We start from the raw sequence: 57,671 nt of genomic DNA on the forward strand, positions 1-57,671 counted from the left end.
CCATGTGAAACACACGCCTGCAGCGCACGCCGTCGCAGCCTGGCGGCAGCGCCGGGAAGGTGTTTTCGGGGGCACAAAAAAACCACCCTCGCGGGTGGTTTCCTTGTAACGCTGCAACTCAGATCAAGCTGAAACCTCTTCCGCCTCATCATCCACCACCACGGCCTTCACCGCATCATGACGACGGATGTACTTCCAGTCCGACTCGTCAATGTAGATGCCGTTAGGCCCGCTGCCGCCCTCCAGGTCGATGGCCACGTGGGCCGATACCTGTGGCTTCACGCTGGCCAGGATAGGCACGAAGCCCAGTTGCTGGCTGGTTTCCAGCAGCGCCGACTGGTTGCGCTCATCGATGTCTGCTGCCTCGTCCAGGTAGTAGGGCAGGCGAATGCGACCTGCCAGGTCACGGTCCATCAAGTGCAGCAACAAGTACATGTTGGTCAGCGCCTTGATGGTCATGGTCGTACCGTTGGACGCCGCACCGTCGATGTCAGTGTGGATAACCGGCTGGCCGTTGACCTTGGTGATCTCGAAGGCCAGTTCAAACAGGTCCTTGAGACCCAACTGGTTATGGTTGGCGGCTACCAGGCGGGCCAGGTATTCCTTGGCCTCTTCGTTCTTGTTGTCCTGCTCGGCGCTATGGCTGAGGTCGAACACCGACAGCGTTTCGCCTTCTTCGTACTGGCCAGCGCTGTGGATAATCTGATCGATGTGCTTGAGCGCGTCCTTGTTGGGCGCCAACACGATGCGGAAGCTCTGCAGGTTCGACACCTGACGCTTGTTGATCTCGCGGTTGAACAGCGCCAGCTGGTGTTCCAGGCTGTCGTAGTCGCTGCGGATGTTGCGCAGGGTACGGGCGATGTCCGTGACCGCGGCGCGGCGCGCCTTGGCCAGGGTCAGGGCTTCTTCGCTGCGGTGATCATAGGCGTTGATCAGCAATTGCAGGCGACGCTCCATGTCGTCTTCGCTGTCGAACTTGGCCACACCCTTCAGGCGCACTTGCGCGTACAGGGCGTCGATCTGACCGTCCACGCGCTGCAAGCCCTGCCAGCTGTCCTGATAGTCATTGAGCAACGGCAGCAGGTTGTCCATGGAGTCGTCCACCGCTTCCATGAACGGCGTACCGAACGGCAGGTCGGCCGGCAATAGCTGGCGACGGCGCAGTGCGTCGTCCAGGGTGCGCTGCTTGGCCTCCATGTCGGCGATCTGACGGCCCACCAGTTGCAGCTTGGCGGACAGTTGCTGGACGCGTTCGGTGAAGGCGTCGCTGGAACGCTTGAGCTCGTCCTGGGCTGCTTCCATCTGCGCCAGTTGTTCCATCTTGTCTTCTTCTTCGGCACTCAGGGTCTGGGTGCGGCGGAAGTCTTCCAGGGCTTTCTGGGCATCGAGCACCTGCTGGTAAAGAGCTTCGGTCTGCTCCTTGCTGGCCGCGCGGTCGGAAGCCACGGCCTGCTGGGTCTTGAGCTGCTTGAGCTCTTTGTCCAGGCGTTCCTTCTGGTCGCGCAATGCAGCACGGTCAGCCAAGGCCTGCAGGGCAGGGGGCTCGATGTTCGAAAGGTCGATGGAGATGCCGGGCACTTCGAAGCGCTCGCCCTTGAAGCCATCGAGAATGGCCTCCAGGGATTTCACCCAGGCATCGCCATCATCCAGGGCAATACCTTGCTCGCTCAGCGGCAAGCTAAACAGCGCGCTGTTGAACAGGCGCATCAGGCGTTCCACGTCCTGCTGGGAGAACTCTTCGCGCAGGCGGGCGTAGCTGTTGTTGTCGGCGTGGTCGAGCTGTTGTTTGACCGACTTCAGGCGTTTTTCCAGGTCACGCAGACGCTCTTCCAGGTCCTCTGCGCTGAACTGACGCGACTGGGCCAAGGCACCGGCCAGTTCGTCGTGGGCGTCTTTGGCGGCCAGTAGTTGCTGTTCCAGCACCTTCACATCGTTGACCAGCGCAAAGCGATGCTTGAGCACCGTCAGTTCCCCCAGCCAGCGCTGCACGCCGGTGATCTCGCGCTCCAGGCGCATCAGCTCCTGGGTGCCTCCACGCTGGTTGTTCTGCAGCGAGTCCTGTTCCTTGCGGTAGTGCTCGGACTGGATGACCAGTTCTTCCTTGCGCGCCCCGGAGTAGTCCTGCCAGGTACCCAGCAGCGAATCGAGGACGGGCGAAATGCGATGCAGCTTGCCGCGCAGCACGTCACGCTGACGCACGCCGTTGGCCAGGGCTTCCACCAGAGGCCCCGCGGACACCAGCGAGTTGTAATCCTGCTCCATGCGGCGCACGTCGCGGAAGGCTTCTTCGCAGGCGGCAATGTAGTCCACGCTGCCCGAGCGCAGGCTGTGCTCGAACGCATCCAGGAACAGTTGCTTGAGCTTGGCCGCAGTGATTTCGCGCATGTGCAGCAGGTTGATGAACAGCGCGCGGAAAGTCTTCAGGCTCTGTTCGCTGGTGGAGCGCAGCGGAATCAGGGTCAGGTCCAGTGGCACGGATGTATGGCCGCCCACCAGCAGGCGACGCAGTTCGTCCGGCTTGAGCTCGTAGGCTTTCAGGCCGTTGCGCTCAAGGTTGGTAAACAGTTCTTTTTGACGCAGGCAGGTGTCGTTCCTTTGGTAGTGGGCCAGGTCCAGTTCACCCTTGTAGGCGAAGAACTGGTGACCGAAACCGCCACCCGGGCCGCGGCCGACCACGCCGATCACGTGCGGGCCGTGGGGCAGGGACACTTCGCAGAGGATATAGCTGGTGTCGCTGGCAAAGTAGAAACGGCGCGACTGCTCAACGCTGTACTTGCCGAAGCTCATGTCCGACATGCGCGCCAGAATGGGGAATTGCAAGGCGTTGATCGAGGCGGACTTGCCCAGGTTGTTGGCGCCGTACACCGACAACGGGTGTTCCAGCGGGAACAGGCCCAGGCTGTAACCCGCAGTGTTCAGCAGGGCGAAGCGGCGAATGCCATAGCGTTCCTGGCTCATGCATCGATCTCCTGTTCTTCGGCAATGGCGCGGGCCAGGGCCTCTTCTTCCGACTCTTCAACGTCGTCGATGACGATGATGTCGTCTTCATCCACCAGCATCGGGGTAGGCAGTGGCAGGTCGCTGTGCAGGCTGGCGGCCAGGTTGCGGTCCTGTTGAACCGACAGGCACACGTCGAGGAAGCGGTGCATGGGCGGCAGGAAGCGGAACACGCCGTTTTCCTCGCCAGCGAAACCCAACTGGGTCATGCGGCGCATGATCTTTTCTTCCAGCTCTTCGGGCGTCTGCACTTCGGCCTGCAGGAACAGGTCGCGGTACTTTTCCAGCAGCGATGGCAGTTCGTCGCGGCCAATGCTGCCGCCGTCGAGCACGGCCATGGGGTCGCGGCCCTGGTCGGCCAGGTGTTCCACCAGGATGAAGGTAAACAGCGACAGGCGCTGGGCCGTCTTGTTGACCTGGGCGGCGGCCTGCTCGGGCACGAAGTAGTAGAACCCGCGGGTGTCGCATACCAGCTCGAAGCCCAGGGCGCGGAACAAGCCGCGGTATTGGTCCTGCAGGTTGGACAGTTGAGCGTACAGCTCCGGGTCGCGGCGGCTGATGTGGAAGCCCTTGTACAGCTCGCGAAAAATCGGTGCCAGCTGGGACATTTCGGACAAATCAAGATTCATGTGCAGTGCTCGCAGAGGGTTCCAGCGGCGCCGGTGGCGGCGTATCGGCGCTGGAAAGCAGGGCGAAGGAGCGCAGGCTGACGCGGTGCTCCAGGGTGTGGTATTCGCGGCGCTCCAGGCGCTCGCGGGCAAAGCGCTTGTCCCGCGACAGGCGCGAGAACCAATACAGCAGTTCGTCGGTGGCGCCTTCGGGTTCCTGCTCCAGCAGCCAGACCATCAGGTCGGGCAGGGGCAATGCGTCCTCGCAGCGTTCGAGCATTTCCTTGACCGTGCGCGGCGCCTTGGGGGCTTCGCCCTGGCGCGTCTTGTGCGCCTTGGGGAACTGCGCCGGCTTGGCTTCGAAGCGCGCCAGGGCGTACACGTAGGCTTCTACTTGGCTGGCACTGCCCAGGAAGGTGCTTTGCGGCCGGGTGAACATCGGCATTGCCGCTTGCGGTACCGCGTCCAGGCCCTTGCGGCGGATGGCCGACAGGGCCAGCGCGGCGCCACGGGTAACGGCGTTGTGACGGCGTGCTTCTTCGCGCAGCGGCAACAGCAACTCGCGGGCATGACGCAGGGTCAGTTGGGCACGGGTTTGCATTTCGAGGATGCGCGCGTGGGTGCGCAACAGCATGTCGTCGTCCACCAGGTGGCCCAGGCGCTGCTGCTCGGTGAGCATGCGCAGCAGCACGTTCTCGACCTTGCGCACGCCCTGTTCGAAGGCGCCGTCGGCGTTCACCAGTTGGATCATGGGTTCGACGTACTCGTCCCAGGTGGCCAGCACTTCGGCGTAGCGCTGACGCAGGGGAATCTGCCGGTCGCTGGTCTTGGCCCGTTCGGCCACGGCCACCAGCGCCTGCTCATCGTTATCGAGCTTTTTCAGCACGTCGCGGATACGCATGTCCAGCAAACGCAGCTGGCGGGCCAGGTCGTTGCCGTCGCGAATGTCGAAGGCGTCCTGGATATGCCCGGCCAACCGCTCCAGGTGGCGCAGGTAGGCTTCGATTTCCAGGCACAACCCCAGGCGGTGTTCGCGGCGCAGGTAGGCGAGGAAGTCGTGGATCTGGGCGTTGAGCTCGAAACGGTTCGGGCTCTTGGCCACCGGCACCAGAATGTCCAGGCGGATCCACACATCGAGCACGGCGGTGATGTCCTGCGGCGTGCTGTCCAGTTGCTGGGCAGCCACCTGCTGGCGAAGTTCGCTCAGGCTCAGGGTGCCCTGGTCAAAGTGGGCGCACAAAGGTTCGAGCAATGCCCAGTGTTCGGCGAGTGCGCGCAAGACGCGCTTGGGTTCGATCATTGGATGGCCGACTCGTTGCCAGATAAAAGGGGCGATTGTACTGCATCAGGTACCCGATCATTGAGCCCCTGATCGACTCGATGCGGGTTTGTAGCGATCAACTGCGGCGCGGCGCACAGAACGGCGGTAGAATTGGCGTTTAACTTATCCACAGATGGTCGCGCTTTGTTGATCGAATCCAGTCGCCGCGCTTACCTGGCAGCCATGCAAGTGGTGCAATGGCTGCCGCGTACCGAATTGCCGTTCGCCGCGCCTTCACGCCCGCAATTGCTGGCCCCGCCAGCCCCGGTCGAGCCGCCGGCTGCCATGCCTGCCCAAGTGGCGGCTGTGGCTGTACCCGTGGCGCGTTCGCCCGAGCGGCCAAAGCTCGAAGTGCCACGGCCTACGCCCAAGGCGGCCAGCAAGGCGGTGGTCGAAGCCGATGCAGCCCCCGTGGCGCCCAAGCCGGTGCAGGTGCCGCCACCGCGCTTCGCCCTGCAACTGCTGCGCGCCGGTGCGTGCCTGATCCTGGTAGAGCTGCCCACCGGCGAGCCATTCCAGAGCCGCGACCCCGCCTATTTGCTGCTCAAGGACATGCTGCGCGCCGGGGGGCTGCCCGATGCCCCGCAAATCATCGGCGAGCCGGTACGTTGGCCGCTGCTGGTGCGCGGCAACCTGGACCAAGGCCCGCAAGCGGCCCGCGACTTTGTCCAGGGCTTTGTGCTGGCTCGTCTGGAGGAGGCGCCCTGCGCCTGCCTGTGGCTGGTGGGCCTGCCGGCCGTGCGTTTTGCCGGCGAGGCCAATGCCGAGGATTACAACCGTGAGTTGCAGGTGGAGGGCCTGGGCACTGCCTGGTGCGTGCCGGGCCTGGAACTGTTGATGGATGAGCCGCAGCGCAAGGCGGACGTCTGGAACGCCATGCGCCAACTGATGGCGCGCTGGAAATCGAATGATGAGTGATGCCGTAACCTTCCGCCGCATGATCGAGGCGGACCTTGAAGCTGTATTGAAGATCGAATACGCCGCCTACAGTCACCCCTGGACCCGCGGTATTTTTCTCGACGGGCTGAAATCCTACGAAATCTGGTTGATGTTCGAAGGCTCGCAGCAAGTGGGCCATGGGGTGATCAACGTAATCATCGACGAAGCCCACCTGCTCAATATCACGGTCAAGCCGGAAAGCCAGGGCCGCGGCCTGGGTTTGCGCCTGCTGGAACAGCTGATGAGTCGTGCCTACGAGATGAACGGGCGCGAGTGCTTCCTGGAAGTTCGCGACAGCAATCGTTCGGCGTATCGCTTGTACGAACGCTTTGGCTTCAACGAGATCGGCCGGCGTCGCGATTACTACCCGATTGCCGGCGGCCGCGAAGATGCAATTGTCATGGCCTGCACCCTGTTCGAATAACCCCCGACCTTGCAGCCTCTGCCGCAGGCTGCGCTAGCCCTGTCATGCGCTGAAGATTTCTGGGGCCAGCGCAGCCTGGCGGCTGCGGCTACACGGGCTTAGCGGCGGTCTGGCTTGCCATCCAGCGGGTCCAGCTGCGCCAGCTCTGCCTCGTCCAGCCCGTCCCCGCCGCCAATGTCATCCTCATCCACCACGCTCAGGCTCACGTCCGCCGCGCGGCCATGCCCTGCCTCGTGGGGCGAGCGCGCGCCGTCTTCATCAATCAGTGTCTCGGGGCTCATGTCGTCGTCAGTGGGTTCGTGATCATCCATCGACGCGCCAGTCATACCCGCTTCACGGGCACGGCTTGGCGGTAATTCGTCCTCGATTTCAGGGCTCGTCAGCTCGTCGCCAATCTTCGCCGTGGGCTCTTCGTCGTCCAGATGCAGCTCTTCCATGGAGCCCATGCGGTCTTCGTTGTCATCGATGGGCGCCGGTTGGGGGGCGTGCATCGGGCGGTGTGACTCGGTCATGGTAATTCCTCATGTTTGGGGCCTTAATAGGGTGGACCCATGGCCTTCATGAAGATTCCCCCTGTATCGTGCCGGCCATCGCAGCAAGTGAGTGACCTGGGGCGTCCGACGCCAGTCATAGCTTGCGCACCAATATCGAGGCTTGAACATGAACGATCTACAGGAACTGATTGATAACAACGCCCGCTGGGCTGAAGCCATCAAGCAGAAGGATCCCGACTTCTTCGCCAAGCTGGCGCGGCAGCAGACCCCGGAGTTTCTCTGGATTGGTTGCTCCGATGCGCGAGTGCCTGCCAACGAGATCGTCGGGATGCTGCCGGGCGACCTGTTCGTGCACCGCAACGTTGCCAACGTGGTGCTGCACACCGACCTTAACTGCCTGTCGGTGATCCAGTACGCGGTGGACGTGTTGAAGGTCAAGCACATCCTGGTCACCGGCCACTATGGTTGTGGCGGCGTGCGCGCTTCCATGCAGGACCGCCAGTTCGGCCTGATCGATGGCTGGCTGCGTTCCATCCGCGACCTGTACTACGAAAACCGCGTGGCCCTGGCTGAGTTGCCCACCGAGGAAGAGCGCGTCGACCGCATGTGCGAGTTGAACGTGATTCAGCAGGTAGCCAACGTGGCACATACCAGCATCGTGCAGAACGCCTGGCATCGCGGCCAACCGTTGTCGGTGCATGGCTGCATCTACGGCATCAAGGATGGCCGCTGGAAGAGCCTGGGCGCCAACATCAGCGGCTTCGAGCAATTGCCGCCGCAGTACCGCTTGCGCCCGGTGGAACCCCAGTCGTAATTACCGCGGGGTAGCCGGCAAGCCGGCTACCCCAGGTTATTTCCATTACAGGCTCGATTCAGGCAACGCCATGGGCGCCTTCAGGGTGTTCAGTACCTTGCTCACCGGCGGCGTCGCGCATTTCTCTTTTGCCTGCTCAGGCGTGTCCTTGCGAACCGTGGTGTAGAACAACTCGCACGTCTGCACCTTGTCCGTCACCTGCCACTTCTGCATGCACGCGCTCAGCGTCGCTTGCGGGTCGGCCTTGGTGTTGCTACCCATCCCGGCTTGCCAGCACGCGGCGCTGAGGTCCTGGCCCATCACCTTCAAGCCTGCCTCGTCGGCTTGCTGCTGGTTGTTGCCATGGTTGGCCGGGTCTGCGGCGTACCAGATATAGCTCGGGTGGTTGGCGCCCAGTACCGGTACATTCTTGCCAGGGTTCGGGCTGATGGTTGCCAGGCCCAGCACCCCGACCGTGGGGCCGTACTGGGTCTTGATCCAGTTCCGCACCGGCGCGCCGAATGCCACCATCGGCAAGGTCTGTCCGGCCAGGTTCTGGGTGACCTGCTTGACCATGGTGGTCTGGTAGTCCTGGAAATAACTGTAGGTGCCTTCCAGGTCGCTGCCGGCCGTGGCGGGCGCGGCAATGGGGGCGATGTCGATGATGGTCTGGTAGCCCGGCGTCTGCTCGGCGGCCACGCCGTTAGTGGTCAGCAGCGCGGCCCAGCGGTCGGTGGTGGCCGAGCGCAGGTAGTCCTGGGCCTGGGTCAGCGAGTAGTCCGGTGGGAAGTGCAGCAACTCCACGCTGCGACGGTTTTCCAGGGCCATGCCCAGGGGCAGGAACAGGTACCAGTTGTACGCCCACTTGCCGTCAGTGTTGAGCTGGCTGGCGCCCTTGTAGGCTAGGTCACCGGCATTCAGCAGCTGGGTCAGGGGCTGGTCGTAGTTGTCCGGCACGCCCTTGAGGGTGGCGAATACCTGCTGGTTGTCAGCAGTGACCTTGACCGTGGCCTTGGTGTAGCCGTCGCGCTGCAGGCTTTGGGTCAGGTAATGCTCCACGGTCTGTTCCAGCGTCCAGTTGCGGAAACAGATGACGTTGCAGTTGTTGGGATAGGCGAACAGCTGCGTGACGCGCGGGGTGCTGCCCAGATCAATCTGGATATCGGCGTGGGCGACACCGGTCAGGGCCAGCGCAGACATTGCGGTCACGAGCGCGGAAGCTTTCAACATGCAGAACTCCTTGTCAGTGGGAGCCCGCATAGTGCGCGACAGCGCATTGGCGTGGAATGCCTCAGCGCAAAAAAAACCGTAGCAGCAACTGTCTTCATGGGAGCGGGCTCTGCCCGCGAAGAGCACGGCGTGGTGGTTCAGATACTTCGCGGTGTTCTTTTCGCGGGTAGAACCCGCTCCCACAGGTGCGCGGTGGTGTCAGGATTAATAGCGGCGCCTGTGACGCGGCCTGGCGGCCGCTGCTACATTTGGGGGATGAAATCTATCTTGATGTTGAGCTTGCTGGTGCTCAGTACTGCAGCTGGGGCCAGCGACGACCGCGACGAAGCGATGTTCGTGAAGTGGTTCCAGCATCATCACACTGTGCGATTCGAGCATTTTCTGGTGCAGCGGAAAATCGACGCGGTGGTGCCCCTTTATCAATTGCTGCGTACTGCCAGTGACTGGCGCGAATGCCACGCCCAGCCATTTGCGTTGCCCCCCGCCAGCCATTGGCCCGCGGTGGAGTCGACGCTGAAATTGCTGGATGCCCTTCGGCAGCAAGGGGTGCTGACGCGCTTCGAGGTGGTCTCCGCTTACCGCGACAAGCGCCTGAATGCCTGCGCTGGCGGTGCCGCCCACAGCGCCCATGCCCAGGCGTTCGCCGTCGACCTTGAATTCCCCGAAGGCAGCGTGGGCCCTCAGCGCCTATGCGATTTCTGGAAGCAGCACGGTGGCGAGTGGAACCTGGGCCTCAGCCGCTACCCGTCCGGGCGCGTGCACCTGGACACCACCGGTTATCGCACATGGGGCGAGGATTACAGCGCACGCACCTCGTACTGCCTGCAGCCGGCCCCAGATCAAGTGCGTTTTTAGCACCGCGACAGCACCCTCAGGCATGACGCCTCATGGCGTATAGGGAATGGGCGTCAGCACCGGCTGGCCAGCAAAAAAGGCCAGCAGGTTCTGGTTTACCAGGCTTACCGTGGCCTCCGACGCCTGGGGCGACAAACCGGCCACGTGCGGGGTCAGCACCACGTTATCCAGCGCCTTCAGCGCCTCTGGTACCGCAGGCTCATCATCGAACACGTCCAGTGCTGCGCCGGCGATGCTGCGCTGCTGCAATGCCTCGATCAGGTCGTGGGTGGCTATCACGCTGGCGCGGGCAATGTTGACCACGAAGCCCTCAGGGCCCAGGGCCTGTAGCGCAGCTTTGTCGATGGCATGGCGGGTGTCGGCGCCGCCCGGCGTAGCGATTATCAGAAAATCGCAGGAGGCCGCCAGTTCCAGGGGCGTGGCGCGGTAGTGGTAGTCCACGTCGGTACGCGGCCGGCGGTTGTGATAGCTGATGGTCATGTTGAAACCCAGCGCAGCGCGACGGGCAATCGCCATGCCCACTGCCCCGAGGCCGAGTACACCCAGGCGCGTGCCCTCCAGCGTGGGGCGGCTGACCTTGCGCCACTCGCCCCGGCGTACCGAGGCATCGGCCTGGGGAATATCGCGTACCAGTGACAGCAACAGGGCCATGGCGTGGTCGGCCACCGACGCGGCGTTGGCGCCCGCGCCATTGGTCACGGTAATGCCGGCGGCATGAGCGGCGGGCAGGTCCACGTGTTCATAGCCGGCGCCGATCACGCAGATGATTTTCAAGTGCGGCAGGGCGGCTATTTCATCAGCGAAAAAACCTAGCGGGCCACGGGTCAGCACAGCGGTAATCTGCTCGGCATGCTCTTTGATCGCTGCCGCGCGCAGCTCGCGGGTGGGCGCAAGGATCAGCTTGAAACCACTGTCCTCCAGGATGTGCAGGTAATCGTTGACGGCTTCGACCAGTACCAGGACCGTTGCGCTCATTAGGTTGCTCCAGCATCGTGAGGTGGCAAGTATGCCGCAACAGGCTACGCCAACGCATGGAGCGATTCCCTGCGACAATGGTCCATGCCTATTCAGCCTTTGAGAGTTTCGTTACATGCCCTGGCTCACTGACCCAGCCTTGTGGACTGCCCTGTTGCAGATTATTGCCATCGACCTGCTGCTGGGCGGCGACAACGCCGTGGTGATCGCCCTGGCTTGTCGCAATCTGCCCCGCGAGCAACGGCGCAAGGCCATTCTGGGCGGCGTGGCGGGGGCGATCGTGCTGCGTGTGGTGCTGTTGTTTTTCGCCATGCAATTGCTGTCATTGCCTTACCTGAAACTGGCCGGTTCGTTGTTGCTGCTATGGATCGGGGTCAAGTTGCTGGTGCATCAGGATGAAGGCCACGGTGATATTCGCGGCGATGTTCACCTGCTCAATGCCATCAAGACCATCATCATCGCCGACGCGGTGATGTCCCTGGACAACGTGCTGGCCGTGGCGGCCGCCGGTGCGGGGAACCTCTACCTGGTGAGCTTCGGTGTGCTGGTGAGTATTCCGGTGATTGTACTCGGCAGCCGGCTGGTGCTGGCGGCCATGGAGCGTTTCCCGGTGCTCATCCAGTTCGGCGGCGCGCTGATTGGCTGGATTGCCGGGGGCATGGCGGTGGCGGACCCGGTGTTGGCGCAGGCGTTGCCGGGTACAGCTGTGTGGCAGCATTACGTGGCCAGCATGCTGGGTGCAGTCGTGGTGTTGGTTGCGGGGCAGTGCTGGAATCGCCGGTTGGTTGCGCGGCGTTCGTGACGCGGCCTTTCAGCCGCGTCACGGTGGTGTTTCAGGAAAACTTCAGGGCATTGGTCAGGTCACCCATGGGCGTCTGCCCGCGCGCCTTCATGGCATCGTCGCGCTGCTTGATGCCGTCCAGGGTCTCGAGCTTGAACACCCGGGTCACCAGCCGCAGGATCGAGGCGGTGTCGTACACCGTGTGGTCCACCGTGCCCTTGCGCGCGAACGGCGACACCACCAGTGCCGGAATGCGCGTGCCCGGGCCCCAGCGGTCGCCCTTGGGCGGCGCCACGTGGTCCCACCAGCCGCCGTTCTCGTCCACGGTGACCACCACCACCATGTTTTTCCATTGCGGGCTGCTTTGCAGCACCTTCAGCGCCGTGGCGATATGGCGGTCGCCCGCAGCCACGTCGGCATAGCCTGCGTGCATGTTGAGGTTGCCCTGAGGCTTGTAGAACGTCACCGCTGGCAGCTTGCCAGCTGCGGCATCGGCCAGGAACGAGTTGGTGCTCACTTCATCGCCCAGGCCGGCGTCACGCAGGCGTTTCTGGCGCTCGGCCGGGTTTTCCGGGCCTTGCTTCTGGAAGTAGTTGAACGGCTGGTGGTGGTACTGGAAGTTGGGGATCTTGGGAATGCCGCCCGAGTCCTTGAACTCGTTCAGGGTGGCCTGCCAGGCGCCGGCGTACCAGGCCCAGTCGATGCTCTTCTTGCTCAGCTTGTCGCCGATGTGCTCGTGGGTCTGGGGCACCAGCACGCTGGGCAGGTCCGGCTTGGAGTAGTCGGGCCGTTGCGGGTCGCGAATCCAGGTGGGCCAGTAGGGCGGCGCCATGGTATTCACGGCAAAACCGTCCGGGGTCAGCGCGCTGGGGCCGAAGGCCGGCGCGCCGGTCATGGCGCTGGCCGGGGTCTTGTCCAGCGGCTTGAGGCGCGTGTCCAGCGGGTCATCGCTTTGCAGCGTGGCGATCTGCTCCTTGGCGGCCGATGTCGCGGCGTTGGGGTAGAACGGTGCGGTGGCGCTGATCAGGTACTGGTGGTTGAAGAACGAGCCGCCAAAAGCGCCCTGGAAGAAGTTGTCGCACAGCACGAACTCCCGGGCCACGTCCCACAGACGCAGGGAATACTGCGTCTGGTCGTAGTAACCCATGGTCAGGCCGCCCGAGTCGGCCCAGGCGACGAACTGGTCATTCTTGCCGCCGTTGATCTGCATCTGGTTTTGATAGAACACATGCCACAGGTCGCGAGTCACTACGCTCAGGGGCAGGTCTTCCTTGTTCGGCCCCTTCAGTGCGAACGGCGCGTTGGGCAGGTTTTCCTGGTACTGCACGCCCGCAGCGTAGGTCACGCCATCCACCGCCTGCGGCCCGATCTGCAACGTTCCGCCCCAGGCCGGTGGCAGGGTCTTGAGCAGGCTGCCGTCACGGTCGCGCTGCTGGTACTCCTCGGGCTTGAGGCCGGACAGCGGTTTTTCCACGCCCGGGAAGTTGGCGAACAGGTTGTTGAAACTGCGGTTCTCGGCGTAGATCACCACCACGGTCTTGACGTTGTCGGCCAGGGCCTTGTCCAGGTCGGTGGGCGATAGCGGGTGCTCATCGGCTTTGCCCGGCTGGTCATTGGTGCGGCCACAGGCAGTCAGCGTCGCGGCGCCCACACCCAGAACGGCCACGCCACCCAGAAAACGGCGGCGGCTGGTGTCGGGTAGTTGGGGGGAAGATGGCTGTTGCGTATCGTCAGTCTTGTCGCTCATTACGGCATCCCTGATAAGGCGTGACAAAAAATACTGGCGGGGAGGCTAGCAGCGGATTGTGACGGTTGTGCGGAAAATTCGTTGCAGAGTGTCTGTGAGCGGTGGCGCCGTTGGATTCGCGGAAGATTTCCAGTGGGGCGCAGTGCCAGGGCAGCCTTCGGCAGCGGCTGCAGTCAACTGCGCGGCCTCCGAAAGCCGCTTGCCCGGTCATCGAGCGGAAAAACAGCGTTCCGTCTCGCTCACCCCCAAATGGCTGTAGGACCTTTCCGAAGGCAAAAAAAAAGAGCCTACCTTTCGGTAAGCTCTTTTTCGTACTTGGTGGCTACACAGGGACTTGAACCCCGGACCCCAGCATTATGAATGCTATGCTCTAACCAACTGAGCTATGTAGCCAAGATGGCGCGCATTATTCCCTCAGAACGAAGATGCGTCAAGCATCTTTTTAAATTTTTTTACGTGTGATCAAAAGGTTAGGGCGCACGCCCCTGTAGCCGCTGCCGAAGGCTGCGGCAGCGGCTACGAGCGCCGCGTCGCATAGACATAAATTGTTTCATTGTTAGCAATCATGCCCCGAAAAATGGCACATTAGGTGCCCTTGCGCTGGTCGTGCACGTGTTTGCGGCACGCTGACAGCGTTCCTACCCGTTGTCCGGAAGATTGCTTGATGGCCATCAGTAACGTTCAATCCAGCTCGGCCCCTGCGGCCGCGGCGCCTCAGACCAGTCCGCTGGTGATGCGAATCATCGGCGCCTGTGCGCTGGCGCATCTGATCAACGACCTTATCCAGTCGGTGCTGCCGTCGATCTACCCGATGCTCAAGGCCAACTATGGCCTGAGTTTCACCCAGGTGGGCCTGATTACCCTGACCTTCCAGATTACCGCCTCGCTGTTGCAGCCGTGGGTAGGGTTTTACACTGACCGCAATCCCAAGCCGAACCTGTTGCCACTGGGCACCATCTGCACCCTCATCGGCATCGTCATGCTGGCGTTCGTCGGCAGCTTCCCAATGATTCTGGTGGCGGCGGCGCTGGTGGGCATCGGCTCGTCGACCTTCCACCCGGAAACCTCGCGCATCGCGCGCCTGGCTTCGGGCGGGCGCTACGGGCTGGCGCAATCGACCTTCCAGGTGGGGGGGAACGCCGGTTCTGCGTTCGGGCCGCTGCTGGCGGCGGCGCTGATCATTCCGTTTGGCCAAGGCAACGTGGCGCTGTTCGGCATTTTCGCGCTGTTTGCCTTGGGCGTGACCTGGGTGCTCAGCCGCTGGTACAAGGAACACTTGAACCTGTTCAAGGCCAAGAAGGGCGGCCAGGCCACCCACGGCCTTTCAAAGCGCCGCGTCACGGCCGCACTGGTGGTGCTGGGCCTGCTGGTGTTCTCCAAGTACTTCTACATGGCCAGCTTTACCAGCTACTTCACCTTCTACCTGATCGAGAAGTTCAACCTGTCGGTGGCCAGCTCGCAACTGCACCTGTTCCTGTTCCTGGGCGCGGTAGCGGCGGGTACCTTCTTCGGCGGCCCCATCGGCGACAAGATCGGCCGCAAGGCGGTGATCTGGTTCTCGATCCTGGGCGTGGCACCCTTCACCCTGGCGCTGCCGTACGTTGACCTGTTCTGGACCACCGTGCTCAGCGTGGTCATCGGCTTCATCCTGGCCTCGGCCTTCTCGGCCATCGTAGTGTTTGCCCAGGAACTGGTGCCAGGCAACGTCGGCATGATCGCCGGCGTGTTCTTCGGCCTGATGTTCGGCTTCGGCGGCATCGGCGCAGCCCTGCTGGGCCACCTGGCCGACATCCACGGCATCGAGTACGTCTACACGCTGTGCTCGTTCCTGCCGCTGTTTGGCATCCTGACCATCCTATTGCCCAACACGCGAAAAGCCTGACCCATGAAGAAGGCCCGCACGATGCGGGCCTTTTTCATGGACACCACGAACTGCCAACATCAGGCCGGCGCCCCGCGGCGTTGGCTTTTTACGTTGGCTATCGCGCCCCTGCCAGCACCGGCGCGGGTACCCGCGCAAACCACTGGCTCACCTGCTCATACGCATGGGCCAGCTGCAACACGGCGAAATCCGCCTGGTGCCGGCCAATGATCTGCACGCCCATGGGCAGCCCCTGGGCGTTGAAGCCGGCCTGTACGTTGGCTATCGGGCAACCACTGAGGGTGCCGGGGACCACCACTTCCATCCAGCGGTGGTAGGTGTCCATGCTGTGCCCGGCGATTTCGGTGGGCCAGTGGGTCTGTTTGTCGAACGGGAAGACCTGGGCGCTGGGCAGTAGCAGGTAATCGTAGCGCTCGAACAGCCGATTGATGGCGCGGTACCAGTCGCTGCGGCTGGCAGCGGCCTGGAACACATCGCCGGCGCTCAGGCGCAGGCCGTTTTCCACTTCCCAGCAGGCTTCGGGCTTGAGCCATTCGCGCTTGGCCGGGTCCTGATAGGCCTTGCCCAGCGAATTGGCCAGTGCCCAGTGGCGCAAGCTGCGCCAACACTCCCACAGGCGCTCGGGGCTGAAACCCAGTTCGGCGTTTTCCACCGTGCACCCCAGCGCCTGGAAGTTGCCCAGAGCCTTTTCGCACAGCGGCAGTACCTCGCGTTCCATGGCCAGATAGCCGCCCAGGTTGCCCAGCCAGCCCAGGCGGGTGCCCTTGAAGTCGCGGGCCAGGGGCGCGCGGAATTCACTGCCGTCACCGGGCAGCGACAACGGCGCCCGGGCATCGCGTCCGGCCTGCACCGACAACAGCAATGCGGTGTCGCGCACACTTCGGCCCATGGGGCCTTCGTAGCCCAGCTGGTCGAAGAACAGGTCGGCGGCGTCGTCGAACGGCACCCGGCCCTGGGTGGGGCGAAAGCCGATGATGTTGTTGAAGGCCGCCGGGTTGCGCAGCGACCCCATCATGTCGCTGCCGTCGGCCACCGGCACCAGGTGCAGGGCCAACGCCGCCGCCGCGCCGCCGCTGCTGCCGCCGGCGGTCTTGGCCGGGTCGAACGCGCAGCCGGTGGCGCCGAACAGCCGATTATAGCTTTGCGAGCCGAGGCCGAATTCCGGGGTGTTGCTCTTGCCGATGATGATCGCGCCAGCGGCCTTGATGCGCTCGACCATGATGCCGTCGCGCTCGGGCACGTAGTCGCGGAACAGTGGCGAACCCAGGGTGGTGCGTATGCCCTGGGTCAATGACAAATCCTTGATGGCGTGGGGCAGGCCATGCATCCAGCCCAGGTACTGCCCGCGGGCCAGTTGCGCGTCGCGCTCATCGGCCTGGGCCAGCAGTTCATCGGCCGGTTGCAGGCTGATCAGGGCATTGACCACCGGGTTGAAGCGTTCAATATGCGCCAGGTAGGTCTGCATCACTTCCCGGCAGGACACGTCGCGCAGGCGAATCTTTTCCGCGAGGGCATGGGCAGGTAGCAGCACCAGCTCGCTGATGGATTGGGTGTTCATCGCAAGAACCTTGAAAACAGAGAAAAAACGCCCCGCCGCCTTGGCGGGGCGGTGGGGTGTCAACGCATCAGATTAGTCCACAGCCGGTCGGCCATGTGCGCGAACAGTGCGTAGTGTTGGAACACCCTGTTCACCGGCCGTTGATGGGGCGGGCGGTCGGCGATGTTTTCGCCGTACAGCTGGATCTCGCCGCGGGTGGGAAATTCGAAACCGGCGATCATGCGCAGCAGGGTGGTCTTGCCCCAGCCCGAAGGGCCCAGCCGGGTAAAGAATTCGGTATCGCGAATGTCCAGGTCCACGTGTTTGAGGGCCACCGGCCCCGTGTCGGGGTCGCCGTAGACCTTGCGGACCGAGCGGATGGAAACAGCCAGCATCTGTAGCGAATGCAAGGCGCTCATGCTTTACCTCCGATTCCCCCATCGCCCGCTTTTATCCAGGCGGCCAGGTTCACCGCAGGACAGTCGGAACAATGGAGTATTGTTGTTTTGGCAGGAAGAGAGTGCTGAAAACGGTGCGCTGACGTGGCCTGTGCGCAGGCCATTGTTATTGGGGGTTGGCCCGATTATCAGCCAGGGATTGCAGGGGCGAAAGATCAATTTTAACATAGCTGTTGTTAAATAATTTAACAGCAGAACAGCCCGGGGTCGCCATGTCCAACTTGCGTTTGCCACCGCTCAACGCAGTACGTGCCTTCGATGCCGCCGCGCGCCTGGGCAGCTATGTGGAGGCCGCCAAGGCGCTGCACGTGACCCAGCCGGCCGTGGGCCGGCACGTCAAGCTGCTGGAGGACTGGCTGGGCGTTCAACTGTTCGAGCGCACCTCGCGCGGGGTGGTGCTGACGCCGGCCGGGCGCAAGTATCACCTGAAGATTTCCCGCGCCCTGCAGCAGATCATCGACGCCGGCGAGGCCTTGCAGCCCCAGGCCACCGAACGCTGGCTGCGCATTCGCGTGGTGCCGGGCCTGGCCAAGCGCTGGCTGACCCCGCAGGTCGAATCACTGCGGCACCTGCGGCCGGGCTTGAAAGTGGCCATCGAGCCCAACTCCACCTTCACCGACGTCGATGCCAGAACGGCAGACCTGGGTATCGTCTACGGCATGCCCGGGCAATACGCCAACAGCCGCGCCACGTTGATCTGCCCGCGCGTGTTCCCCATCTGCACGCCCAAGTACCTGGCCAGCATCCCACCCATTCGCCGCCCCCAGGACCTGATGGCCCTGGACCTCATACACTTCGACGACGGCGAGTGGTGGAACATGTGGTTCAAGGCCTTGGGCATTGAGGCGCAGCTGTCGTCAGACGTGCTCTATGTCAGCAATGACCACGCCCTGGCCGTGGCCGAGAGCGGGCAGGGCATTGCGCTGGCCAATGAAGTGCTGGTGCGCGACGAACTGCGCGCCGGCACCCTGGTACGCGCCATCGACGTGGAAGTGGCGCTGGAAAGCTACCAATTGCTGACGCCCAGCGGGCACATGTCAGCGGACGTGCAGTGGTTTGAGCAATGGCTGGGCGACGCCCTGCGCGGCGAGTTTCCCGGCGCGTTTGACGCCGGGGCAGCCTGAGGTTCAGCCCAGGGTCTTGAGGGTCTTGCGGCAATGCACCAGGGCGTCGCGGATCATGAAGTTCACCAGCGTGGGTGAGACCCCCAGCTCCAGGGCGATGTCTTTCTGCGACTGGCCGTTGAGGCGGTATTGCTCGAAGGCAAACCGCGTGCGTGGCGGCAGGTCCTGCATGGCCAGGGCCAGCTTGTCCAAGGTCTGGCGGTCTTCGTGCAGGGTTTCGGGGCTGGCCCCGGGCACGGCCACCGACAGGCCTTCCTCTTCGCTGCACTTGTAGCGTTTTTCCAGCGCCTGGCGCCGGTAATGGTCAATGGCCAGGTTGCGCACCACACGCATCAGGTAGCTGCTTTGTGACTGGATGCCGGGCGTTTCGGCGTTGCCGTTCATTTTCACAAAGGCATCCTGCACCACGTCTTCGGCAGACGCACGGCAACCCAGGATGCGGGTGGCGGCGCTGATGAAGCGTTGGCGGTGGGTCACGAACAACTGGTGCAGGGCCGGCCTTGGCTCGATGCTGATTGTTTTTGGCATTTGAAAGTTGACCTATGCGGCAGTCCACATCGGGAAGCGGTAAAGCTAATGTGATTGATAATCTTTATCAAATGATTTCTGCTCGCACCTCGTGAATTTTTTCCTGCACCGGCCTATAAGGCCGGAAACACGGGCATGTGTGGGAGCAGGCTTTGCCCGCTAAAAACACACTGAGACTATTCAGACACTACGCGGCGCGTTCTTCGCGCGTAGAACCCACTCCCACCGGAACTATTCCTACAAGGAAATCAGAAACGCCTCTCATTAATTTTCCTTTCGTCTGACTCGTCAATTCGTTGTGACTGCATAGCCGTGAAAGCGGCATTCCCGCGCAACTGAAAACTGGACGAGGTCGGCAATGGCTTTTGATCGTGAAGACACCGTGTTCACCGTGGTGGTGAACCATGAAGAGCAATACTCCATCTGGCCTGAATACAAGGCCATCCCCCAAGGCTGGCGCGAAGCGGGCAAGAGCGGCCTGAAGGCCGAGTGCCTGGCCTTCATCGAGCAAGTGTGGACCGACATGCGCCCCTTGAGCCTGCGCCTGCACATGGAACAGCAGGCGTCGCGCTGATGCGTCTGTACTGCCTGCCGTACTCGGGCGCCAGCGCCATGGTCTACAGCCGTTGGCGCCGCAGCCTGTCGGCTGACATTGAGGTACGCCCGCTGGAATTGCCGGGGCGCGGCAAACGTTTCAGCGAGCCGCTGGCCACCGACATGGCGCTGCTGGCCCGGCAACTGGCGGTGGAAATCGGCCACGAGCTGGACCGGCCCTACGCATTGTTCGGGCACAGCCTGGGCGGCCTGCTGGTACATGAGCTGGCCCATGCGTTGCGCGAGCGCGGCTGCCCGCCGCCCCGCGTGCTGTTTGCCTCGGGCACGGCCGCACCGTCGCTGCGCGATACCGAACGCTTCGCCGCGAACAAGACCGATGCTCAATTGATCGCCGACCTGCGCGACCTCAACGGCACCCCCGAGGACATCCTCGCCAATGAAGAATTGATGCGCCTGACCCTGCCGGTGCTGCGTGCCGACTTTGCCCTGTGCGGCAACTACCAGTACCGCCCGCGGGCGCCGCTGGGCTGTCCGATCCAGGTGCTGGCCGGCCATCAGGACTCCACGACCCCCGAGCAATTGCAGGCATGGCGCCAGGAGACCACGGCCGGGTTCGAGCTGAGCCTGTTCGACAGTGGCCACTTCTTTATCCATGACCAGGCCAGCGCTGTGCTGGCGCTGATCCAGGCCCGGCTGCAACCCCTGCTGCACCGTCACGCAACAGCCATTTGAACCAAAGGTGATCGAAATGACCGAGCGCTTCGCAAGCTCGTTGGTGGAATCCTTGCAGCAACGCGCGGCCTTGACGCCAGACCGCGAGGCGCTGCGCTTCCTGGTGGATGGCGAGGAGGCCTTCGAGGCCCTCAGCTACCGGCAACTGGCACAGCGGGCCCAGGCCATTGCCGTGTGGTTGCGCCAGCAGGCAGGGCTAGGCGAGCGCGCGGTGCTGCTGTTCCCCAGTGGCCTGGATTATGTAGCCAGCTTCTATGGCTGCCTGTATGCCGGGGTAATCGCGGTGCCGGCCTACCCGCCGGAGTCCACCCGTTCCCAACATTTGCAGCGCTTGCAATCGATCATTGAAGACGCACAGCCCAAGGTGATCCTTACCGATTCGACCGTGGCCGGGCTGCTCGGCGACAGCATCGGCGCGCAGGTGAACGTACTGGCAGTCGACCAGGTGCCGGCCGATCTGGCCGCCGACTGGCGGACGCCCGTGCTGGTTGCCGACGATATCGCCTTCTTGCAGTACACCTCCGGGTCCACCTCACGGCCCAAGGGCGTGCAGGTCAGCCACGGCAACCTGATGGCCAACGAAAGGCTGATCGCCCGGGGCTTCGGTATTCATCCACAGGATGTGCTGGTCAGCTGGCTGCCGCTTTACCACGACATGGGGCTGATTGGCGGCTTGTTGCAACCCATCTACAGCGGCGTACCCTGTGTGCTGATGTCGCCGCGGCATTTTCTGGAGCGCCCGGTACGCTGGTTGCAGGCCATGACCCGATACCAGGGCACCCTCAGTGGTGGGCCGGACTTCGCCTACCGCCTGTGCACCGAACGGGTCGCCGACTCGGCACTGGCACAGCTGGACCTGCGTCACTGGCAGTTGGCCTACTCGGGCTCCGAGCCCATCCGCCGGGAAACCCTGCAAGGCTTCGCCCAGCGCTTTGCCCCCTGCGGGTTTACGCAGCGCGCCTACTTTGCCTGCTACGGCCTGGCCGAGGCGACCTTGTTCGTCACCGGCAGCCAGCGCGGCCACGGCATTGCCGTGGACGAATTCGACAGCCAGGCCCTGGCCGACAATCGCTTGCTTCCCGGCATCGGCTCGCCGCTGGTTGACTGCGGCAGCGCCCAGCCTGAGCACCAGGTGCGTATCTGCGAAGTGCAGAGCGGCCAGCCGCTGGCGGACGGGCAAGTGGGTGAAATCTGGGCCGCCGGCGCCAGTATCGCCAAGGGTTACTGGCGCAATCAGGACGCCAGCGAGCACGCCTTCGTCCAGGCCGATGGCCGTACCTGGCTGCGTACCGGTGACCTGGGCAGCCTGCAGCAAGGCCGCTTGCGGGTTACCGGGCGGCTCAAGGACATGCTCATCGTGCGCGGCCAGAACCTGTACCCACAGGACCTGGAGCGCGCCGTGGAAACCGCTGTGTCGGCCGTGCGCCCTGGCCGCGTCGGGGTGTTCGCCATCGAACACCAAGGCCGTGAGGCCATTGGCGTGGCTGCGGAAATCGGCCGGGGCACGCAGAACAAGATCACCGCCCAGGCGTTGGCCGAAGCCATCCGCCTGGCCGTCTCCCAGGTGTGCCAGGAAGCGCCGGCCGTGGTGGCGCTGCTCAATCCTGGCGCGCTGCCCAAGACCTCCAGCGGTAAATTGCAGCGCTCGACCTGCCGGGCCATGCTGCAAGACGGCAGCCTGGACAGCTACGCCGTCGACCGCCTGGGTGAACAGCGTGCAGCCGTTGCCGTGTCGCAACGCCAGGCGCTGAGCGCCGCCGAGCAGCAGGTGGCGGCCGCCTGGGCCGACTGTCTGGGTATCGACCCGGCCCCCCAGGACAACTTCTTTGCCTTGGGCGGCAACTCCATCACCGCCGTGCAAATGCTCGCCCGCCTGCGCGACGAACAAGGTCGCGACGTAGCCCTGCGCGACCTGTTCGAGGCACCGACCCTGGCCGAGTTCGTTGCGCTGCTGGAAACGCTGCCGCAGGTGCCGGGTGAATCTTCTGCGGCCCGCGCCGGCGACGGTCAGGCCGGGCAGCTGTCCGCCGCCCAGCAACGCATGTGGCTGCAATGGCAGTTGGACCCGCAGGGCCACGCCTACAACATTCATGGTGCCGTGCAGCTCAAGGGCCCACTGGATCAGGGCGCGGTGCAGCAGGCGCTGAATCAATTGGTGGCGCGCCATGAAAGCCTGCGCACCTGCTTTGTGGTGGACGGTGGCGAGGTGCGCCAGCAGGTCTTGCCTGCACAGCCTGTGGCCATTCGTGAATTCACGGTCGCTGACCAGACGATTGATGCCCGGCTGCCGTTCGATCTGCAACAGGGGCCGTTGCTGCGCGTGAGCCTGGCGGCGGTTGAGTCGGACGTCTGGCGCCTGGCGCTCACCCTTCACCACATCGTCGCCGACGGTTGGTCGATGAACCTGCTGATCGCCGAATTCAGCGAGCTGTACAACAGCCTGCGACAACGGCGCCCGGCCGTGCTGCCAACCCTGACTGTGCAATACCGCGACTTCGCCGCCTGGCAGCGCGACTGGCTGGCGGCAGGCGAGGGTCAGCGGCAACTGGGCTACTGGCGCCAGCAATTGGGCAACGAGCATCCGCGCCTGGCCTTGCCCTGCGATCAGCCGCGGCCCGCCCAGCCAAGCCTGGCCGGCGCAGGCCTGGCCATCCAGATCAGCCCGGCGCTGGCCCGCTCCTTACGCCACGTTGCCGAAAACCACGGGGTCACCTTGCCCACGGTGTTGCTGGCCAGTTTCCAGGTATTGCTGCATCGCTACAGCCAGCAGGCCGACCTGCGTGTGGGCTGTACCGTGGCCAACCGCAACCAGCCGCACACCCAGGCGTTGATCGGCTGTTTCGTCAACCTGCTGGTGATGCGCGCCGACTTGTCGGGCAACCCCTCGTTCAGCGCCTTGCTGGCGCAGGTACACGAAACCGCCCTGCAAGCCCAGGCGCACCAGGACCTGCCATTCGATGCCTTGGTTGAAGCGTTGCAGCCCCAGCGCACGGGCGGTGAGCATCCTCTGTTCCAGGTGGCCTACGATCACCAGTGGCTCAACGACCAGGTGCAGTTCGATGGCCTGCAGTTGCAGACGCTTGGCCAGGAATCGCTGGCCACCCAGTTCGACCTGGTTTTGCACACCGTGGAGCGCGCCCAGCAGTTGTCGGCTTCGTTCACCTACCGCCTCGACCTGTTCAGCGCCGACATGGCCGCCCAACTGGCCCGCCACTGGCAAGCGCTGTTGCAGCAGATGGTGACCCACCCCGGGCAGCCGTTGGCCGAGCTGAACCTGCTGGGCAACGACGAGCAGCAGCATTTGCTGCAACAATGGAACCCGTTGCCTTGCGCCACCGCCCAGCCTGCGGCTCCGGGGCGCAGCCTGCACATGCTCATTGCCGAACAGGCGCGGCAACGGCCCCACGCCGTGGCCGTGCGCTGCGATGATCAAAGCCTCACCTACCAGGAATTGGAGCAACAGGCCAACCAGCTGGCCTGGCGCCTGCGCGAGTTGGGCGTGGGCCCCGATGTGCTGGTGGGCCTGGTTGCCGAGCGCTCGCTGGAATTGGTGGTTGGCCTGCTGGCCATTCTCAAGGCCGGTGGCGCCTACCTGCCGCTGGATCCGGACTACCCCGCCGACCGCCTGGCCTACATGCAGGCCGACAGTGGTATTGCACTGGTCGTCATTCAGGACCAACTGCACGACCGCCTGCCTGCCACGCAAAATGTGACGCGCATCGGTTTCAACGCCGAAGGCTACCCCCACACGGCGCCGCCTGCGGCGGTGGGGCCGCAGCACCTGGCCTACTGCATCTACACCTCAGGTTCCACCGGTTCGCCCAAGGGCGTGCTGATCGAGCACGGCAATGTGTTGCGCCTGTTCCAGGCCAGCGAGTCGCTGTTGTCGTTCGACAACAACGACGTGTGGACGCTGTTCCACTCCTACGCGTTTGACTTCTCGGTGTGGGAAATCTTTGGTGCGCTGCTGCACGGTGGCACTCTGATCGTGGTGCCGTATTACGTCAGCCGCGAACCTCGGGCCTTCGCCCAGTTGCTGCGTGAACAGCGGGTAACCGTGCTCAACCAGACGCCTTCGGCGTTCCGCCAGGTGATGGTACCGCTGCTTGCCAGCAGCGATGGCCTGCCCGCGCTGCGCACAGTGATCTTCGGCGGTGAAGCGCTGGAAGTCGGCAGCCTGCAACCTTGGTTCGATCGCTTCGGTGACCGCCAGCCGCGCATGATCAACATGTACGGCATTACTGAAACCACCGTCCACGTTACCTTCCGCGAGCTGACCAGCGCCGACCTGCACAGCAGCGCCAGCCCTATTGGCCTGCCGTTGGCCGACCTGTCCTGGTACTTCCTGGACGCCGCCTTGCAGCCGGTGCCGGCGGGCGTGGTCGGTGAGTTGTACATCGGCGGGGCGGGGCTGGCCCGCGGTTACCTGAACCGGCCGGGCCTGAGCGCCGAGCGTTTCATGGCCGACCCGTTCAGCACCTCGCCGGGGGCGCGCATGTACCGCACCGGCGACCTGGCCCGCTTCAGCGCCAACGGCCAGGTGCAGTACCTGGGCCGAATCGATCATCAGATCAAACTGCGCGGGTTCCGCATCGAACTGGGCGAAATCGAAGCCCGCCTGCGTGAGCAGCCTCAGGTGCGCGATGCCGCAGTGCTATTGCGGGCCGACGCCCAGGGCGAGCAACGCCTGGTGGGCTTTGTGGTGGCCGCCGGGCACTGGCCGGAGCCAGCACAGCCCCTTCTGCAACTGCGTCAGCAACTCAAGGCCTGCCTGCCGCTGCACATGCTGCCGGCGCAACTGCAGGTGCTCGACAGCCTGCCGCTCACCGCCAACGGCAAGCTGGACCAGCGTGCCTTGCAACTGGACGAAAACACCTGGTTGCAACAGGCCTTCGTGGCGCCGCATACGCCTACCGAACAGGCGCTGGCGAGCCTCTGGCAAGCCTTGTTGAACGTCGAACAGGTGGGCCTGCATGACAACTTCTTTGAGTTGGGCGGCCATTCCCTGCTGGCCACGCAATTGGCGTCGCGCATCGAAACCCAGTTCAGGCAACGCCTGGAACTGCGCCAAGTGTTTGAAGCCGCCGACCTGCACGCCCTGGCCGCGTGCATCGATGCCGGGCAAACCACGCCAGATGCAGACGCCCTGGCTGATGAAGTGCTGGCGTTGATGAACAGCCTGCAAGGGCTGTCCGAAGCAGAACTGGCCTTGCTGGCCGCCGAGAACAGCGACTCATGAATAACGTCCTGCAATCGTTGCAAAACCTCAGCCTGGCCCAGCGCAAGGCGCTGGCGGCGGTGATGGCCAAGAAGGGCATCGACCTGTTCCGCCAGTTGCCCATCCCGCGCCTGGAGCGCGGCGTGCCATTGGCCCTGTCGTATGCCCAGCAGCGCCTGTGGTTCCTGCAACAACTGGAACCCGGCAGCGCGGCTTATGCCATTCCCGGCGCCTTGCGCCTCACCGGTACGTTGGACGAGACGGCCTTGCAGTCCGCCCTCGACCAATTGCTGGCCCGCCATGAACCCCTGCGTACGCGCATCCTCGCCGACGCCGGGGTGCCTATGCAGCACATCGATGCCCCCGTTGCGCTGCCGCTCACGCGCTGGGACCTGAGTGCACTGCCGGTGGGCGAGCGCGAAATTCGCCTGGAAGAACTGCTGGACGCCGAAGCCGCGCGGCCCTTCGATTTGGCCGGCGAATGCCTGCTGCGCGGCACGCTGATCAAGCTTGCCCCCGCTGAACAAGTGCTGGCGCTGACGGTGCACCACCTGGTGGCCGATGGCTGGTCCATCAACTTGCTGATTCAGGAGCTGGGCCACCTGTACCCGGCGCTGCGCAAGGGTATGCCTTCGCCGTTGCCGCCCACGACCTTGCAGTACGCCGACTTCGCCCAATGGCAGCGCCACTGGCTGGAGTCAGGCGAGGGCGACCGGCAACTGGCGTGGTGGAAGCAACGCCTGGGCCAGGACCATCCGCCGCTGGCATTGCCGCTGGATCGCCCGCGCCCGGCGCAGCGCAGCGAGCGTGGCGGCAGCCTGGAATTTGCCTTGCCTGACGCCATGACCCGGCAGCTCGAACAATTGGCCGAATGCCAGCGCGTCACTGTGTTTAGCGTGCTGCTCGGTGCGTTCAAGGTGCTGTTGTACCGCTACAGCGGCCAGCCGGCGATTCAGGTCGGCGTGCCGCTGGCCGGGCGCAACCGCAGCGAACTGGAGCCGTTGGTGGGGCTGTTCGTCAACACCCAGGTGCTGCGCAGCGAGCTCAACGGCGCACAGGCTTTCAACGAGGTGCTGGCGCAGGTACAGGCCAGTGCCGTCGACGCCCAGCAGTATCAGGACTTGCCGTTCGAAATGCTGGTGGACGCCCTGCAGCCCGAGCGCAGCAGTAGCCACACGCCTTTGTTCCAGGTGTTGTTCAACCACCAGCGCCAAGGCGCATTGGGCCAGCGACGCCTGGATGAATACCTGCACATGGTGCTGGTGGAGCGCGAGCGACGGGCGCAGAAATTCGACCTTACCCTGAGTACCGAGCACACCGCTGCCGGTGCAATACTCGCCAGCCTGGGCTACAGCGCCGATGTATTCGAGCGCTCGACCGTGGTGCGCATGCAACAGCACTACCTGGCCGTACTCGGCCAAGTGCTGGCCCAGCCCCAGCGGCCGCTGGCCCAGGTGCAGTTGCTGGACGCCGAGCAACAGCAGGGCCTGCTGCAAGCAGGGCAGGGCGGCGCGGTCGATGTGCCTGCCGACTCCGTGCTGCAGCTGTTCGACCGGCAGGTGTGCAATCATCCGGCGGCCATCGCCCTGATGCATGGCGGCCAGGCCTACACCTTTGCCTGGCTCGATCAGGCCGCCACTCGCGTCGCCAATCAGTTGATGGCCCAGGGCTGCCAGCCAGGTGAGCGCGTGCCGTTGTTGTGTGGCCGCACCCCGGCCATGGTGGTCGGCCTGCTGGGGGTGATGAAAACAGGGGCTGCCTACGTGCCGCTGGAACCGGACCTGGCCGAAGGTCGCCTGTTGCAGATCCTGCAGGACATCGATGCTCGTCGACTGCTCGCGTGCGTGGAGCGTCCTGCCCTCGGCGTGCCGGTGCTGAGACTTGACGCGTGCATGGCAGCCACCGGCATGGCCGTGCCGGTCAATGATGTGCCGCACCCTCAACAGCCTGCGTATCTGATTTTCACCTCGGGTTCCACTGGCCGCCCAAAAGGCGTGGTGGTCAGCCATGAGGCCTTGGCCAACTACGTGCAAGGCGTGTTGCAGCGCCTGGCACTGGCGCCCGAGGCCAGCATGGCGATGGTCTCCACGGTGGCCGCCGACCTGGGCCACACGGTGCTGTTTGGCGCCCTGTGTTCCGGGCGCACCTTGCACCTGCTGGATGCCGACCAGGCCCGCGACCCGCACTTGTTTGCCGACTACCTCAGTCAGCACCGCGTGGGCGTACTGAAAATCGTCCCCAGCCACTTGCACAGCCTGCTGGTGGCTGGCCATGAAGCCGCCAGCCTGCCGTGGCATGCGCTGATCCTGGGGGGGGAAGCCTGTGATGCGGCGTTGCTGCAACGAATTGCCCTGGCGCGGCCCGATTGCCGCCTGTTCAACCACTACGGCCCCTCGGAGACCACCGTCGGGGTACTGGCCCACGACGTACAGGATTTGCATGCCCGTGCGCCCCTGGGCCGGCCGTTGGCCAACAGCACGGTGCATGTGCTGGATGCCGACCTCAACCTGCTGCCGGTGGGGGTGGCGGGCGACTTGTATATCGGTGGCGCGGGCCTGGCCCAGGGTTACCAGGGCCAGCCCGGCCAGAGCGCGGAGCGCTTTGTGCCCAACCCCTTCGGTGCACCGGGTTCGCGCCTGTACCGCAGCGGTGACCGGGTGCGCTGGAACGCCAACGGCGAACTGGAGTACTTGGGGCGCCAGGACCACCAGGTCAAGGTCCGTGGTTTCCGCATCGAGCTGTCCGAGGTGCAGGCACAGATTGTCGCCCGCCCGGCGGTGCAGCAATGCGCGGTGATCTTTGCCGCCGGCCAGTTACTCGCCTACGTGGTGCTGGCCGCCGATGCGTCGCTGGAGGCACTGAAGGCCGAGCTTTCTCACTATTTACCCGACTACATGCAGCCTGCCCACTGGCAGGTGCTCGCTACCCTGCCGGTGACGGCCAACGGCAAGCTCGACACTCACGCGCTGCCCTCGCCGGCGGTGCAGGCACAGGTTTTCCAGGCACCGGCCAACGCCGACGAGCAGCGTCTGGCGCAGTTGTGGCAAGACCTGCTGTGCATCGAACAAGTCAGCCGCGATGGGCACTTCTTCGAGCTGGGCGGCCATTCGCTGCTGGCCACCCAGATGGTTGCCCGGGTGCGCGAGCAGTTCGACGTGGTGCTGCCGTTGCGCGATGTCTTTGACGCCCCGCGGCTGGACCAGTTGGCCGCGCGCATCGGCGCCCTCATGGGCCAGCAGGGCACCGATGCCCCTGCACTGCTGGTGGCCCAGCCGCGCACTGGTGTGCTGCCATTGTCCTTGGCGCAGCAACGCCTGTGGGTGGTTGACCGCCTCAGCGGCGGCGCCTCGGATGCCTACAACATGAGCGGGCGCCTGCAACTGGACGGCCCACTGGATTGCCAGCGCCTGGCCGCCGCCCTGGACCTGTTGGTGGCCCGTCACGAAGTGCTGCGCAGCCATTACCCCGAGGATGAGCACGGCGACCCGTACACCTGCATCGTCGATGGGTTGTCAGTGGACGTGCCCTACGCCGACCTGTCGATGCTGGCCGACGACGAGCGCGAGCAACTGCTTCGACAGGCCTCGGTGGATGACGCCCGCCAGCCGTTCGACCTGCTGGCCGGGCCCCTGCTGCGGGCCCGCCTGTTGCGCCTGGGCGAGCAACGCCATGTGCTGTTGTTCAGCCTGCACCACATCGTCGGTGATGGCTGGTCGGTGGGCATCCTGATTCGCGAATTCGCCCAGGCCTACCGCGCCCTTGGGGCCGGCCGAGCCCCGCAGTGGGCGCCCTTGCCGGTGCAGTACGCAGACTTTGCCCTGTATCAGCAGCGTTGGCTGGCCAGCCCGGCCTTTGTTCAGGAGCGCGAGTTCTGGCAAGCACGGCTGGCGGATGCGCCGCGAGTACTGGAGCTGCCTGGCGACTTTGCACGCCCGGCCCAGGCGTCCACCGCCGGGGCCGTGCGGCTGGTGCGCCTTGAGCCGGCGCTCTATGCACAGATCGAAGCGCATTGCCGCACCCATGGCGTCACGCCGTTCATGTGGCTGCTGGCCAGTTTCCAATGGCTGCTGCACCGCGTGGCCAAGTGCGACGACCTGGTGATCGGCACCGACCTTGCTGGCCGCCAGCACCAGGCCCTGGAAGGCTTGATCGGCTTTTTCGTCAACGTGCTGCCACTACGTTCGCAGGTCAGCCCCGGTATGACCTTCGACGCCTTGCTGGCCCAGGCTCGCGACAGTGCCCTGGCCACCTTCGAGCACCAGCAGTTGCCTTTTGACCGCATCGTCGAAGCGGTGGGCGTGCCTCGCGACCGCAGCCGCAACCCGTTGGTGCAGGTGTTGTTCGTGTTGCAGAACACCCCCAAGGGCCAGTTCGACATTGATGGCCTGCACATCGAGCGCCTGGAGGCGCTGGAACACAGTTCGAAATTCGACATGGGCCTGTTTCTTGAGCCCCAGGATGGCGGCGTGCTGGTGCGCTGGACCTACGCCAGCGCCCTGTTCAGCGCCCCCCGGGTGCAGCGCCTGGCCCAGGACTGGCTGAAATTGATTGCCCTGGCGATTGCGTCGCCCCACACCCCGCTGGAGGAATTCATCGTGCAAGACAGCAGCGAAATGCCCGTTGGCCGCGAGGCGCCACCCATGGGCAACAAGCTCGACAAGCTGAAGAAATTCATGAAGCAGCCCGCCGCCAAACCCCAAGGCCCGCGCGAGCTGGTCAAGACTCGACCGGTGCAGGCCGAGCGGGTATTCCCGTTGCTGATCGAACCGGCCATCGCCGACCTTGATGCGCTGGCCTGGGCCGCTGGCCACCGTGACCAGGTGGAAGCCCTGTTGCGTCGCCACGGCGGCCTGGTGCTGCGCAACTTCGGCATCACCACCCCGGCAGATTTCGAGGCTTTTGCCGAAGCCCTGCAACCCGGCTTGTACGGCGCCTATGGCGACCTGCCGAAGAAGGAGGGCGGCAAGAATACTTACCGCTCCACGCCGTTCCCCGAGCGGCAGATGATCCTGTACCACAACGAAAGCGCGCACCTGGACCGCTGGCCGCGCAAGCAGTGGTTCTTCTGTGAGCTGCCATCGGCCGTCGGTGGTTGCACGCCCATCGTCGATTGCCGCGAGCTGTACCGTCGGCTGCCCGCCGAGGTGGCGCAGACATTCGAACAGCGGGGGCTGCTTTATGTGCGCACCTTTTTGCACAACCTGGACGTCAGCTGGCAGCACTTCTTCAAGACCGATGACCGTGCCGAAGTCGAGGCCCGTTGCGAGGCGGGCGGCATCGACTACGTCTGGCTGGATGACGACCAGTTGCAAACCCGCACCCGAGCGCCGGCCGTTATCGTCCATCCGCTGACCGGTGAGCGGTCATTTTTCAACCAGGTTCAACTGCACCATATTTTCTGCCTGGACCGGCAAGTGCGCAGCGACCTGCTGGAAATGGTCGGCCTTGAGCACATGCCGCGCAACGTCTACTACGGCGACGGCTCGCCTATCGAAGACGAGGTGATGGAGTTGCTCGGGCGTTTGTACGAGGAATGCGCCGTGCGCTTCGACTGGCAGCAGGGCGACGTGGTGATGCTCGACAACATGATCGCCGCCCACGCCCGCGACCCGTATGAAGGGCCCCGCAAGATCGTCGTCGCCATGGGCGACATGTATGACCGAGCACGCCTGCAGCAAGAGCGTACCGCGTTGGCCAAATCGCCCCAGGAGGCAGTGCAATGACTGAAGTGATGGAGCTCGAACACCTGGCCCTGAGCCCGGAGCAACGGGCCGTGCAGGACACTCAGGTGCTGCACCTGTGGCTGGGCAGTGCGCAGGCTCAGGATGCCCAGGCATTGCGCCACGGCTTCGAGCAGGCGGTACGCGGCCAGTGGAGCCTGAACTGTCGTTTCAGCCACCATGCTGGCTACCGGGGCCTGCGCCAGCAGCCACTGCAAGAGCCCGCGGCGGGGCGCTGGCAGTTCGTCGACCTGCGCGGCGACAGCAATCGGCAGGCCGCCCTGGACAGCGAGGTGCCGGCGTTCGAGTTGGCCAGCGGTGATGGGGTGGCTGCCCGGCTGTTCGCTGTGGGCGACAGCGACTGGCGTTTGCACCTGAGCGCCAGTGCCCTGGTGGCCGACCACGCCAGCCTGCGGTTGCTGGCGCGGTTGATGGTCGGCGGCGCAGCTGGCGTTGATGAGGAAAGCGGCCACTTCGGCCAATTCGTCGAGTGGCGCCAAGCCATGGCCGAGGACGAGGACGCGCCTGCCGGCCAGGCCTACTGGGCGGCCCACCTGCGCCAGGCCAGCGCTGACCAGGCGCTGCAACTGCCCTTGCGGCGCTTGCAGGGCCAGCCAGGGCAGGACCATGCCGTCAGCGCCTTGAGTGTCGAGCAGGCTCATAGCCTCAACGCCCTGGCCGAAAGCCGTCAGGTACGTCTGGACACCTTGTTGCAGGCCGCCTGGTGGGCACTGCTGGCGCGCATTGGCGGGCAGTCGCAGGTGTTGGCCGGCTGGCTGCACGACTGTCGTGATGACTACGATTTCTTTGCCGCCAGCACCGGCGTCTATGAAAAGACCCTGCCGTTGGTGTTGAACATTGACAGCCAGCAGGGGTTTGCTCGCTGGCTGGCCGATTGCTCGGTGTTGCTGGACAGCCACCGTGGCTGGCAGGAACACGCACCCGCGCAGGTGCCTGAAGCCTGCCTGCGTGCCGGCTTCAGTGTCGAAACGGCCGCACCGGCCGGCTGGCAGGCGTTGCGCCCGCGCACCTGGGCATTCGAGCTGGGCTTGCAGGTACAGCAGGGTAGCCATGGCCAGGTTGCCGGGCTGGGCGTGTACACCCACGCACAGCACTACCGCGCGGGGGATGCGCAAGGTGTGTTGAATCAATACCTGCAACTGCTTGAACGCCTGCCCGACGGCATCGAGCAGAGCATCGAGCGTTTGCTGGAACCGGCGGCGGACGTGGCCCGCCTACAGGGTCCGAGCCGCCCGTTCGCAGAGAGCTCCCCCCTGGCCCGCATCGCCCACTGGGCGCGCGAAACGCCCCAGGCGGCGGCGCTGCAAAGTGGCGTTCAGGTACTCGATTACTTCGCACTCAACCAGCGTGTCGAGCAAATGGCCGCCTCCTTGCGCGGCGTGGGCGCAGGTGCCGATACCATCGTCGCCCTGGCCTTGCCGCGCTCCGCCGAGCTGGTGATTGCCGCCCTGGCCGTGATGCGCAGCGGCGCCGCTTATCTGCCGCTCGACCCGCAATGGCCGCAGGGGCGCCGGCAGCAACTGGCTGACACTGCGCAACCGCTGCTGGTTGTAGGGGAGGGGGCTGCCCTCGAAGGGCATCGGCAACTGGACTGGCAGGCTTGGCTGGCCGAGCCGGCCACCGCCCTGGAGCTGCCGCTGCCCGCGCCCGAACAGGCCGCCTACGTGCTGTTTACTTCAGGTTCCACCGGCCAGCCCAAGGGCGTGGTCATCGAACATAGGCAATTGAATAACTACGTGCAGGCGGTCAGCCAGGCCCTGGAGTTGAACCAGTGCCGGCGCTTCGCCCTGACCTCTACCGTGGCGGCCGACCTGGGCAACACCTGCCTGTTCGGTGCGTTCGAGCAGGGCGCCTGCCTGGTCATCGCCAGCGCCGAGGACATGCAGGACGCGCCATCCTTCGCGCGCTTCCTTGGTGCCAATCAGGTCGACTGCCTGAAGATGGTGCCCTCGCACCTGGCCGCTTTGCTGGACGATCAGCCCGGCGCGTTGCCGGCTACGGTGGTGCTCGGCGGCGAAGCCACTCCGCTGGCACTGGCCGAGCGAATCCGCCGGCAGTCGCCGGGTACGCGCTTGTTCAACCACTATGGCCCCACCGAAGCCACCGTGGGGGTTCTATGCCAGCGGGTCGACGACGATGCCCAGGCCTTGGGTACGGTGCTGGCCAACAACGTGGTGGTGTTGCTCGATGACGATCGGCGCCGGGTGCCTGCCGGGGCGGTGGGCGAGCTGTACCTGGGCGGCGCACAGCTGTGTCGAGGGTATGTGCAGGTGGATCAGTCGGCCTTCATCGATGACCCGGACAGTCCTGGCCAACGCCTCTACCGCACCGGCGACCGCGCCGTGCGCCGCCACAACGGCAGCCTGGAGTTGCGTGGCCGTGCTGACGGCCAGGTGAAGATTCGCGGCTTCCGGGTAGAGCTGGGCGAGGTGGAGTGCACGCTGCAAGGCCTGGCCGAAGCGGCAGTCAAGGTGATCGCTGACGCTGAGGGCGTACTCAGCCTGGTGGCCTACGTGGTGTGCGACGAAGCCGGGCTGGCGGTACTGCGCCAGCAGGTCGACAACCGCCTGCCCGAGGCCATGCGACCGTCACGTTACATGCGCCTGCCGAGTCTGCCGCGCCTTGCCAATGGCAAGATCGACCGCCAGGCATTGCCTGAAGTGCAACCCGACATCCCTGCAGGCCGTGCGCCTCGCGACGCCCTGGAAACCCTGCTGGCCGGCCACATGGCCGAACTGCTGGGCCGCGAGAGCCTGGACATCGACAGCGACTTCTTCCAAGCCGGTGGCCATTCGCTGACGGTGATCAAACTGGTGGCGGCGATCCGCAAGGGCCTGCAACTGGAAGTGGCCCCGGGCATCGTGTTCGACCACCCCAGCGTGGCCAGCCTGGCGGCTGCGTTGCGTGAGCGCGAGAGTGCCCCGGGGCAACTGGAGAAGGCGGCCGGGTTGCGGTTGAAGTTGGCAGCCTTGAGCCCCGCGCAGCGGGAGGCGTTGCTGGCGCGGCGGTGATTTTATAGCCGGCACGAACTGCCAGGGGCTGGCAGCGTCGGCTTTTGACCTGGCTTTTGATGTGGGGCCCCGTAAAGCGCCAGCGTGCCTTTACTCGGCCCTGGCGCTAAAAGCCAGATCACAAGCATGCGGCGGGTATTTCCGTAAATCCGTGAAGCACTGGTCTGAAGATATCCACAATAACCTCGACATGCTCCAGACCTGGCCCAATCCAACCCCATCCCCCCCAACCCGCTAAATTCCCCCTCCCCCCCTTCGTCCTTCAAAGACATCAACGACGCGGTCGAGAGACGGGACGACATGAACCAATTCATCGAAAATCAGGACGACGAACTGCTGGCGCTGCTGCTTGCCGAGGAAGCGGGCGAGCCAGGCATTCCAAGGCGTCCCGATGAAGGCAGTGCGCCCCTGTCGTTTTCGCAGCAACGCCTGTGGCTGTTGCACCGCTATGACCCGGCGGCGGCCCAATACAACCTGCCGCGCGCCTTGCGCCTTACCGGCACGGTCGACGTGGCGGCATTGGAGCAAGCGTTTCGCGCGCTGATCCAGCGTCATGAAGTGTTCCGTACCCGCTTTGTCGAAGTAGACGGCCAGCCGCGCCAGATCATCGAACCCCAGGTGGCCTTCGAACTGCACCGCGAGGAAAAGGTGGATTGCAGCCAGATCAACGCGCGCATCCGCGCCGAGGCTGCCATTCCCTTCGTGCTCGATCGTGCGCCGCTGCTGCGCGCCACCCTGCTGTCCTGTGCCGATGAGTGCGAGCAGGTGCTGTTGTTCACCCTGCATCACATCGTCTCCGACGCCTGGTCCAACGCCATTCTGGTACGTGACCTGTCGGTGGCCTACGCCGCTGCGCTGGGCCAGGCCGACGCACGCCTGCCGGTGCTGGAAGTGCAGTACGCCGACTACGCCGCGTGGCAGCGCCAGCGCTTTGACCAAGGCCAGGCCCAGGCTGCGGGCGATTACTGGCGCGGCTACCTGGGCAACCACCTGCCGGTGCTCAACTTGCCGCTGGACCAGCCGCGCCCGGCCACTCAAGGCCACCGTGGCGAATCGCTGCAGGTGCAGGTACCGGATGCCTTGCTGGTGCGCTTGCGAGCGTTCTGCCAGCAGCAAGCCTGCACGCCGTTTGTAGTGCTGCTGGGTGCATGGCAAGCCTTGCTGGCGCGCCATAGTGGCCAGGACAGCTTTGCCGTAGGCGTGCCCAACGCGGCGCGCAACCAGCGCGAGGTGCAGGAACTGGTGGGCTTTTTCGTCAACACCCAGGTCTACCGCGCCGATTTCAGCGCGTCGCTCAGCGCCCGTGCCCTGTGCCGCCGCCTGCGCGCCGAGGCCATGCAGGCGCTAGAGTACGCTGACTATCCGTTCGAATTGCTGTTGGACAGTCTCCAGGTGGAGCGCAGCCTGAGTCACAGCCCGGTGTTCCAGACGCTGTTCAACCTGCGCAATCAGGACGACAGCACCCAATTGAAGCTGCCGGGCCTGAGCGTGGAGGTCATGACCCTACCCAGCGCCACCGCCAAGTTCGACCTGTCGCTGGACGTGGCGCTGGGCGAGCACCTGGTGTGCACCCTGGAATACGACCGTGACCTGTTCGCCGCCAGCACCATCGAGCGCTTGGCAGGCCACTACCAGAACCTGCTGGCGTACATGCTGGAGCAACCCGACGGGTGCCTGGACGATGCGCCATTGCTGGGGGCCCACGAGCACCAGCAACTGCATGCCTGGAGCCAGGGCGGCGCGGCCCATGCCATGACTACCCCGGTACACCGGTTGTTCGAGCAGCAGGCTGCCGTGCGCCCGGACGCCGTGGCGCTGTTGTTCGCCAACGAGCAGCTCACCTATGCCCAACTCGACGGCCGCGCCAACGCCCTGGCGGCCTACCTGCGCCAGCGGGGCGTGGGCGCTGACGTAATGGTGGGCGTGGCCGCCGAGCGCAGCCCGGAGCTGGTGGTGGCGCTGTTGGCCATCCTCAAGGCAGGCGGCGCCTACGTGCCCATGGACCCGGATTATCCTGCCGAGCGCTTGAAGCACATGCTCGACGACAGCGGCATCAGCCTGTTGCTGACCCAGGCACGGGTCGTGGCGCACTTGCCGCTGCAAGGCCGCGACATTGACGTGGTCGACCTGGCCAGCCTGGACCTGGCGCCCTTGGCCGAATGGGTGCCGGCGGCGCTGGAGGCCGAGCACCTGGCCTATGTCATCTATACCTCCGGGTCCACTGGCAAGCCCAAGGGCGCGGGCAACAGCCATGGCGCGCTGTTCAACCGCCTGGCCTGGATGCAACAGGCCTACGACCTGAACGCCGCCGACAACGTGCTGCAGAAAACCCCCTTCAGTTTCGACGTGTCGGTGTGGGAATTCTTCTGGCCATTGATGACCGGCGCTACCCTGACCCTGGCGCTGCCGGGCGAGCACCGTGACCCGGCGGCATTGATTCGGCGTATCCGCCAACAGGGCATCACCACCCTGCATTTCGTGCCGTCGATGCTGCAAGCGTTCATGGCCGAGCCGGACGTTGCCCACTGCACCAGCCTGCGCCTGATTGTGTGCAGCGGTGAGGCGTTGCCTGCGGACCTTGCGGCACGCACCCTGCAGGCGTTGCCCAACGCCGAATTGGTCAACCTGTACGGCCCCACTGAGGCGGCCATCGACGTGACCCACTGGACCTGCCGCCTGGACGGTCACGACAGCGTACCCATTGGCCGCCCTATCGATGGCCTGACCACTCAGGTGCTGGACAAGCGCCTGCACCCGGTGCCGATTGGCGTGGCGGGCGAGCTGTACCTGGGCGGTGTCGGCCTTGCGCGCGGTTACCACCAGCGCCAGGCCTTGACTGCCGAACGCTTCGTGCCCGCTGCCGATGGCAGCGGCCGCCTGTACCGCACCGGCGACCTGGTGCGCTGGCGTGAAGGCGGCATCATTGAATACCTGGGCCGCCTGGATCACCAGGTGAAAATCCGTGGCCTGCGCATTGAGCTGGGCGAGATCGAGGCGTGCCTGCTGGAGTCCGGCCTGACCCGCGAAGCGGTAGTGCTGGCGGTGGACGGCGTGGCCGGCTCACAGCAACTGGTGGCCTACGTGGTGGCTGCAGCTGGCAGCGAAGGCCCGTTGCGTGCCTGGCTGGCCGAGCGCCTGCCGGACTTCATGGTGCCCGCTCACCTCATCACCCTGGCGCAGATGCCGCTCAGCCCCAACGGCAAACTGGAGCGCAAGGCCTTGCCGTTGCCCCAGGCCCAGGTGCAGGCCTATGTGGCGCCCCAGGGCGAGCGCGAAGTGGAGATGGCGCGTATCTGGCAGCAAGTGCTGGGCCTGGAGCAGGTAGGCGCCAGCGACAACTTTTTCGAGCTGGGCGGCGATTCGATCATCGCCATCCAGGTGGTGAGCCGTGCACGTCAGGCCGGGCTGCTGCTGGCCCCACGCGACCTGTTTCAGCACCAGACGCTGGCGGCGCTGGCCAGGGTGGCGCAGCGCGATGACACGCCGGGTGTCGAGCAGTTACCGGTCACCGGTGCCAGCCTGCTGTTGCCATTCCAGACGCGCTTCTTCGCCAGCGAAATTGCCCAGCGCCAGCATTGGAACCAGTCGGTAATGCTGGGCTTCAACCGTGACATCCCCGGCGAAGCCCTGCGTCAGGCACTCAATGTGCTGGTGGCGCAGCATGATGCCTTGCGCTTGCGTTTTGACCCGCAAGGGCGCGCGCACCACGTGGCCGCCGGCCAGCCTGTACTGTGGCAGAAGAATGTTGCCGACCAGGCGGAAATGGACGCGCTCTGTGAACAGGCGCAAACCAGCCTGGACCTGCTCGAAGGCCCACTGTTGCGGGCGGTGCAGATGCAACTCTGGGACGGCAGCCAGCGCTTGCTGTTGGTGGTGCACCATCTGGTAGTGGATGGTGTTTCGTGGCGTATCCTGCTGGAAGACCTGCAGAGCCTGTGCCGGCAACTTGCGGACGGTGCGCGCCCGCAATTGCCGCCACGCACCACGGCCATGCGTGACTGGGCCGAGGCCCTGCACAGCCAGGCCACCAGCCCGCAGCTGGCCCTGGAACTGCCCTGGTGGCAGGCGCAATTGGCCGGCAACCGCGTAGAACACCTGGTGGCCAACCCCCAGGCAGTGGCGTGCCAGCGCGACCTGCAAAACCTGGAAACCCACCTGGATGCCGAGCGCACGCGACAACTGCTGCGCCAGGCGCCGGCGGCGTATCGCACCCAGGTCAATGACTTGCTGCTCACCGCCCTGGCACGGGGCTGGCAGCGCTGGAGCGGGCAGGACGCCGTGCATGTGGAACTTGAAGGGCACGGCCGCGAGCAGGAGTGGGCGGCCGCTGCCGACCTGAGCCGCACGGTGGGCTGGTTCACCAGCACCTACCCGCTGCGTTTGCAGGCCACTGGCGAGGTGGGGGACTCGATCAAGGCCATCAAGGAGCATTTGCGCCAGGTGCCCAACCGCGGCATTGGCCATGGTGTGCTGGCCTGGCTGTCGCCACATGGCGCTGCCCTGCGTGCGCTGCCGGCGCCGCGCATCACCTTCAACTACCTGGGGCAATTCGACCAGAGCTTTGGTGACGACGCGCTGCTGTACCCGGCGGCGGAATCCAGTGGTCGCAACATGCACCCGGAGGCGCCGCCCGGCAACTGGCTGAGCATCAACGGCAGCATCATCGACGGTCGCCTGCGCCTGGTGTGGAGCTTTGCCCCGCAGTGGTTCAGCGCGCCTCAGGTGCAAGGCCTGGCCGATGCCTGGCAAACCGAGTTGACGGCGTTGATCGAACATTGCCTGAGCCCCAGGGCGGGCGGCCTGACACCGTCGGACTTCCCTCTGGCGCGCCTGACCCAGGCGCAACTGGACAACCTGCCGGTGCCGGTGGCTCAGCTCGAAGACATCTACCCACTGTCGCCCATGCAGCAGGGCATCCTGTTCCACAGCGTGTTCACGCCCCAGGCAGGCGCCTACATCAACCAATTGCGCGTGGATGTGCAGGGCCTGGACCTGGCGCGTTTCCGCGCCGCCTGGCAGGCGGCGCTGGACGCTCACCCGGTCTTGCGCAGCGGTTTTGCCTGGGAAGGCGAGGGCGACTCGCCGTTGCAGATCGTTCACCGTCACGTCAGCCTGGTGCTGGAACAGGGCGCCCATGTCGAGGATGCCGACCAGGTGGCCGACGCCGAGCGCCAGCGCGGTTTCGACCTGCGCCGCCCGGCGTTGATGCGCCTGCGCCTGGTGCGCGTGGCTGAGGGGGGCCAGCACCTGATCTGGACTTGCCACCACTTGCTGCTCGATGGCTGGAGCCAGTCACAGTTACTGGGCGAAGTGCTACAGCGCTACGCCGGCCAGCTGCCAAGCCGCAACGCCCCGGCCTACCGGGACTATATCCGCTGGCTGGGTCAGCGCCCCGACAGCGAAGGCTTCTGGCGCACCAGCCTGGGCGAGCTGCAGGAGCCGACCTACCTGGCCAACCTGCTGGCGTACGAAGGCTTGGGTGAAACCGGGCAAGTTGAAGTGCAGGTGCAACTGGACGCCGCGCAGACCGCCCGCTTGCAAGGCTTCGCCCGCCAGCATCACGTGACCTTCAACACTCTGGTGCAGTCCGCCTGGCTGTTGCTGTTGCACCGCTACAGCGGGCAGGCCACCGTGGCCTTCGGTGCCACCGTGGCCGGGCGCCCGGCGCAGTTGCCGGGCATCGAACAGCAACTGGGGCTGTTCATCAACACCTTGCCAGTGGCCGCCACGCCGCAGCCGCTGCTCAGCGTGCAAGCATGGCTGGCCCAGGTGCAGCACGTTAACCTGGACCTGCGCGAGCACGAGCACACGCCGCTTTATGACATTCAGCGCTGGCTGGGTTACAGCGGGCGCGGGCTGTTCGACCACGTGCTGGTGTTCGAAAACTATCCGGTGAGCGAGGCCTTGCAGCAAGGCGCGCCGGCCGGCGTCAGTTTTGCCAACGCACGGGCCACCGAGCAGTCCAGCTACCCGCTGATGCTGATGGTCAACCTTGGCGAGCAACTGACCCTGCGTTTCAACTTCCAACTGGCCAGCTTCGACCGTGACGCCATGGCGCGGCTGGGTAACCATTTCACTCGATTGTTGCTGGCCCTGGCCGAGGATGCCGCCCGGCCGCTGGCCGAGCTGTCGATGCTGGACGACCAGGAGAGCGCCCGGTTGCTGAGCCTGGGTGTGAAGGCTGGCGCGCCCTTGGCGGCGCCGAGCCTGGTGCAGTTGTTCCAGCAGCAGGTCGCACGCACGCCGGCCGCGCTGGCGGTGATTGCCAGCGACGAGTCTGTCGATTACGCCACGCTCAACCGCCGCGCCAACCGCCTGGCGCGCAGCCTGCGCGCCAGTGGCGTGCAGCCCGATGACCGCGTGGCCATTGCCAGCGAGCGTGGCGCACCGCTGCTGGTGGCGTTGCTGGCCGTGCTCAAGGCCGGCGCCGCCTATGTGCCGCTGGACCCGGAGTTCCCGGCCGAGCGCCTGGGCCACATGCTGGGCGACAGCGGCGCGCGACTGCTGCTGACCCAGCAGCACCTGCTGGGCGAGTTGCCGACTCACGACAACGTCTGGTGCCTGGACCGTGATCAGGCCTTGTGGGCCGACGAAGATGACCGTGACTTGCCTGCGGTCAATCATGCCGAGCACCTGGCGTATGTGATCTACACCTCAGGCTCCACCGGGCGCCCCAAGGGTGTGGCCGTCAGTCATGGTGCGTTGGTCAACTTCCTCCAGAGCATGGCCGAACAGCCCGGCCTGGCGGCGGGCGAGCGCATGCTGGCGCTGACCTCGCTGTGCTTCGACATCGCCGGTCTTGAGCTTTACTTGCCGCTGATCCAGGGCGCCAGCGTGGTGCTGGTGGACCGCGACACGGCGCGCGACCCGCAGCGCCTGTGGGCCGCCATCGAGCAGCATCAGGTGCGCAGCATTCAGGCTACGCCGTCCACCTGGCGTATGCTGGCGGCGCACCCGCAACTGGCGGAAAAACTTGCTGGCCGCCAATTGCTGTGCGGTGGCGAAGCCTTGCCAAACGACCTTGCCGAGCAGCTGATTGGCGCCGCCGGGCACGTCTGGAACCTATACGGCCCCACCGAAACCACCATCTGGTCGGCCCGCCGACGGCTGGACCGCGACCACCCGCACACCTGGCTGGGCGAAGCCATTGCCCACACTGGCCTGTACGTGCTGGATGCATACTTGCAACCCTTGCCCCTGGGCGTGGCCGGTGAGCTGTTCATTGGCGGCCAGGGCCTTGCCCGTGGGTATCACGGGCGCGCCGACCTTACGGCCGAGCGCTTTGTGCCGGATCCGCAAGGTGGTGGCCGCTTGTACCGTACCGGTGACCTGGCGCGCTGGCGGGTCAATGGCCAACTTGAATACGTGGGGCGCATCGACCAGCAAGTGAAGGTCCGCGGTTTCCGAATCGAGTTGGGTGAAATCGAAGCGCAGTTGCTCAAGCAGCCGTCGGTGCGCGAAGCGGCCGTGGTGGCTCGCAGCGCCGGCCAGGGGCAGCAACTGATTGGCTACGTGGTGGGTGACGGGCTGGACCTGGGAGCCTTGAAGGCATCGCTCAAGCAGCAATTGCCGGATTATATGGTGCCGGCGCAACTGGTGCACTTGCAGGCCATGCCGCTGACGCCCAACCGCAAGCTCGACCGCAAGGCGCTGCCGGCGCCCGAGTGGCACGGCCAGGCTTACCAAGCCCCGCACGGGCGCATCGAAACCTTGCTGGCCGAGGTCTGGGCCCAGGTTCTGGGGCTTGCGCAGGTGGGGGTGCAGGACAACTTCTTCGAACTGGGTGGCGATTCCATCGTCACCATTCAGGTGGTGGGCAAGGCGCGGCAGGCCGGGCTGGTGTTCAGCCCGAAAATGCTCTTCGAACATCCCACCGTGCAGGCGCTGGCCGCCGTGGTGGAAACCCTTGAGGCCAGCGACGAAGCGCCGCTGGCCGTGATGGTACTGGACGATGCCCAGCGTGCCGCGCTGCCGGTGGCCGAGGCCGATATTGCCCAGGTGTATGGGTTGACGCCCATGCAACATGGCATGCTGTTCCATCAACTGCTCGACAGCAGCGAAGGCGTGTACGTCAACCAATTGCGCGTGGACGTGGAGGCCGTTGACGTCGAGCGCTTGCGACAGGCCTGGCAGTCGGCGCTGGATAGCCATGACAGCCTGCGCACCGGCTTCTGCTGGCAGGGGCTGCAAACGCCGCTGCAATGGGTGCAACGCACGCTGCACCTGCCGTTGCAGGTACTGGACTGGCGTGAAGGCTTCGACGCCCAGGCGCTGGAGCAGTTGGCCGCCGACGACCAGGCCTGCGGCTTTGCCCTGGACCAGCCGCCGCTGCTGCGCCTGACCCTGGTGCGTTGTGATGAGCAGCGTTATCACCTGATCTATACCCATCACCACATCCTCATGGACGGCTGGAGCACCGCACAGTTGCTCGGCGAAGTCATGCAGCGCTACCTCGGCGAATCACCGGTGGCCGGCCCCGGCGGTTATGGTGACTACCTGCGCTGGTTACAGGGCCGGGACCCGGTGGCCACCGAGCAGTTCTGGCAACAGCAGATGGCGCCGTTGCCAGCCCCCACGCGGTTGGCAGACAGCCTGATCAAACCCACCGCCGGTACCGGCTTTGGCCAGCATGAACTGCACCTGGCCGTCGCTCCACTGGCCACTTTCGCCCGTGGCTGCCAGGTTACCGTCAACACGTTGTTGCAGGCGGCCTGGGCCATCGTATTGCAGCGCTACAGCGGCCAGCCGGCCGTGGCATTCGGTGCCACGGTGTCGGGGCGTCCGCCGGAGCTGCCTGGTATTGACCGGCAACTGGGGCTGTTCATCAACACCTTGCCAGTGGTTGCCCAGCCAGCACCGCACCTGGCGGTGGGCCAATGGTTGCACCAAGTGCAGGCCCAGGCGGTGGCGTTGCGCGAGTTCGAACACACGCCGCTGTACGAACTGCAGCGCCGCCATGGCGACGGTGACGCGCTGTTCGACAGCTTGCTGGTGTTCGAAAACTTCCCGGTGGCCGAGGTGCTGGAGCGCGCCGATAGCCCGGTACGTTTTTGCGCCGCAGGCATACAAGGCAACACCAACTACCCGCTGACGTTAATGGCGTCGCTGGGCGACAGCCTGAAAATTGGCTTCAGCTACCGCCGCAGTCATTTCAGCGACGAGGCCGTGCAGGCGCTCGCGGGTCAGTTGCAAACGTTGCTGCTGGCGATGATCGAGGACGCCGAACGGCCCTTGGGCGAACTGCCGTTGCTCGATGCTGCCAGCCAGCAGGCACTGTTGGTGGACTGCAATCGCAGCGCCATGGCCTACGACCCGGCGCAAGGCTTGCCTCAGTTGATCCAAGCCCAGGTGCTGCGCAGCCCCGAGGCCGTGGCGGTGATTGCCGATGACGGCGAGCTGACGTATGCACAGCTCAACGCCCGCGCCAACCAGTTGGCCGGCTACCTGCGCCAGCAGGGCGTGGGCCCCGACGTGACCGTGGGCATTGCCCTGGAGCGCGGCATGCACTTGCCGGTGGCCTTGCTGGCCGTGATGAAGGCCGGCGGCGCCTACGTGCCCATGGACCCCGAATTCCCCCGCGAGCGCCTGGCGCACATGCTCGAAGACAGCGGTCTGACCCTGCTGATCAGTGAACGCCGTCTGTTGGCGGCCTTGCCGACGACCACGGTCACCACCTTCTGCATGGATGACCTTGGCAGCCTTGATGGTGTGGGCCGTGATAACGGCCCGGCACAGGGGCACCCCGAGCACCTGGCGTATGTGATCTATACCTCCGGTTCCACCGGCAAGCCCAAGGGCGTGGCGGTGCGCCAGGGCGGCCTGGTCAACTTCCTGCACAGCATGGTGGCTAGCCCCGGTATCGGCGCCGAGGACCGCGTGCTGGGGCTGACGTCGCTGTCGTTCGACATTTCTGCGCTGGAGCTGTACCTGCCATTGCTGGTGGGCGGCGCCGTAGTGCTGGTGGAACGCATGGCGGCCAAGGACCCGGCCCGCCTGTTGGCGATCATCGAGCAGCACGGGGTGTCGGTGGTCCAGGCCACACCGTCCAGTTGGGGCATGCTGGCCAGTCACGAAGGCTTCGCCCGGCTGCGGGGCAAGCGTTTCTTCTGCGGTGGTGAGGCGTTGTCCAGCGAGCTGGCGGCGCGGCTGGGTGAACAGGCGGCGCAACTGTGGAACCTGTACGGGCCCACGGAAACCACCATCTGGTCGGCGCTCAACCTCGTTCAGGGCCGGCCTGACCTGGGCGGGCCGTTGGCCAACACCCAACTGCATGTGCTCGACGACAGCCTCAACCCGGCCCCACCCGGCGTGCCAGGCGAGCTGTACATTGGAGGCGACGGCCTGGCGCGCGGTTACCATGCGCGCCCGGGGCTGACCGCCGAGCGCTTCGTCGCCGACCCCTTCACCAGCAATGGCGCGCGCCTGTACCGCACCGGCGACCTGGCGCGGCGGCGTGCCGATGGCGTGCTGGAATACTTGGGGCGTATCGACCAGCAGGTGAAGATTCGCGGCCTGCGTATCGAACTGGGCGAAATCGAAGCGTGCCTGCTCAACCAGGCCGGCGTGGGCGAAGCCGCAGTGGTGGCCCGTGAGTCGGCGTATGGCAAGCAGTTGGTGGGCTATGTGACCGGGGTGGACGACAGTCGCCTGGAAGGGCTGAAGACGCAGTTGCGTCGCGACCTGCCAGACTACATGGTGCCCGCGCAACTGATAGCCCTGGCGCGCATGCCGCTGACCCCCAACGGCAAGCTCGACCGCAAGGCCCTGCCGGCCCCGGACTGGCAACCGCGTGAGTACGTGGCGCCGCGTAACGATACCGAGCAGTTGCTGGCCGACATCTGGGCCCAGGTGCTGGGCCTTGGTCAAGTAGGCGTGACCGACAACTTCTTCGAGCTGGGCGGCCATTCGCTGCTGGCCACACAGGTGTTCACCCGCCTGCAAGCCGCGTTGCAGGTGTCGTTGAGCCTGCGCCAGGTGTTTGAAGTGGCCACCGTTGCCGAACTGGCCGAGCTGGTCGAGTCTGCCCGCGCCCCGCAAACAACCACCGACCTGGACGACCTGATGGCCCGCCTCGAAGCCCTGTAACCCTGTACCGTCGACTGTTTTTGTGGGGGCTGGCTTGCCAGCGAGCTTTTCGGGCTTCAACAGCTCGCTGGCACGCCAGCTCCCACAGTGGGTACAGATTTCAAGCTTTTGTGCTGTTAATGATTCCCCTTCCCATTTCGTCTTGAATCACAAAGAACCCGGAATTCCTTGTGATGAACCCAGACCAATCCCTCGCCCTTGCCAAGCGTTTCATTGCCTTGCCACTGGAAAAGCGTCGACTGTTCCTGACCAGCCTGCGCAATGACGGTGTCGACTTTTCCCTGTTCCCGATCCCGGCGCACAACCACGTCGGTGACGAGCGCGAACTGTCGTATGCCCAGCGGCGCATGTGGCTGTTGTGGAAACTGGAGCCGGGCAGCTCGGCCTACAACGTGGCCACCGCCGTGCGCCTGCGCGGGCAGGTTGACCGCCAGGCGCTGGACACGGCCTTGCAGGCCCTGGTGGCTCGCCACGAAACCCTGCGCAGTTGCTTCGTAGAGGAGGGTGCTGCCATCCGCCTCAAGGTGCTGGCGGCCGGGCAGGCCAATGTTCGCCTGGAGGTGGAACCGGTAAGCGCCGAGCACCTGCACGCGCGTTGCCGCGACGCCAGCCGCGCACCGTTCAACCTGGCCACTGGCCCGCTGCTGCGGGCGCAGCTGTTCGAACTGGGCGACGACGATTTCCTCCTGAGCCTCACCCTGCACCACATCATCACCGATGGCTGGTCGATGAACCTGCTGCTGGACGAGCTGGTCAAGGGTTACCTGGCCGGTGCTACCCACCAACCCGCGCAGCTGCCTGTCCAGTACAGCGACTATGCCCTGTGGCAGCGCTCGTGGCTGGAAGCGGGGGAGGCCGAGCGCCAACTCGATTACTGGAAAGCCACGTTGGCCGATGAACAGCCAGCGCTGGAGCTGCCCATCGACCGCCCGCGCGGGCGCGATTGGCAGGGGCAGGGCGAGCGTCATTACTTCAGCCTGGATGCGGCACTGGTCAGCGGCCTGCGCAGCCTGGCCACGGCGGCCAGGGCCACCCTGCCCATGGTGCTTTTGGCGGCGTTTAACGCCGTGCTATACCGCTACAGCGGCCAGGACGATATTCGCGTGGGCATGCCCGTGGCCAACCGCAACCGTCGCGAAACCGAGGCGTTGCTGGGGTTCTTCGTCAATACCCTGGTGCTGCGCACCCGCCTGGACAGCCGCCAGGGCTTCCGCCACCTGCTGGCCCAGGTCCGCGAAACGTTGATCAGTGCCCAGAGTCATCAGGACGTGCCTTTCGAGCAACTGGTGGAAAGCCTGGCGCCTGCCCGCAGCCTGAGCCGCAACCCGTTGTTCCAGGTGCTGTTCAACCATCAGCGGCAGACGGTGGACGCCCAGCGCCAGCTGGGCGCGTTGCACATCGAACCCTACAGCAACCCCGAGTGCTCGGTGAATTTCGAGCTGGTGCTGGACGTGATCGAAACCCCGGCGGGCGCGGTGAATGCGCTGCTGACTTATCCACAGGCGCTGTTCGACGCCAGCACCGTCGCGCGCATCGCCGAGGCTTTCAACAGTCTGTTGCGGGCCGTTGTCGAGGCCCCCGATACCGCGCTGGGCCGTTTGCTCCACACTGACGGCGGCAGCACGGCCCTGGCCCATGACGCGCCATTGCCGGCGACTCATGCCTGGGTGCACGAAAGCATCGCCGCCATGGCTCTCCAGCAGCCCGATGCCCCGGCCGTGAGCGGCGCCAGCCAGTCCCTGACCTTTGCCGAACTGGACCGTGCCGCCAATCGACTGGCCCATCACCTGATCGCCCAGGGCATGGGCCCTGAGAAGCTGGTGGGTGTGGCCATGCCGCGTTCGCCGCAGTTGATCGTGGCCTTGCTGGCGGTGATGAAGGCCGGCGCTGCCTACCTGCCGCTGGACGCCAGTTACCCGCGCCAGCGCCTGGAATACCTGATGGCAGATTCGGGCATGGCCCTGTTGCTGAGCCATGCCAGCCTGCTCGACGCCTTGCCGGTACCGGCTGGCGTGCCTGCCCTGGCGCTGGAACAGCTGGACCTGAGCGTGTTGCCGTGCACCGCGCCCATGGTGGCGGTGCACGCCGACAGCCTGGCCTACCTGATCTACACCTCGGGTTCCACCGGCCAGCCCAAGGGCGTGGCGGTGGCGCACGGGCCGTTGGCCATGCACTGCGCAGGCATTGGCCGGCGCTATGAAATGACCCCGGCCGATCGCGAGTTCCACTTCATGTCGTTTGCCTTCGACGGCGCCCACGAGCGCTGGCTGACCCCCCTCAGCCACGGTTCCAGCCTGTTCCTGCGCGATGACGCGCTGTGGAGCGTGGAGCAGACCTGGCGTGCGCTGCACGACGAACGCATTAGCGTAGTGGCGTTCCCGCCGGCCTACCTGCAACAGTTGGCCGACCACGCCGCCCTGCACCGCAACCCGCCGCCCGTACGTATCTACTGTTTTGGCGGCGACGCGGTGGCCGAGGCCAGCCTGGCCCAGGTTCGCCAGCACTTGGCGCCGCAATACGTGATCAATGGCTATGGGCCCACCGAGACCGTGGTGACACCGCTGTTGTGGAAAGCGCCGGCCGACCTGCCCTGTGGTGCGCCTTACGCACCCATTGGCCAGGGCGTGGGCGCGCGCACCTTGCATGTGCTCGACGCCGACCTGAACCCGGTGCCTCACGGCGTATCGGGTGAACTGTATTTAGGCGGCGAGGGCGTGGCCCGTGGTTACCACCAGCGCCCAGGCCTGACTGCCGAACGCTTTGTCGCCGACCCGTTCGGCAATGGTGGCCGCCTGTACCGCACCGGCGACCGGGTACGGGTACGCGCCGATGGTACCGTCGACTACTTGGGGCGCATCGACCAACAGGTCAAGGTGCGCGGTTTCCGTATCGAGTTGGGCGAGATCGAAACTCGCCTGCGCGAAGTGGCGGGCGTGGGCACGGCCGTGGTGGTGGCCCGCGACACGCCCGCCGGCAAGCAACTGATCGGCTACCTGGAAGGTCAGGACAGCCCCCAGTTGCAGGCGGCTATCGACACCCACCTGCAACGTCATTTGCCCGACTACATGATTCCCGCGCGGCGGGTGGTGCTTGAGCGTCTGCCGCTCAATGCCAACGGCAAGATCGACCGCAATGCGCTGCCTGAACCGCAGTGGACCAGCATGGCCTACCGTGCGCCGCACACGCTGGACGAACAGATGCTGGCCGAAATCTGGGCCAGCCTGTTGAGCGTGGAGCAGGTAGGCCTGGACGATGACTTCTTCGCCCTGGGCGGCCATTCGCTGCTGGCGGTGCAGGCCGTGTCGCGGATCAAGCACGTGCTGGAGCTGGACGTGCCGGTGCGCTTGCTGTTCGACGCGCCGCGCCTGCAAGACTGCGCCGCACGCCTGCGTGACAGCCACATTGCCCAGGCCCCGGCGCTGGTGGCCGCAGCGCGGCCCGAGCGCGTGCCGTTGGCCAGCAACCAGGCGCGCCTGTGGTTTATCTGGCAACTGGAACCTGAGAGCACCGCATACCACATCAACAGCGGCCTGCGCCTGCTCGGCGCGCTGGACCAACCGGCGTTGGAACAAGCGTTCAACCGCGTGCTGGCGCGCCATGAAAGCCTGCGCACCCGGCTGGTGGACGATGGCGAGGGACCGGCACAAGTGATCGATGCGCCGTGGCCGTTTACCCTGGCGGCGCAGCCCGTGGCGCCGTCGGCCGCCCGTGCCCAGGCGCGGGATTTGCTGCGCCGGCCATTCGATCTGCAACAGGGGCCGCTGTTACGCGCCGAACTGCTGCAACTCGAAGAGCAGGAGCACTGGCTGCTGCTGAGCATGCACCACATCATCTCCGATGGCTGGTCCATGCAGGTGCTGATCGACGAGCTGACCCAAGCCTACGCGGCGCTGACTGCCGAGCAGGAACCGCAATGGCCGGCACTGGCGTTGCAGTACGCCGACTATGCCCTGTGGCAGAACCAGTGGCTGGCGGGCGGTGAAGGCCACCGCCAGCTGGACTACTGGCGCACCCAGTTGGGCAACGAGCACCCCGTGCTGGAACTGCCGGGCGACCATCCACGCCCGGCGCGCGCCAGCCATCGCGGCGCGGTGTGGTCGTTCGAGCTGGACACCGAGCGTGCCACCCGCCTGCGCGATCAGGCCCGCCAGCACGGTGCCACGCCGTTCATGTGGTTGCTGGCGGCGTTCAAGACCTTGTTGTACCGCTACAGCGGCCAGGCCGACCTGCGCATCGGCGTGCCCCAGGCCAACCGCCAGCGCCTGGAAACCGAGGGGCTGATCGGCTTCTTCGTCAACACCCAGGTGCTGCGCAGCCAACTCGATGGTCGCGCACCGTTCACGGCGCTGCTGGCGCAGGTGCGGGACGTGACCCTGCAAGCCCAGGCTCACCCCGACCTGCCGTTCGACCAGTTGGTTGAAGCCTTGCAGCCGCCGCGCAGCCTGAGCCACAACCCGCTGTTCCAGGTGATGTTCAGCCACCTGCCGGCCACCCGCGGGCTGGAGCGCATCGCCCAGTCGGGCTTGCAGATCGCGCCGCTGCCCAGCCAGGAAGAAACCCTGCAGTTCGACTTGCAGCTGTACACCCGCGACACCGCCGAAGGGGGCCTGCGCGGCGCCTTGAGCTACGCCCTGGACCTGTTCGAGGCGGCGAGTATCAAGCGCCTTGGCAGCCATTGGCTGAACCTGATCGACGCCTTGCTGGAGGACCCACAGCACAGCCTGGACAGTGTGCCGATGCTGACCCCCGGTGAGCGTCAGCAAGTGCTTCACGCTTTCAACGCCACCGCCGCCGACTACCGCGCCACCGCGTTGCTGCCTGAGCTGCTGGTGCAGCAACGGCACGCCAGTCCCGACAGCGTGGCACTGGTGCATGGCGAGCAACGCCTGACCTACGCGCAGTTGCATGCCCGTGCCAACCGCCTGTCTCACCGCCTGAATGCCCATGGCATTGGCTGCGACGACTTGGTGGGCATTGCCGCGCTGCGCTCGGTGGAGCTGGTGGTGGGCCTGTTGGGCATCATCAAGGCCGGCGCCGCCTACCTGCCCATGGACCCGGAGCTGCCGGCCGAGCGCCTGGCGTACATGATCGACGACAGCGCGGTGAAACTGCTCCTGACTCAAACCGCACTGGTCGACAGCCTGCCAGCCGGCACAGCCGAGCGCTGGTGCCTGGACGACGGCAGCGACGCCGCCTGGCCTGAGCACGAGCCTCGTTTGGCCACCCAGCCAGGCCAGTTGGCCTACTGCATCTACACCTCCGGTTCCACCGGCAAGCCCAAGGCGGCGGGCAATAGCCATGAAGCGCTGCACAACCGCCTGGTGTGGATGCAGCAGGCTTATCAACTGGGCGCAGCCGACCGCGTACTGCAAAAGACCCCATTCAGCTTCGACGTGTCGGTGTGGGAGTTCTTCTGGCCGCTGATGACCGGCGCCACCCTGGTCATGGCTGACCCGGGCGCCCATCGCGATCCGGCGGCATTGCAAGCCGTGATCGAGCGTGAGCAGGTAACCACGCTGCACTTCGTGCCCTCGATGCTGCAACTGTTCATCGCCGCCGGTGCCCTGCGCGGCGGCTGCCAAAGCCTTGCGCGAGTCATCTGCAGCGGCGAAGCCCTGTCCCATGACCTGCAGAGCCAGTTCCTCGCCGAGCATTCGGCGGCGCTGTACAACCTGTATGGCCCCACCGAAGCGGCTATCGACGTTACCCATTGGACCTGCCGTGCGGAGCCGGGGCAGTTTGCCGTGCCGATTGGCGAGCCCATTGCCAACACCGCCATTCATATCCTCGACGCCGATTTGCAACCGGTGCCGGTGGGCGTTACCGGCGAGTTGTACATTGGCGGCATCAACCTGGCGCGTGGCTACCTGGGCCGCCCGGCGCTGACCGCCGAACGCTTCGTGCCCAACCCCTTCGGCGCCGGGCGGCTGTACCGCAGCGGCGACCTGGCCCGCTACCGTGCCAGTGGCGTGATCGAATACGCCGGTCGCATCGACCACCAGATCAAGATTCGCGGCCTGCGCATTGAACTGGGTGAAATTGAAGCCTGCCTGCTGGAGCAGGCCGGCGTGCGCGAAGCCGTGGTGATCGACCGTGCTTCGCCCCAAGGCGTGCAACTGATCGGTTACGTGGTGGGTGAAGGCCTGGCGCCCGAGGCGCTGCGTGAGGTGCTGCGCACGCGTCTGCCGGACTACATGGTGCCGGCGCAATTGATCGAACTGGCGCACATGCCATTGTCGCCCAACGGCAAGCTAGAGCGCCGCCTGCTGCCGGAACCGCAGTGGCAGGGCCGCGTCTACGAAGCACCGCAAGGGGCCATCGAGGTGCTGGTGGCGCAGGTGTGGAGCGAGGTGCTGGGCGTGGAACAGGTTGGCCGCGCCGATGACTTCTTTGCCCTGGGCGGCCATTCGCTGCTGGCCATCCGCATGATTTCGCGCCTGCGCCAGGCGCTGGACCTGGAACTGGCGGTAAGGCAGGTTTTCGACACCCCGCAGCTCGGCGACTTCGCCCGCGCGCTGGCCAGCATCGCCAGCCCGTCCATCCGCCTGGGGCGCCGCGAGCGCCCGGCTTTGCTGCCACTGTCCCACGCGCAAAACCGCCTGTGGTTCCTGTGGCAAATGGAACCGCACAGCAGCGCCTACAACATGCCCATGGCCCTGCGCCTGCGCGGCACCTTGCACATGGATCGCTTGCGTGATGCCTTCGGGCAACTGGTGGGTCGCCACGAGGCGTTGCGCACCACCTTCGCCACCGTGGACGGCCAGGCAGTGCAGCGCATTCACGCCAGCGTTGCCCTGCAGATGCCACAGGTGGACCTGGGTTCGATGCCCGAAGCTCAACGCCAGACTCGCGCGCGCGAAATGGCCTTGCACGAGGCACGCCAGCCATTCGACCTGCACAACGGCCCGTTGATACGGGTGCAACTGCTGCGCCTGGACGAGCAGGAGCATCACCTGCTGCTGACCCTGCATCACAGCATCAGCGATGGCTGGTCGCTGACCGTGCTGGTGGACGAGCTCGCCAGTCTGTACCGCCAGCAAACCCCTGCGCCGCTGCCCTTGCAGTACGCCGACTACGCGCTGTGGCAGCGCGACTGGCTGGCCGGCGTCGAAGGCGAGCGCCAGGCCGCGTATTGGCAGCAACAGTTGCAAGGCGCCCCGGCGATACTGGAACTGCCCGCTGACTTCCCGCGCCCGGCCGAGCAAAGCTACCGCGGTGCCAACCACCGCTGGTGCCTGTCGAGTGAAACCGGCCTTGCCCTGCGCGCACTGAGCCAGGCGCACCAGGCCACGCCGTTCATGACGGCGCTGGCGGTGTTCAACGTGCTGCTGTACCGCTACAGCGGCCAGGACGACATTTGCCTTGGCGTGCCCATCGCCAACCGCCAGCGCGGCGAAACCGAGGGCCTGATCGGCTTCTTCGTCAACACTCAGGTGCTGCGCTCGCGCCTGGATGCCGACCAGCCGTTCGCCGAGCTGCTGCAACAAGTCAAGGACACTGCCTTGCAAGCCCAGGCCCATCAGGACCTGCCGTTCGAGCAACTGGTGGACATCGTGCAGCCGGCGCGCTCGCTCAGTCACAACCCACTGTTCCAAGTGCTGTTCAGCCACGAGCGGCATGCCCGCCAGCGTCGTGTGCAGTTGGACGGCCTGAGCCTGGAAGCCATGGGTGGTGACAGCGCCACCGCGCAATTTGACCTGTCGCTGTTCATGGACGAGAACGCCGATGATTCGCTGACCTTCAACTTCAACTACGCCACGGACCTGTTCAGCACCGTCACGGTCGAGCGGCTCGGGGTGCATTTCACCCGTCTGTTAAGCGCCGTGTTGCAGGCACCGCAGATGGCCGTGGGGCAATTGCCCCTGCTCGACGACGAAGAACAGCAGGCACGCTTGCGTGCCATCAACCAGACCCAGCGTCACTACCCGGCCAGCCATTTCGAACACCTGGTTGCCGACCAGGCGCGGCGCACGCCGCAGGCGCTGGCGGTGAGTGATGGTCATGAACACCTGTCCTTTGCCCAGCTCGATGCCCAGGCCAACGCCCTGGCAGTGCGCCTGCAAGCCGCCGGCGTGGGCGCCGATGTGCCGGTGGCGGTGTGCCTGGAACGCACCCCCTCGTTGCTGGTGGCCTTGCTGGCCGTGTTCAAGGCCGGCGGCGCCTATGTGCCACTGGACCCTGAGTTCCCGGCCGAGCGCCTGGCGCACATGGTCAGCGACAGCGGCACGCATTTGCTGTTGACCCAGACCTCACTGCTGCCGTTGGCCGCGCAGATGGGCTACACCGACAGCACCTGGTGCCTGGACGCGCTGGCCCTGGAGCCGCTGCTGGCGGCGCCGGTACACAGGGCGCAGTTGTCCAACCTGGCCTACGTGATCTACACCTCGGGTTCCACGGGCAAGCCCAAGGGCGTGGAGGTGACGCGCGCAGGGTTGGTCAACTTCCTCCACAGCATGGCCGAGGCACCGGGAATTGAGCCGGGGCAGAAGATGCTGGCGCTGACCTCGTTGTCGTTCGACATCGCTGCCCTGGAGCTGTACCTGCCACTGCTCACCGGTGCCAGCGTGGTGCTGGTCAGCCGCGACACCGCCCGTGACCCGCAACGCCTGATCGAGGTGATTGCGGCCGAGCAGGTCCAGGTCATCCAAGCCACACCGTCCACCTGGCGCCTGCTCAGCGAACAGCCAACGTTCCGGCGTTTGCGCGGTGCCACCCTGTTGTGCGGCGGCGAAGCCTTGCCAGCCGACCTGGCCACTCGCCTGTTGGCGCTGCAAGGCCCGTTGTGGAATGTCTATGGCCCCACCGAAACCACCATCTGGTCGGCACGCAACCTGCTCAGCCTCGACCAGCCGCGGCCGGATCTGGGCCTGCCATTGGCCAACACCACGTTGTACGTGCTCGACGGCGCGCTGGTGCCGGTACCGGTTGGTGTGGTGGGCGAGTTGTACATTGGCGGCGCCGGCCTGGCACGTGGTTACCACGGGCGCCCGGAACTGACCGCCGAACGCTTCGTTCCTGATCCCTTTGGCGCTTGCGGTCAGCGCCTGTACCGCACCGGCGACCTGGTGCGCTGGCGCGAAGGCAATGCCCTTGAGTACGTGGGCCGCGCCGACCAGCAGGTGAAGCTGCGCGGCTTCCGCATTGAACTGGGCGAAATCGAAGCCTTGTTGCTGGCCCAACCGCAGGTGCGTGAAGCGGCCGTTGTGGTACGCCAGACGCCTCAGGGCCAGCAGTTGGTGGGCTACGCGGTGGCAGGCGAGGTCGAGCCCCAGGCGTTGCGCGAGGCTTTGCGTGAACGCCTGCCCGACTACATGGTGCCGGCGCAGATCGTATTGCTCGAGCGCATGCCGCTCACCCCTAACCGCAAGCTCGATCGCCGCGCCTTGCCCGAGCCGGTGTGGCAGGCCCGCGCCTATCGCGCGCCGGTCAGCATCGTCGAGCAGCAACTGGCGACCATTTGGCAGAACCTGCTGGGCCTGGAACAGGTGAGCCTGGACGACAACTTCTTTGACCTGGGCGGCGATTCGATCATTTCTATCCAGGTGGTCAGCCGTGCCCGCGAAGCCGGTTTGCACCTGACGCCCAAGGACGTGTTCCAGCACCAGCGCCTGCAGCAATTGGCAGCCCAGGCCAGCCCTGTGCAAGCGCCGGTTCAGGCCATGACGCAGGCGTTGCATGTGCCCGGTATGCCATTGCGTGCCGAGCACTTTCCGTTGGCCGGCCTTCAACAGCAGCAACTGGATGCGCTGGGGCTGGACGAAGCCCGGGTGGAGGCGATTCTGCCGCTGTCGCCAATGCAGCAAGGCATGCTGTTCCACAGCGTGGAGGTACAGGAGGAGGGGCTGTACGTCAATCAGCTCAACATCGGCATCGATGGCCTCGACGCCACGCGCTTCCGCCAGGCCTGGGCCGAGGTCAGCCAGGCGCACGACAGCCTGCGCAGCCTGTTCCTGTGGCAGGGCCTGGAGCAGGCCCTGCAAGTAGTGCTGAGCGATGCGCCGTTGCCTGTTCGCGAAGTTGACCTGCGCGGGCAACGCGTGACGCCCGAGCTGATAGAGCGCTATGTGCTGGCCGAGCGCGCCGAGCCGTTCGACTGGCAACGTCCGCCCTTGCAGCGCCTGTTGCTATTGCGCCTGGGCGAACAGCAGTACCGCCTGATCTGGACTTACCATCATATTGTGCTGGACGGCTGGAGCGTGTCGCTGCTCATCGGCCAGGTGCTGCGCCGCTACCTGGGCGGGGAAAAACCGGCGGTCGGCGGCCGTTACGGTGACTATATCGCCTGGCTTCAGGCGCAGGACGAGCAGGCCGCGCAGGCCTTCTGGCAGGCACAGTTGCAGGTGCTGGAGCAACCCACGCTGTTGGCCCAGTCACTGGTGGACACACCGCAAGGCCAGGGCCACACGGCCTTGTACACGCGCCTGGACAAAGCTGCCACCGAGCGCCTGCGACAGTTTGCGCGGCAGCAGCGAATCACCCTCAACACCCTGATCCAGGGCGCGTGGCTGTTGTTGCTGCAACGTTATACCGGGCAGCGCACCGTGGCCTTCGGCGCCACGGTATCGGGCCGTCCGGCCAGCCTGCCGGGTGCGGAAAACCTGCTGGGCCTGTTCATCAACACCCTGCCCATCGCCCAGACGCTGGCGCCGCAGCAGCCCTTGGGCGACTGGTTGCGCCACCTGCAGGACTACAACCTCAAGGCGCGTGACTTCGAGTACACGCCACTGGGGCAGATCCAGCGCTGGTCGGGCCAGGCCGGGCAAGCGCTGTTCGACAGCATCATCGTGTTCGAGAACCAGCCGGTGGACCGCCTGCTGCGCGACTGGGACAACAGTGAGCTGCGCTTTGACGTGGGCCAGGGTTTTGGCGTGACCAACTTCGCCATGGACCTGATGGTGACCTTGGGCGAAGGCCTGGAAATCGAGTACATGTACCGTCGCGAGCAGTTTGCCGAATCCTCGGTGCTGCGCCTGCGCGAGCACCTGGAAGGTTTGTTGGAGACCTTGCCGCAGGACGCCGCGCGGCCGCTGGGCAGCATCGGCCTGCTGGGCAGTGATGAACAGCGGGCGTTGGCCCAGGCCAATGCCTTCGAACCGACGGCAAGCGCGTTTGTGCATGACGTTATCGATAGCTGGGCGGTCCGCCAGCCCGAGCGTACGGCACTAGCATGTGCCGGCCGCGAGCTCAATTACCGGCAACTGGCCGAGCGCAGCAGGCGTCTGGCGCAGCACCTGCAACAGGCCGGCATCGGTGCCGAAGCGGTGGTGGGCATTGCCTTGCCGCGCTCGGTGGAACTGCCCGTGGCCTTGCTGGCGGTGCTCAAGAGCGGCGCGGCCTACCTGCCGCTGGACATCGATTACCCCGCCGAGCGCCTGGCTTACCTGATGCACGACTCGGGCATGCGGCTGTTGATCACCGACCGTGCCACCCAGGCCAGCCTGCCATTGCCCGAGGGCCTGGAATGCTGGACGCTGGACGACCTGACCGATGATCATTCGCCGTTGCCGGCGCTTGAGCCGGCGTTGCACCCGGGCAGCCTGGCCTACCTGATCTACACCTCCGGCTCCACCGGCCTGCCCAAGGGCGTGGCCGTGGCGCACGGGCCGCTGGCCATGCACTGCGCGGCCATTGGCGAGCGCTATCAGATGACGCCCGAGGATCGCGAACTGCACTTCATGTCGTTCGCCTTCGACGGCGCCCACGAGCGCTGGCTGACACCGCTCAGCCACGGCGGCTGCGTGGTGCTGCGCGACAACCAGCCCTGGAGCATCGAGCAAACCTGGGCCGCCCTGCGTGAACAGCGCATCAGTGTGGTGGCATTCCCGCCGGCGTATTTGCAGCAGTTGGCCGAACAGGGCCAGCGCGACGGCAACCCGCCGCCGGTGCGCATCTATTGCTTCGGCGGCGATGCCGTGCCAGAGGCCAGCCTGGCGCAGGTGCGTCGTTACCTGCGCCCGCAGCACGTCATCAACGGCTACGGACCAACCGAAACCGTGGTCACGCCATTGCTGTGGAAAGCATCGCCGGATACGCCGTGTGGCGCCGCCATCGCGCCCATTGGCGAGCGCGTCGGCGCTCGTACCACCTGGGTACTGGACCCGGACTTGAACCAGGTACCGGCGGGAACCAGCGGCGAGTTGTACTTGGGTGGCCAAGGCCTGGCCCGTGGTTACCACCAGCGCCCGGGCTTGAGTGCCGAGCGCTTCGTCGCCGACCCGTTCAGCACCGAAGGCGGGCGCCTTTACCGCACCGGTGACCTGGTGCGTGCGCGTGCCGATGGTACCTTCGATTACCTGGGGCGCATTGACCAGCAGGTGAAGATTCGTGGTTTTCGTATTGAGCTGGGTGAGATCGAGGCGCGTCTGCGTGCCGAACCCCAGGTGCAGGCCGCCGTTGTGGTGGCGCTGGAGACCGCAGCGGGCAAGAAACTGGTGGGCTACGTGGCCGCGGCGCGCATCGACGGCCTGGCCGAACGCTTGCTGGCCAGCCTGCACGCACAACTGCCCGATTACATGGTGCCGGCGCAGATCCTGGTGCTCAGCCAGTTGCCGCTGAACGCCAACGGCAAGGTCGACCGCAAGGCACTGCCCGAACCGCAGTGGCAGGGCGGCGACTACGTGGCCCCGCGCAATGCCC

General features: G+C 65.3%; 23 protein-coding genes, 1 tRNA gene and 1 pseudogene (1 of these 25 running past the window's edge). 14 read left to right on the top strand and 11 right to left on the bottom strand.

Translation table 11 applies throughout. The features are described 5' to 3' along the window. Positions 1-123: 123 nt before the first annotated feature. From mksF to mksB, 3 genes are read right to left on the bottom strand one after another with little or no spacing between them, the layout of a single operon-like run. Positions 124-2,958, bottom strand: coding sequence for an Mks condensin complex protein MksF (mksF, locus tag PMM47T1_RS22040; protein ID WP_008373168.1), 2,835 nt, complete (start codon positions 2,956-2,958; stop codon positions 124-126). Continuing rightward, complete coding sequence (mksE, locus tag PMM47T1_RS22045; protein WP_008373169.1) at positions 2,955-3,626, bottom strand: Mks condensin complex protein MksE; 672 nt, start codon at positions 3,624-3,626, stop codon at positions 2,955-2,957. The genes mksF and mksE overlap by 4 nt, the downstream gene beginning before the upstream one ends. Continuing rightward, positions 3,616-4,905 (bottom strand): Mks condensin complex protein MksB, encoded by a 1,290-nt coding sequence (gene mksB / locus PMM47T1_RS22050; protein WP_008373170.1) that lies wholly within the window; start codon positions 4,903-4,905, stop codon positions 3,616-3,618. The genes mksE and mksB overlap by 11 nt, the downstream gene beginning before the upstream one ends. Positions 4,906-5,070: 165 nt before the next feature. On the opposite strand from mksB, the gene PMM47T1_RS22055 reads away from it, so the two are divergent. Together PMM47T1_RS22055 and rimI are read left to right on the top strand one after the other, a co-directional pair. After that, positions 5,071-5,844, top strand: coding sequence for a hypothetical protein (locus tag PMM47T1_RS22055; RefSeq protein ID WP_008373171.1), 774 nt, complete (start codon positions 5,071-5,073; stop codon positions 5,842-5,844). Beyond that, complete coding sequence (rimI, locus tag PMM47T1_RS22060; protein ID WP_008373173.1) at positions 5,837-6,289, top strand: ribosomal protein S18-alanine N-acetyltransferase; 453 nt, start codon at positions 5,837-5,839, stop codon at positions 6,287-6,289. The genes PMM47T1_RS22055 and rimI overlap by 8 nt, the downstream gene beginning before the upstream one ends. A gap of 98 nt (positions 6,290-6,387) precedes the next feature. On the opposite strand, the gene PMM47T1_RS22065 is transcribed toward rimI, so the two are convergent. Next, on the bottom strand, positions 6,388-6,801 hold the full coding sequence (locus PMM47T1_RS22065) for a hypothetical protein (protein ID WP_008373175.1): 414 nt from the start codon (positions 6,799-6,801) through the stop codon (positions 6,388-6,390). A 148-nt stretch (positions 6,802-6,949) separates the two neighbouring features. Between PMM47T1_RS22065 and can the strand changes: the two genes are divergently transcribed. Continuing rightward, the gene (can, locus tag PMM47T1_RS22070) at positions 6,950-7,597 is read left to right on the top strand and encodes a carbonate dehydratase (RefSeq protein WP_008373176.1); all 648 of its coding nucleotides are present in this window, start codon (positions 6,950-6,952) and stop codon (positions 7,595-7,597) included. A 45-nt stretch (positions 7,598-7,642) separates the two neighbouring features. Here can and PMM47T1_RS22075 read toward each other — a convergent pair whose 3' ends face one another. Continuing rightward, on the bottom strand, positions 7,643-8,806 hold the full coding sequence (locus tag PMM47T1_RS22075) for a hypothetical protein (protein ID WP_008373178.1): 1,164 nt from the start codon (positions 8,804-8,806) through the stop codon (positions 7,643-7,645). Positions 8,807-9,061: 255 nt separating this feature from the next. Between PMM47T1_RS22075 and PMM47T1_RS22080 the strand changes: the two genes are divergently transcribed. Beyond that, positions 9,062-9,661 (top strand): D-Ala-D-Ala carboxypeptidase family metallohydrolase, encoded by a 600-nt coding sequence (locus PMM47T1_RS22080; protein ID WP_043301396.1) that lies wholly within the window; start codon positions 9,062-9,064, stop codon positions 9,659-9,661. Positions 9,662-9,691: 30 nt separating this feature from the next. On the opposite strand, the gene PMM47T1_RS22085 is transcribed toward PMM47T1_RS22080, so the two are convergent. Beyond that, positions 9,692-10,636: a 2-hydroxyacid dehydrogenase gene (locus PMM47T1_RS22085; RefSeq protein WP_008373187.1), complete on the bottom strand. Its 945-nt coding sequence runs from the start codon at positions 10,634-10,636 to the stop codon at positions 9,692-9,694. A 115-nt stretch (positions 10,637-10,751) separates the two neighbouring features. On the opposite strand from PMM47T1_RS22085, the gene PMM47T1_RS22090 reads away from it, so the two are divergent. Then, complete coding sequence (locus tag PMM47T1_RS22090) at positions 10,752-11,438, top strand: TerC family protein (RefSeq protein ID WP_008373189.1); 687 nt, start codon at positions 10,752-10,754, stop codon at positions 11,436-11,438. 31 nt (positions 11,439-11,469) lie between these two features. On the opposite strand, the gene PMM47T1_RS22095 is transcribed toward PMM47T1_RS22090, so the two are convergent. Beyond that, on the bottom strand, positions 11,470-13,164 hold the full coding sequence (locus PMM47T1_RS22095; RefSeq protein WP_008373191.1) for an acid phosphatase: 1,695 nt from the start codon (positions 13,162-13,164) through the stop codon (positions 11,470-11,472). A gap of 316 nt (positions 13,165-13,480) precedes the next feature. Next, positions 13,481-13,557, bottom strand: a tRNA-Met gene (locus tag PMM47T1_RS22100). Between the two features lie 271 nt (positions 13,558-13,828). Here PMM47T1_RS22100 and PMM47T1_RS22105 point away from each other — a divergent pair. Then, positions 13,829-15,046, top strand: coding sequence for an MFS transporter (locus tag PMM47T1_RS22105; RefSeq protein ID WP_008373193.1), 1,218 nt, complete (start codon positions 13,829-13,831; stop codon positions 15,044-15,046). Between the two features lie 97 nt (positions 15,047-15,143). Here PMM47T1_RS22105 and PMM47T1_RS22110 read toward each other — a convergent pair whose 3' ends face one another. Both PMM47T1_RS22110 and PMM47T1_RS22115 read right to left on the bottom strand, forming a co-directional pair. After that, positions 15,144-16,604, bottom strand: coding sequence for an amidase (locus tag PMM47T1_RS22110; protein ID WP_008373208.1), 1,461 nt, complete (start codon positions 16,602-16,604; stop codon positions 15,144-15,146). 89 nt (positions 16,605-16,693) lie between these two features. Next, positions 16,694-17,002 (bottom strand): annotated as a pseudogene (locus tag PMM47T1_RS22115) (ATP-binding cassette domain-containing protein); the annotation flags it as partial. A gap of 251 nt (positions 17,003-17,253) precedes the next feature. On the opposite strand from PMM47T1_RS22115, the gene PMM47T1_RS22120 reads away from it, so the two are divergent. Then, a complete protein-coding gene (locus PMM47T1_RS22120; protein WP_008373215.1) occupies positions 17,254-18,165 on the top strand; it encodes a LysR substrate-binding domain-containing protein in 912 nt (303 codons plus the stop codon). A gap of 3 nt (positions 18,166-18,168) precedes the next feature. Here PMM47T1_RS22120 and PMM47T1_RS22125 read toward each other — a convergent pair whose 3' ends face one another. Beyond that, on the bottom strand, positions 18,169-18,693 hold the full coding sequence (locus PMM47T1_RS22125) for an RNA polymerase factor sigma-70 (protein WP_008373217.1): 525 nt from the start codon (positions 18,691-18,693) through the stop codon (positions 18,169-18,171). 358 nt (positions 18,694-19,051) lie between these two features. Between PMM47T1_RS22125 and PMM47T1_RS22130 the strand changes: the two genes are divergently transcribed. From PMM47T1_RS22130 to PMM47T1_RS28760, 7 genes are all read left to right on the top strand, one after another. After that, on the top strand, positions 19,052-19,267 hold the full coding sequence (locus PMM47T1_RS22130; RefSeq protein WP_008373220.1) for an MbtH family protein: 216 nt from the start codon (positions 19,052-19,054) through the stop codon (positions 19,265-19,267). Beyond that, a complete protein-coding gene (locus tag PMM47T1_RS22135) occupies positions 19,267-19,980 on the top strand; it encodes a thioesterase II family protein (RefSeq protein WP_008373222.1) in 714 nt (237 codons plus the stop codon). Before PMM47T1_RS22130 ends, PMM47T1_RS22135 begins: the two co-directional genes overlap by 1 nt. Positions 19,981-19,996: 16 nt before the next feature. Then, on the top strand, positions 19,997-25,219 hold the full coding sequence (locus tag PMM47T1_RS22140; protein WP_008373224.1) for a non-ribosomal peptide synthetase: 5,223 nt from the start codon (positions 19,997-19,999) through the stop codon (positions 25,217-25,219). Then, on the top strand, positions 25,216-30,921 hold the full coding sequence (locus PMM47T1_RS22145; protein ID WP_008373226.1) for a non-ribosomal peptide synthetase: 5,706 nt from the start codon (positions 25,216-25,218) through the stop codon (positions 30,919-30,921). The genes PMM47T1_RS22140 and PMM47T1_RS22145 overlap by 4 nt, the downstream gene beginning before the upstream one ends. Further along, a complete protein-coding gene (locus PMM47T1_RS22150; protein WP_008373228.1) occupies positions 30,918-33,950 on the top strand; it encodes a non-ribosomal peptide synthetase in 3,033 nt (1,010 codons plus the stop codon). Before PMM47T1_RS22145 ends, PMM47T1_RS22150 begins: the two co-directional genes overlap by 4 nt. A gap of 300 nt (positions 33,951-34,250) precedes the next feature. Further along, positions 34,251-45,035, top strand: coding sequence for a non-ribosomal peptide synthetase (locus PMM47T1_RS22155; protein WP_008373231.1), 10,785 nt, complete (start codon positions 34,251-34,253; stop codon positions 45,033-45,035). Positions 45,036-45,208: 173 nt separating this feature from the next. Beyond that, positions 45,209-57,671, top strand: the 5' portion of a protein-coding gene (locus PMM47T1_RS28760) for a non-ribosomal peptide synthetase (protein ID WP_008373232.1). Its footprint extends 1,568 nt past the window's final position; 12,463 of the gene's 14,031 nt are visible here — the first part of the coding sequence; its start codon is at positions 45,209-45,211; the stop codon falls past the right edge of the window.

This window comes from Pseudomonas sp. M47T1 (genome assembly GCF_000263855.1).
Lineage (GTDB): Bacteria > Pseudomonadota > Gammaproteobacteria > Pseudomonadales > Pseudomonadaceae > Aquipseudomonas.

What these genes read in the sequence shown, in the direction of transcription:
- mksF (WP_008373168.1), bottom strand. Translation starts at nt 2,958, where the DNA reads ATGAGCCAGGAACGCTATGGCATTCGCCGCTTCGCCCTGCTGAACACT.
- mksE (WP_008373169.1), bottom strand. Translation starts at nt 3,626, where the DNA reads ATGAATCTTGATTTGTCCGAAATGTCCCAGCTGGCACCGATTTTTCGC.
- mksB (WP_008373170.1), bottom strand. Translation starts at nt 4,905, where the DNA reads ATGATCGAACCCAAGCGCGTCTTGCGCGCACTCGCCGAACACTGGGCA.
- rimI (WP_008373173.1), top strand. Translation starts at nt 5,837, where the DNA reads ATGAGTGATGCCGTAACCTTCCGCCGCATGATCGAGGCGGACCTTGAA.
- PMM47T1_RS22065 (WP_008373175.1), bottom strand. Translation starts at nt 6,801, where the DNA reads ATGACCGAGTCACACCGCCCGATGCACGCCCCCCAACCGGCGCCCATC.
- can (WP_008373176.1), top strand. Translation starts at nt 6,950, where the DNA reads ATGAACGATCTACAGGAACTGATTGATAACAACGCCCGCTGGGCTGAA.
- PMM47T1_RS22075 (WP_008373178.1), bottom strand. Translation starts at nt 8,806, where the DNA reads ATGTTGAAAGCTTCCGCGCTCGTGACCGCAATGTCTGCGCTGGCCCTG.
- PMM47T1_RS22080 (WP_043301396.1), top strand. Translation starts at nt 9,062, where the DNA reads ATGAAATCTATCTTGATGTTGAGCTTGCTGGTGCTCAGTACTGCAGCT.
- PMM47T1_RS22085 (WP_008373187.1), bottom strand. Translation starts at nt 10,636, where the DNA reads ATGAGCGCAACGGTCCTGGTACTGGTCGAAGCCGTCAACGATTACCTG.
- PMM47T1_RS22090 (WP_008373189.1), top strand. Translation starts at nt 10,752, where the DNA reads ATGCCCTGGCTCACTGACCCAGCCTTGTGGACTGCCCTGTTGCAGATT.
- PMM47T1_RS22095 (WP_008373191.1), bottom strand. Translation starts at nt 13,164, where the DNA reads ATGAGCGACAAGACTGACGATACGCAACAGCCATCTTCCCCCCAACTA.
- PMM47T1_RS22105 (WP_008373193.1), top strand. Translation starts at nt 13,829, where the DNA reads ATGGCCATCAGTAACGTTCAATCCAGCTCGGCCCCTGCGGCCGCGGCG.
- PMM47T1_RS22110 (WP_008373208.1), bottom strand. Translation starts at nt 16,604, where the DNA reads ATGAACACCCAATCCATCAGCGAGCTGGTGCTGCTACCTGCCCATGCC.
- PMM47T1_RS22120 (WP_008373215.1), top strand. Translation starts at nt 17,254, where the DNA reads ATGTCCAACTTGCGTTTGCCACCGCTCAACGCAGTACGTGCCTTCGAT.
- PMM47T1_RS22125 (WP_008373217.1), bottom strand. Translation starts at nt 18,693, where the DNA reads ATGCCAAAAACAATCAGCATCGAGCCAAGGCCGGCCCTGCACCAGTTG.
- PMM47T1_RS22130 (WP_008373220.1), top strand. Translation starts at nt 19,052, where the DNA reads ATGGCTTTTGATCGTGAAGACACCGTGTTCACCGTGGTGGTGAACCAT.
- PMM47T1_RS22135 (WP_008373222.1), top strand. Translation starts at nt 19,267, where the DNA reads ATGCGTCTGTACTGCCTGCCGTACTCGGGCGCCAGCGCCATGGTCTAC.
- PMM47T1_RS22140 (WP_008373224.1), top strand. Translation starts at nt 19,997, where the DNA reads ATGACCGAGCGCTTCGCAAGCTCGTTGGTGGAATCCTTGCAGCAACGC.
- PMM47T1_RS22145 (WP_008373226.1), top strand. Translation starts at nt 25,216, where the DNA reads ATGAATAACGTCCTGCAATCGTTGCAAAACCTCAGCCTGGCCCAGCGC.
- PMM47T1_RS22150 (WP_008373228.1), top strand. Translation starts at nt 30,918, where the DNA reads ATGACTGAAGTGATGGAGCTCGAACACCTGGCCCTGAGCCCGGAGCAA.
- PMM47T1_RS22155 (WP_008373231.1), top strand. Translation starts at nt 34,251, where the DNA reads ATGAACCAATTCATCGAAAATCAGGACGACGAACTGCTGGCGCTGCTG.